General features: G+C 39.3%; 46 protein-coding genes. 32 read left to right on the forward strand and 14 right to left on the reverse strand.

What is annotated here, in order from left to right:
- Positions 1-273 precede the first annotated feature (273 nt).
- Both ABZB17_RS01310 and ABZB17_RS01315 read right to left on the reverse strand, forming a co-directional pair.
- Entirely contained in the window at positions 274-663 is a 390-nt protein-coding gene (locus ABZB17_RS01310) for a nuclear transport factor 2 family protein (RefSeq protein WP_372647568.1), read from the reverse strand.
- A 12-nt stretch (positions 664-675) separates the two neighbouring features.
- Positions 676-1,467, reverse strand: a complete 792-nt coding sequence (locus tag ABZB17_RS01315; protein WP_372647570.1) for a hypothetical protein — start codon at positions 1,465-1,467, stop codon at positions 676-678.
- Between the two features lie 643 nt (positions 1,468-2,110).
- Here ABZB17_RS01315 and ABZB17_RS01320 point away from each other — a divergent pair.
- On the forward strand, positions 2,111-2,620 hold the full coding sequence (locus ABZB17_RS01320; RefSeq protein ID WP_372647572.1) for an aminoacyl-tRNA deacylase: 510 nt from the start codon (positions 2,111-2,113) through the stop codon (positions 2,618-2,620).
- Between the two features lie 58 nt (positions 2,621-2,678).
- Here the strand turns inward: ABZB17_RS01320 and ABZB17_RS01325 are convergent, their stop codons facing one another.
- The 6 genes from ABZB17_RS01325 to ABZB17_RS01350 all read right to left on the reverse strand — a co-directional run bounded on the left by ABZB17_RS01325 (position 2,679) and on the right by ABZB17_RS01350 (position 8,786).
- The gene (locus tag ABZB17_RS01325) at positions 2,679-3,791 is read right to left on the reverse strand and encodes a sodium ion-translocating decarboxylase subunit beta (RefSeq protein WP_082063922.1); all 1,113 of its coding nucleotides are present in this window, start codon (positions 3,789-3,791) and stop codon (positions 2,679-2,681) included.
- A gap of 550 nt (positions 3,792-4,341) precedes the next feature.
- Positions 4,342-4,767, reverse strand: coding sequence for a biotin/lipoyl-containing protein (locus tag ABZB17_RS01330; protein WP_045033712.1), 426 nt, complete (start codon positions 4,765-4,767; stop codon positions 4,342-4,344).
- Positions 4,768-4,802: 35 nt separating this feature from the next.
- Positions 4,803-5,174: an OadG family protein gene (locus ABZB17_RS01335; protein ID WP_372647574.1), complete on the reverse strand. Its 372-nt coding sequence runs from the start codon at positions 5,172-5,174 to the stop codon at positions 4,803-4,805.
- A 14-nt stretch (positions 5,175-5,188) separates the two neighbouring features.
- Positions 5,189-6,748, reverse strand: a complete 1,560-nt coding sequence (locus ABZB17_RS01340; protein WP_372647576.1) for an acyl-CoA carboxylase subunit beta — start codon at positions 6,746-6,748, stop codon at positions 5,189-5,191.
- A 24-nt stretch (positions 6,749-6,772) separates the two neighbouring features.
- The gene (gene mce / locus ABZB17_RS01345; RefSeq protein ID WP_045033715.1) at positions 6,773-7,177 is read right to left on the reverse strand and encodes a methylmalonyl-CoA epimerase; all 405 of its coding nucleotides are present in this window, start codon (positions 7,175-7,177) and stop codon (positions 6,773-6,775) included.
- A gap of 301 nt (positions 7,178-7,478) precedes the next feature.
- Positions 7,479-8,786 carry an acetyl-CoA hydrolase/transferase family protein gene (locus ABZB17_RS01350; RefSeq protein WP_372647578.1) on the reverse strand — a complete coding sequence of 436 codons (1,308 nt, stop codon included), beginning with the start codon at positions 8,784-8,786 and terminating at the stop codon, positions 7,479-7,481.
- A 448-nt stretch (positions 8,787-9,234) separates the two neighbouring features.
- Here ABZB17_RS01350 and ABZB17_RS01355 point away from each other — a divergent pair, with 448 nt between their 5' ends.
- From ABZB17_RS01355 to ABZB17_RS01385, 7 genes are all read left to right on the forward strand, one after another.
- A complete protein-coding gene (locus ABZB17_RS01355) occupies positions 9,235-10,248 on the forward strand; it encodes a LuxR C-terminal-related transcriptional regulator (RefSeq protein WP_372647580.1) in 1,014 nt (337 codons plus the stop codon).
- Positions 10,249-10,699: 451 nt separating this feature from the next.
- Entirely contained in the window at positions 10,700-11,350 is a 651-nt protein-coding gene (locus ABZB17_RS01360) for a hypothetical protein (RefSeq protein ID WP_372647582.1), read from the forward strand.
- A 1-nt stretch (position 11,351) separates the two neighbouring features.
- Positions 11,352-11,852, forward strand: coding sequence for a CsgE family curli-type amyloid fiber assembly protein (locus ABZB17_RS01365; protein WP_372647584.1), 501 nt, complete (start codon positions 11,352-11,354; stop codon positions 11,850-11,852).
- A gap of 15 nt (positions 11,853-11,867) precedes the next feature.
- Entirely contained in the window at positions 11,868-12,296 is a 429-nt protein-coding gene (locus ABZB17_RS01370) for a curli production assembly/transport component CsgF (protein WP_372647586.1), read from the forward strand.
- Between the two features lie 16 nt (positions 12,297-12,312).
- Positions 12,313-13,701, forward strand: coding sequence for a CsgG/HfaB family protein (locus tag ABZB17_RS01375; protein WP_372647588.1), 1,389 nt, complete (start codon positions 12,313-12,315; stop codon positions 13,699-13,701).
- 11 nt (positions 13,702-13,712) lie between these two features.
- Complete coding sequence (locus tag ABZB17_RS01380) at positions 13,713-14,357, forward strand: carboxypeptidase regulatory-like domain-containing protein (protein ID WP_372647590.1); 645 nt, start codon at positions 13,713-13,715, stop codon at positions 14,355-14,357.
- Positions 14,358-14,539: 182 nt separating this feature from the next.
- Entirely contained in the window at positions 14,540-15,538 is a 999-nt protein-coding gene (locus tag ABZB17_RS01385) for a LuxR C-terminal-related transcriptional regulator (protein WP_372647592.1), read from the forward strand.
- 106 nt (positions 15,539-15,644) lie between these two features.
- Here the strand turns inward: ABZB17_RS01385 and ABZB17_RS01390 are convergent, their stop codons facing one another.
- Positions 15,645-17,435 carry a beta strand repeat-containing protein gene (locus ABZB17_RS01390; protein WP_372647594.1) on the reverse strand — a complete coding sequence of 597 codons (1,791 nt, stop codon included), beginning with the start codon at positions 17,433-17,435 and terminating at the stop codon, positions 15,645-15,647.
- 616 nt (positions 17,436-18,051) lie between these two features.
- On the opposite strand from ABZB17_RS01390, the gene ABZB17_RS01395 reads away from it, so the two are divergent.
- The 9 genes from ABZB17_RS01395 (at position 18,052) to ABZB17_RS01435 (ending at position 24,518) form a co-directional block, all read left to right on the forward strand.
- Positions 18,052-18,567 (forward strand): ferritin, encoded by a 516-nt coding sequence (locus ABZB17_RS01395; protein ID WP_045033725.1) that lies wholly within the window; start codon positions 18,052-18,054, stop codon positions 18,565-18,567.
- A 63-nt stretch (positions 18,568-18,630) separates the two neighbouring features.
- Positions 18,631-20,823, forward strand: a complete 2,193-nt coding sequence (locus ABZB17_RS01400; protein ID WP_372647596.1) for a bifunctional (p)ppGpp synthetase/guanosine-3',5'-bis(diphosphate) 3'-pyrophosphohydrolase — start codon at positions 18,631-18,633, stop codon at positions 20,821-20,823.
- Positions 20,824-20,825: 2 nt separating this feature from the next.
- On the forward strand, positions 20,826-21,113 hold the full coding sequence (locus ABZB17_RS01405) for a hypothetical protein (RefSeq protein ID WP_372647598.1): 288 nt from the start codon (positions 20,826-20,828) through the stop codon (positions 21,111-21,113).
- Between the two features lie 187 nt (positions 21,114-21,300).
- Positions 21,301-22,098: a hypothetical protein gene (locus ABZB17_RS01410; protein ID WP_372647600.1), complete on the forward strand. Its 798-nt coding sequence runs from the start codon at positions 21,301-21,303 to the stop codon at positions 22,096-22,098.
- A 381-nt stretch (positions 22,099-22,479) separates the two neighbouring features.
- Entirely contained in the window at positions 22,480-22,722 is a 243-nt protein-coding gene (gene rpmB, locus ABZB17_RS01415) for a 50S ribosomal protein L28 (RefSeq protein WP_038561818.1), read from the forward strand.
- A gap of 13 nt (positions 22,723-22,735) precedes the next feature.
- The gene (gene rpmG / locus ABZB17_RS01420; protein ID WP_319570311.1) at positions 22,736-22,918 is read left to right on the forward strand and encodes a 50S ribosomal protein L33; all 183 of its coding nucleotides are present in this window, start codon (positions 22,736-22,738) and stop codon (positions 22,916-22,918) included.
- A 7-nt stretch (positions 22,919-22,925) separates the two neighbouring features.
- Positions 22,926-23,078 carry a DUF4295 domain-containing protein gene (locus tag ABZB17_RS01425; protein ID WP_074780824.1) on the forward strand — a complete coding sequence of 51 codons (153 nt, stop codon included), beginning with the start codon at positions 22,926-22,928 and terminating at the stop codon, positions 23,076-23,078.
- 141 nt (positions 23,079-23,219) lie between these two features.
- Positions 23,220-24,170, forward strand: coding sequence for a signal recognition particle-docking protein FtsY (gene ftsY, locus ABZB17_RS01430; protein WP_372647602.1), 951 nt, complete (start codon positions 23,220-23,222; stop codon positions 24,168-24,170).
- Between the two features lie 15 nt (positions 24,171-24,185).
- Positions 24,186-24,518, forward strand: coding sequence for a TraR/DksA family transcriptional regulator (locus tag ABZB17_RS01435; protein ID WP_372647604.1), 333 nt, complete (start codon positions 24,186-24,188; stop codon positions 24,516-24,518).
- Positions 24,519-24,532: 14 nt separating this feature from the next.
- Here ABZB17_RS01435 and ABZB17_RS01440 read toward each other — a convergent pair whose 3' ends face one another.
- Entirely contained in the window at positions 24,533-26,593 is a 2,061-nt protein-coding gene (locus ABZB17_RS01440; RefSeq protein WP_372647605.1) for an ATP-binding protein, read from the reverse strand.
- Positions 26,594-26,690: 97 nt separating this feature from the next.
- Between ABZB17_RS01440 and ABZB17_RS01445 the strand changes: the two genes are divergently transcribed.
- From ABZB17_RS01445 to ABZB17_RS01455, 3 genes are all read left to right on the forward strand, one after another.
- Complete coding sequence (locus ABZB17_RS01445) at positions 26,691-27,581, forward strand: fructosamine kinase family protein (protein WP_372647607.1); 891 nt, start codon at positions 26,691-26,693, stop codon at positions 27,579-27,581.
- 76 nt (positions 27,582-27,657) lie between these two features.
- Positions 27,658-28,593 (forward strand): SIS domain-containing protein, encoded by a 936-nt coding sequence (locus tag ABZB17_RS01450; RefSeq protein WP_372647609.1) that lies wholly within the window; start codon positions 27,658-27,660, stop codon positions 28,591-28,593.
- Between the two features lie 60 nt (positions 28,594-28,653).
- Entirely contained in the window at positions 28,654-29,811 is a 1,158-nt protein-coding gene (locus tag ABZB17_RS01455) for a pyridoxal phosphate-dependent aminotransferase (protein WP_372647611.1), read from the forward strand.
- Here ABZB17_RS01455 and ABZB17_RS01460 read toward each other — a convergent pair.
- Positions 29,801-30,319, reverse strand: a complete 519-nt coding sequence (locus ABZB17_RS01460; protein ID WP_372647612.1) for a nitroreductase family protein — start codon at positions 30,317-30,319, stop codon at positions 29,801-29,803. The genes ABZB17_RS01455 and ABZB17_RS01460 overlap by 11 nt on opposite strands.
- Positions 30,320-30,694: 375 nt before the next feature.
- On the opposite strand from ABZB17_RS01460, the gene ABZB17_RS01465 reads away from it, so the two are divergent.
- The 3 genes from ABZB17_RS01465 (at position 30,695) to ABZB17_RS01475 (ending at position 32,353) form a co-directional block, all read left to right on the forward strand.
- Positions 30,695-31,165 carry a hypothetical protein gene (locus ABZB17_RS01465; protein WP_372647614.1) on the forward strand — a complete coding sequence of 157 codons (471 nt, stop codon included), beginning with the start codon at positions 30,695-30,697 and terminating at the stop codon, positions 31,163-31,165.
- 54 nt (positions 31,166-31,219) lie between these two features.
- Positions 31,220-31,660, forward strand: coding sequence for a hypothetical protein (locus ABZB17_RS01470; RefSeq protein ID WP_372647615.1), 441 nt, complete (start codon positions 31,220-31,222; stop codon positions 31,658-31,660).
- A gap of 222 nt (positions 31,661-31,882) precedes the next feature.
- Positions 31,883-32,353: a hypothetical protein gene (locus tag ABZB17_RS01475; protein WP_372647617.1), complete on the forward strand. Its 471-nt coding sequence runs from the start codon at positions 31,883-31,885 to the stop codon at positions 32,351-32,353.
- Positions 32,354-32,414: 61 nt separating this feature from the next.
- Here ABZB17_RS01475 and ABZB17_RS01480 read toward each other — a convergent pair whose 3' ends face one another.
- Positions 32,415-32,597 carry a hypothetical protein gene (locus ABZB17_RS01480; RefSeq protein ID WP_372647618.1) on the reverse strand — a complete coding sequence of 61 codons (183 nt, stop codon included), beginning with the start codon at positions 32,595-32,597 and terminating at the stop codon, positions 32,415-32,417.
- Positions 32,598-32,850: 253 nt separating this feature from the next.
- On the opposite strand from ABZB17_RS01480, the gene secA reads away from it, so the two are divergent.
- The 7 genes from secA (at position 32,851) to ABZB17_RS01515 (ending at position 40,758) form a co-directional block, all read left to right on the forward strand.
- Positions 32,851-36,174, forward strand: coding sequence for a preprotein translocase subunit SecA (secA, locus tag ABZB17_RS01485; protein WP_372647620.1), 3,324 nt, complete (start codon positions 32,851-32,853; stop codon positions 36,172-36,174).
- 9 nt (positions 36,175-36,183) lie between these two features.
- Positions 36,184-37,014: a prolipoprotein diacylglyceryl transferase gene (gene lgt / locus ABZB17_RS01490; RefSeq protein WP_372647622.1), complete on the forward strand. Its 831-nt coding sequence runs from the start codon at positions 36,184-36,186 to the stop codon at positions 37,012-37,014.
- 87 nt (positions 37,015-37,101) lie between these two features.
- Positions 37,102-37,692, forward strand: a complete 591-nt coding sequence (locus tag ABZB17_RS01495; protein WP_045033750.1) for a peptidylprolyl isomerase — start codon at positions 37,102-37,104, stop codon at positions 37,690-37,692.
- A 172-nt stretch (positions 37,693-37,864) separates the two neighbouring features.
- Positions 37,865-38,938, forward strand: a complete 1,074-nt coding sequence (gene aroC / locus ABZB17_RS01500) for a chorismate synthase (RefSeq protein WP_372647624.1) — start codon at positions 37,865-37,867, stop codon at positions 38,936-38,938.
- A gap of 1 nt (position 38,939) precedes the next feature.
- Entirely contained in the window at positions 38,940-39,356 is a 417-nt protein-coding gene (locus ABZB17_RS01505; protein WP_045033753.1) for a DUF134 domain-containing protein, read from the forward strand.
- A 316-nt stretch (positions 39,357-39,672) separates the two neighbouring features.
- On the forward strand, positions 39,673-40,224 hold the full coding sequence (locus tag ABZB17_RS01510) for a PepSY-associated TM helix domain-containing protein (RefSeq protein ID WP_372647625.1): 552 nt from the start codon (positions 39,673-39,675) through the stop codon (positions 40,222-40,224).
- A gap of 33 nt (positions 40,225-40,257) precedes the next feature.
- Positions 40,258-40,758: a hypothetical protein gene (locus ABZB17_RS01515; protein WP_372647627.1), complete on the forward strand. Its 501-nt coding sequence runs from the start codon at positions 40,258-40,260 to the stop codon at positions 40,756-40,758.
- Positions 40,759-40,794: 36 nt separating this feature from the next.
- Here ABZB17_RS01515 and ABZB17_RS01520 read toward each other — a convergent pair whose 3' ends face one another.
- On the reverse strand, positions 40,795-41,268 hold the full coding sequence (locus ABZB17_RS01520) for a methionine-R-sulfoxide reductase (protein WP_372647629.1): 474 nt from the start codon (positions 41,266-41,268) through the stop codon (positions 40,795-40,797).
- A gap of 101 nt (positions 41,269-41,369) precedes the next feature.
- On the opposite strand from ABZB17_RS01520, the gene ABZB17_RS01525 reads away from it, so the two are divergent.
- Both ABZB17_RS01525 and ABZB17_RS01530 read left to right on the forward strand, forming a co-directional pair.
- On the forward strand, positions 41,370-42,053 hold the full coding sequence (locus ABZB17_RS01525; RefSeq protein WP_372647631.1) for an RluA family pseudouridine synthase: 684 nt from the start codon (positions 41,370-41,372) through the stop codon (positions 42,051-42,053).
- A gap of 134 nt (positions 42,054-42,187) precedes the next feature.
- A complete protein-coding gene (locus ABZB17_RS01530; protein WP_372647632.1) occupies positions 42,188-42,691 on the forward strand; it encodes a DUF4252 domain-containing protein in 504 nt (167 codons plus the stop codon).
- Positions 42,692-42,733: 42 nt separating this feature from the next.
- Here the strand turns inward: ABZB17_RS01530 and ABZB17_RS01535 are convergent.
- Positions 42,734-43,726, reverse strand: a 993-nt coding sequence (locus ABZB17_RS01535; RefSeq protein WP_372647633.1) for a sulfatase-like hydrolase/transferase, incomplete at its 5' end; no start/stop codon positions are given.

The raw sequence follows: 43,726 nt of genomic DNA on the forward strand, positions 1-43,726 counted from the left end.
AGTATATCATTGACCGATAAAACTCATCTTCGAGACCTCTTTGAGAGAACTAAATTTCAAAATGACAAAGAACGTTTTAGGCTTAATGAGCCAAATTTGTTTAATTATTAACGTCCCAATTTTAATGGGACACTAGTGAATAAAAGAGAAAAGCCAGACTTGCGAAAGCCTGACTTCTTAAATTGGAATATAGGAAATTTAATGTAGTGCTAAATTCAGGGGTGTTCTATTTAGTTGATGTTTTCATAGTTAAAAGTGTGATCTTAAAAGATTCTAAGGGTTGATAATCGTTGCTGTATCAACGGCCTGAAAGAATACACTTGGTTTCCCGTTTTTAAATGTCCAGGTATGCGTGGCATTGGCTTTAAAACGTTTGCCCGTGGCTTTCCATATACCTGTATAATAACCTTCCATAACTATTTTATCACCACCATCTATAAAGTCGTGAATTTCAATATTGAATTCATCGTAATTGTCTGGTATTTTGGAAAGTACACTCTGAACAATAGCTTCAGCTCCAACAAAAGTTCCATCGCCGTCTATGAATGGAAACCCTTTGCACTCGTGCCACACAATTTTCTCATCCCAAAGTGCAAGAACACCTTCAATATTACCTTCAGCAAATAGTTTATACCCTTCTTTTAACAGATCTAAATTGCTCATGATTATCCTAATTTATCGAACTTTCATTACAAGACGGGCCATTTCAACACCGCGCCAATCCCTTGTTTTTAATGCTTTCTGAACCGCCAATGAAGTGGTTAAATCCATATCTCCATTATCTCCTTCCCAAAAGTTGGCAAGCTGACTGTAATCTTTATACATGCTGTATGTTATATGCGTTCCAACCGCCTGACTTCCTGCCGGGAGTATAACCCGTAATACTCCCCATGCACCTTTTTTTCCATCGTCAACCATTTGTTGGTGCCAGGGTTTAAATATTTCGTTTTCAACTTTTTCGTAACTGTCGTACTCTTGTTTCATGATATCCATAACCAAAACGGTTCCAAGTTCCATATCAAAATCCCCGGATGTTGTATTTATTTCTTTGCAATATACCTGATGAGCCATATCGCGCGATTTTACAGTTTTTTCCATCATTTCATCCCGTTCTTTGTCGCTAAAATTGGGATAAGCATTTTGCAGATATTCATCAAATTTACCGCCCGGAATACCTTCAAACATGGCTGCCATGCTCGAGAATAATGTAACGGTAAAATACTGAGATCCCTGTTCTGTACCACCGGGATTCATTGCCCACAGGTCCCAACCTATAATATTATTGTCTGCAACACGTTGCTGGTGAATCTTTGACCAAAATTGTTCTACTTCCTGATAATCCCCGTTCATATCGTCAGAAACAGACATAAACTCCATAAGAATGTAAAGTGGATGATCTTCTTCCTGTGCAAATAGAGAAACTGTGCATAACAGCATTAAGGCGATTAAAAAGACAAACTTTTTCATAATGTTAATTTTTAATTAGTTAGAATTATTACGATGTTTTAAAAAGCACAGTGAAGTTTCCGGAATAAATTTTCCGGGAGTATTGTTTTGCATTTTGCAGGTTGTGGAGATCAAACAATTCGGATGGATTCTTTTCATGAATCTGGTGTCTTTCATATTCTGATTGTTTGATAAGCAATAACAAGTTAGTGTATTTTGAAAATAGAATACAAATTACTCCTTTAATATTTTTCGAATTGAGTTATTATTGCACATAGTATTGATTAGAAAGTATGCCATGTGTCTGTCTTTTATGAAACATCTGTATACTAGTAGTTTGTTATTGTGAGCATTGTATGTATCAGAATGCCAGCAGTGTAAGGTGCTTATGGTTGGTGTTTGTTGGTTTTTGTTTTATCTATTTTGAAAGATGAAAAGGTTAATACAAGAATTAATCGAATAAATGAATTAATTGTTCGATAGCTGATTTCGAATAAATCAATATAATCCAGTTGTTAAGGAAAAACAGAAATCATATGTTCTTAAACTGCGTAAAAAACGAAACCCGTCGTATGTAATTGGTGTAATAATAAACTGAGAAGAACCTATCGTACTTATTGAATTTCGAGAAATTTTCTGATTGAAGAGTTAAACTAAAGTTGTTATGCCAGTAAAAAAACTTAAAGCATTTCTTGATGAAAACGATGTAAAGTACATTGTAATCAGACATTCAAGCGCCTTTACTGCTCAGGAAATTGCAGCAAAAAGTCACATTTCGGGTAAAGAGTTTGCAAAAACTGTAATTGTAAATGTTGATGGTAAATTGGCAATGACCGTACTTCCTGCTTCGTACCAGGTTGATTTTGAACTGTTGAAAGAAATCTTCGGAACACCACATGTTAATTTGGCGACTGAAGCTGAATTTCAACGTTTTTTCCCCGACTGCGAAATAGGAGCGATGCCGCCATTTGGCAATCTTTACGACATGGAGGTTTTTGTGGCCGAAACGCTTGCTGAAGATGAAGAAATTGCATTTAACGCAGGCTCTCACACCGAGATGATTAAAATGAGCTATGCCGATTTTGAGCGTTTGGTTGAACCGCGGGTATTCAAGTTTTCGTGGAAAACAGTTTCTTTGCCCGGCGATCCGAGCGAACGATGGGCATTTGAATGAACAAAAAAAAGGATTTCTGAAGCAGAAATCCTTTTTTTATATATCGTAAGAGTATTTCTTACATTAAGAAACTCAACAAAATACCTGCTGCTACTGCCGAGCCAATCACACCCGAAACGTTTGGTGCCATAGCGTGCATTAACAAGTGGTTAGTTGGGTCTTCTTTTAATCCCATACCTTGAACAACCCTTGCACTGTCAGGTACAGCAGATACACCGGCTGCTCCAATCATTGGATTGATCTTGTTCTCTTTTTTCAGGAACAGGTTCATGATTTTAGCACCGGCAACACCACCAGCTGTTGCAATTACGAATGAAGCTGCACCAAGCCCGAAGATCTTGATTGACGCCGGAGTAAGGAATACGTCGGCTTGAGTTGAAGCTCCCACGGTAATACCAAGCAAAATTGTAATGGCATCGATAAGTGGGTTAGCTGCAGTGTTTGCCAAACGTTTTGTTACACCCGATTCTTTCAACAAGTTACCAAAGAACAACATACCAATAAGTGGCAATGCCGATGGGGCAATATAGGCCGTAAGAATCAGACCGATGATAGGGAACAGTACTTTCTCCGTTTTAGAAACCGCACGTGGAGGTTTCATTTTGATTCGGCGTTCTCTTTTTGTTGTCATCAGTTTGATTACCGGAGGCTGAATAACTGGTACCAGCGCCATGTACGAATACGCTGCAATCGCAATCGGGCCAATCAGGTTTTTAACCGTAGTTCCGTCGGGCAATACGTTCAATCCATTCGCCAGTTTCGACGAAATGAAAATCGCAGTAGGGCCGTCGGCACCACCAATAATACCAATTGCTCCGGCTTCAGGTGCGGCAAATCCTAAATAAATCGCTCCAAGGAACGTAAGAAAAATACCGATTTGAGCGGCTGCACCCAGTAACATCAGTTTTGGATTCGAGATCAGCGACGAGAAGTCGGTCATTGCACCAATACCAAGGAAAATAAGTGGAGGATACCATCCCTGAACCACACCCTGGTAAAGAATGTTAAGCACCGATCCCGGCTCGTAAACACCCAATTTCAGGTTAAAGTCGGCCACCTGGAACATCGGAATGTTACCAATTAAAATACCAAAACCGATTGGTATCAAAAGCATCGGCTCGAAATCGTACTTAATAGCCAGGTACAGGAAGATAAATCCTACAATCATCATAATGATGTTTCCCCAGGCTATGTTGGCAAATCCCGAAAATTCGTAGAAGTTAAATAATCCGGCAACCGCTCCACTGTAACGTTTGTAAACATATCCGTCTCCCGACAGGTTGCCATCGGCGTTAATTTTCAGCACACGGTTTGGTAGTTTAACCTGGTTTGTCGATACGGTATAACCTCCCTGTTGGTTTGGATCTTTGTTGGTACGCAACTCGGTAATCGGCACAGTGTTGAAGTGTAATTCAACTTGGTCTCCAATAACTTCGTAACGCCCTGAGTAACGTTGTTTTGCAGAGTCAAGAAGAAATCCCCCGTCGGTTTCAAACGTAAATGTTTTGTAACGTTTTACGGTAACAGGGTCCTCTTTCTGATCAGGTTCTCCTTCTTTATAGGTAGGAATTGGTACATAACCATCGGAATGATTTATCCATTTCCCCTTTGTAATTACATCGCTGAGTTTTTCCGGCTGACCGGCAGCAAATACTGAAGGCGCAAGAAAAATCAATACGAATAATAATTGAACTATTTTTCTCATGTCAGCAATGTATTGTTTAAGCAATTTCTATTAACAGATCATCTTGCAACACGCTGTCGCCCACATTAACTTTAATGGCTGTAACTTCTCCGCCTTTTGTGGTTTGTACCTGGTTCTCCATTTTCATGGCTTCCATAACCATCAGGTTTTGGCCTTCAGTTACCACGTCGCCAACCGACACATTAATTTTAAGAATAGTGCCCGGTAGTGGAGCAGTTACTTTGTGTTTACCAGTTGATGCTGATTTTTTGATCTGTCCTTCTCCCGGCATTTGCTCAACCGGTTTCCGAATCAGTTTCGGCGTTTTCGAAGTTTTTACTTCTCCGTGAATTTGAACTTCGTATATGGTTCCGTTTACATCCACTTCTGCAACATTGTCTTCAATGTCTTTTAAATGAACGTCGTATTCGGTACCACTGATTGTGAATTTATATTTTTTCATTGTATTCTTTTTTTACACTTTCTAATCAGAATTATTTATCGCGGCCAGTTGTTTTGTACACTGTAAATTTTAGAACTCCATGGAGAGTACGACTTCTTCACCTTTTTAATGGTAACGATGTTACTCTCTTCGTCGTGCAGTTCGTTAAAGTACATGTGCAGGGCTAAACTGATAGCTGCAGTTACGTTACCTTCAATGTAATCTTCGTCTTTCTTGTCTTCTGCCTGCCCTTTGGATTTATTTCTTTTTAGCTTCTCCTTGTTGAATTTCATGTTAATCAACTTTGGAGCATTGGTAAACACAATAACCAAACAGGTAAGCGCAGTGAAAACGATGCAGAATCCAACGATTGCAACAGTGTACCCAAACTGAACAGAACTGGCTAATAGAATTGATAATGGTTCCATAATTTGTTCTGTTTTTAAAGTGGGATGTTTGAATGCTTCTTCGGTGGATTAACCAGTTTCTTAGTAGCAAGGCTTTGTAATCCGCGAATAATTCTGAACCTTGTGTTACGAGGCTCGATAACATCGTCGATGTAACCAAAAGATGCGGCCTGATAAGGATTCGCAAACTTCTCTTTGTATTCCTCTTCGTGGTCGGCAATAAATTTAGCACGCTCTTCAGCGTCTTCAATATCGCGTAATTTTCTTCCATGAAGTACTTCAACAGCACCGGCTGCACCCATAACTGCAATTTCGGCAGTTGGCCAGGCATAGTTAAGGTCGCCACGCAATTGTTTACTCGACATTACGTCGTGTGCACCACCGTATGATTTACGCAGTGTAATAGTGATTTTTGGAACAGTAGCTTCGCCGTAAGCAAACATCAGTTTTGCTCCGTGAGTAATAATTCCGCCGTACTCCTGACGACTTCCTGGTAAGAACCCCGGAACATCAACAAGCGTGATGATTGGAATATTAAATGAATCGCAGAAACGTACAAAACGAGCTGCTTTTACCGAAGCATCAATATCAAGCACACCTGCCAGGTAGTTTGGCTGGTTAGCAACAATACCAACCGGCTGTCCGTCGAATTTGGCAAAACCAACAACGATATTCTTCGCGTAGTTACGGTGAATTTCGAGGAACTCGCCATAATCAACAATAGTGTGAATTACATCTTTAACGTCGTATGGTTGGTTCGGATTGTCAGGAATGATTTCATTCAATACATCGTCCAAACGATCAATAGGATCTGAACTGTCGGTAACAATCGGATCTTCAAGGTTATTTTGAGGCAGGTAGCTGATAAGTTTACGCAAGATCGAAATACCTTCCTGCTCGTTTTCAACCAGAAACTGTGCAACACCTGATTTAGACGCATGAACTTTACCACCACCAAGGTCTTCAACTGAAATGTCTTCGCCGGTTACCGTTTTAACAACTTTAGGTCCGGTAACAAACATGTAAGAGTTTTGCTCGGTCATCATGATAAAGTCGGTTAGGGCAGGAGAGTAAACTGCACCACCGGCACATGGTCCGAAAATAGCTGAGATTTGTGGAATAACTCCTGATGCCAAAATGTTACGCTCGAAAATTTCAGCATAACCCGAAAGCGAGTTAACACCTTCCTGAATACGTGCACCACCCGAGTCGTTGATACCAATTACCGGTGCGCCAACTTTCATGGCCATATCCATTACCTTGCAAATCTTCTGTGCAAAGGTTTCTGATAATGATCCACCGAATACGGTAAAGTCTTGTGAGAAAACGTAAACTACACGTCCGTCGATTGTTCCGTGACCGGTAACAACACCATCGCCCAAAAATTTGGTTTTTTCCAATCCGAAGTTGGTACAGCGGTGGGTAACAAACATGTCAAATTCTTCGAAACTTCCTTCATCAAGCAGAAGTTCGATTCTTTCGCGAGCAGTAAATTTGCCTTTTTTGTGCTGTGCTTCAATTCTTTTCAATCCGCCACCCAGCTTAGCTTCTGCTCTTAGGTCGATTAACTTTTTAATTTTATCCTGGTTGCTCATAAAATCGGTTATTAGAAGTGTGTTTTACTCTTTTCCACAAATTTCGGTTAATACACCCATGGTAGCTTTTGGGTGAAGGAAACCAATGTTTAATCCTTCGGCCCCTTTTCTGGCTGTTTTGTCGATTAGCTGAACGCCTTTTTCTCCCAGCTCGTTCAACGAATCGTTTACATTGTCAACAGCAAAAGCAAGGTGGTGTACGCCCTGACCTTTTTTCTCCAGGAATTTGCCAATTGGTCCGTCAGGACTGGTTGATTCCAATAACTCGATTTTAGTGTCGCCAACCTGAAAGAAGGCGGTTTTTACTTTTTGGTCTGCCACTTCTTCAACGGCATAGCATTTTAGACCCAGCATCTCTTCGTAGTATGGAATAGCTTCTTCTAAACTATTCACTGCGATCCCGATGTGTTCTATATGTGAAATGTTCATCTTGTAAATAATTGTATTCTTGAAAATAAGCAGATTTTGAAGCAGTTAGTACAGTTTATTGAGGCATTAATTGTTTCTATTTCTGCTTATTTAGAATGGTTATAAAATATTAATAGTCAAATTTTTAAACTCCAACAAAGTTATGCTTCTTACAATTCCCTATTCATGAAAAACCGAAAACCTGATTGTTTGGCATCACGATTTTAGAATTAGTTAATATTCGAACGAAATGATAGAATGGTTGATGATAATAGTCATAAAAAAAGCAGACCTTAAGTCTGCTTCTTTAAACATATGTCTTTTATTCACCCCTCACATAATGATAATGTGGACCGAACCGTTCAAACGATGCTTTGTCTAAAGATTCCTGATGGTCAGGGTGAGCGATAGATATCAGAAGTTTTGCTCTTTCCTGAAGTGTTTTACCATATAAGTTAACAGCACCATACTCAGTTACCACCCAATGCATGTTTGCACGAGTAGTTACAACGCCTGATCCTGAAAGTAAGGTTGGGCTAATTTTAGAAATACCTTTATTAGTTACCGACGGAAGTGCAATGATTGGTTTACCTTTTTTAGAGTGACCGGCACCACGGATAAAGTCGATTTGGCCTCCAACGCCTGAGTAGTGCGTGATACCAATTGAGTCGGCACAAACCTGACCTGTTAAGTCGATTGCCAATGCAGAGTTAATAGCAGTTACTTTATCATTCTTACGAATGTTTGCTACGTGGTTGGTGTGCGCAACGTCCATCATGGCGACTCGTGGGTTATCGTCAACAAAATCATATAGTGCCTGCGATCCCATAAGGAATGAAGCTACCATCTTACCTGGGTCTGTTTTTTTCTTCTTACCGGTAATAACGCCTTTCTCCACCAAAGGAAGAATTCCGTCGGCAAACATTTCGGTGTGTACTCCAAGGTCTTTGTGGTTACCCAATTGAGCCAATACTGCATTCGGAATACCTCCGATACCCATTTGTAAACAAGCACCATCTTCAACTAATTCGGCAACATTTTTTCCAATTTTAATGTCCATCTCAGTCAATGGTGCAGGATCATGAACATACAATGGAATGTCGTCTTCAACGAAAATATCAATCTCATCAATATGCATCATCGCATCACCCCATGCTCTCGGAACGTTTGGGTTTACAGCTGCAATTACTGTATCGGCATTTTCAATAGCGGCGCGGGTTGCATCAACCGAGGTACCTAATGAAACGAAACCATGTTTGTCAGGAACTGACACCATAATCATGGCAACATTTACTTTTAAATAACCTCTGCGCATTAAACGTTGCGTTTCGCTCAGGAAAATTGGAATGTAATCGGCGTAACCGGCCTGAGTTTGTTTTCTCAGGTTTCCGCCAACAAAAAATTGTTCAGAATGAAAGATTCCTTCGAATTCAGGATTGGCATATTCAACCTGACCTTCGACATGGATATGCTGAATAGTAACATTGTGGAACTCTTTGTTGCGACCTCTCTCAACCATTGGCTTAATTAAGGTGTGAGGAGTTACTGCAACACTACTTAAATGGACTCTGTCTCCGGTTTTGATAACCTTTACGGCTTCTTCCGGCGATACGTACTTGATATTTTTCATGTTTTATCGGATTTTAAAATCGGCTAATAATTTCAGGTGCGCAAATATAGAAATATAATTTCCCCGACTATGATTCGAATATTATAATCTGAGGTTCGAATAGATTTGTAAAGTATTTGTTAATTGCGGGTTTTGTTACTTTTATTTGGACTAATGACAGATAAGGAATGATTGGTTCGCTTCAGTTTTTATAAAACTGGTGGACCCAATTATTTCATGAAATTTGTTTGAGCAAACTGAAAGAACTATAAAGCGCCGGAAAGAACCATGAGAACTAAGAGAAAATCAGTTTGGCATAAATTGTCTCATTTCCGAACTTAAGTATAACAAATATAATTGGTTTGTTCTTGGGTTATTTTGGTCTTTAGTTTTAAAAAATGTTATTTAACTGTATTATTTATTGGAAATTATCTTAATTTAGTTGTCACCTTTACAATACATAATAGCGATGAACCATCTGCAACAAGAAAAGTTGATCCTGCTCAACATATCCGATGATGAATTATTCAGGCAGTTTAGCAATATCTTAATAACACACAATTATCGTGTACAACGAGCTGTGACGATTCAGGCAGCCATTCAAAAAGTTATTGAGTATTCTCCTGATCTGATTATTTGCAGTCATAATTTAATGGACTACACGGCTTATCAGGCATACAACTTATTGCGAAAGACCACATTAAATTGTATCACTCCTTATGTTGTAATTGTTGAAAATTATGATTCGGAAGAAATACTATTGGGGCTGGAGCTGGGAATCGATAATTTTATTTTTAAGCCACTAATTGAAAAGCGTATTGTTACAAAACTAAAATTGCTGTTCGAAAAAATAGATAGGCTGAAAGCAATTGAGCGCTCCACTTTCGAAAAGCTTTTTGTTACCTCGCCAATTGGAATGCTGATATGCGAAACTGGCAGAATTGAACGAGCCAATCCGGCTTTTTATCAGCTAATGGGTTTTGACAAAAGTTTGAGCCTTCCGGGATTAAAAGAAATTTTTGATTTTAGAGAATCTCCTGAGCAGAAAAAACAATTTTGTATGTGTTTAAAAGGCCTTACACACGATTGTACAGTTTCGAATGTGCAGTTGAAAGGAGATAAGGAACATGTTGCAAATTTGTACATTTCCAACATTTCGAATTTTGTAGTTTACCGCTTGCTAATACAGATCGAGGTTCAGTTAAATAATGCCGATTTGCCCTGTTATGGCAAGAATAGGAATGTGTTAGCAGAAACTAAAAAGGAACAGACAACTGATTTTGTGTTAACCTCAAGAGAATATGATATTTTAAGAATATCGGGAAAAGGTACACCAATTAAACTAATTGCTTCTGAGTTGGGAATTTCGCAACGAACGGTGGAGAAACACCGCTCGAATATCATGAGAAAAACCAATTCGATGAATATTATTGAAGCCATTGGTAAGGTGTATGGCATAAATCAAAAACTGTATGGTACGTAATATTGCGTACCCGACCTATTAGATGGAGGTATTTACGTATTGTGAAAAATCTTACCATCATTTACTTTTGCATCGTGATTAAATGATCAGCATCCCTAAGCGAAAGTTTAATTAAAACAAGTGCCGGATAACTAGAAGGAAATTTGTTGAATTTATACCCAGGAAGAATTATTGAAAATCGACCTACGTTAAATCTATACCAGGTAAAATGTTACCATGCGGTATGGATTTTTGTAAAGAATATATCTAAAGGAAGTATCAGATAGTGGCAATTTTCTGACTTCAGATACAGATGAAATGTAATGGTCCTCGCGGCAAAATTCCGGAGTTACCATCAAAAATAAAGTATAAAGCTGCAGAAAACACGTATACACTAACTATTGACCGATCCTTTTGATTGTGGTAATTTTAGTTGTAGTGTTTTTGGTTTTTACCCATAAATAAAAAAGCTATGCTAAGGAAAATATTCTATCTGATTTTATTCGCCACATGTTTTACAAATGTTAAAGCACAGGATAACCTGGTTCAGCATTTACTGGAACTCATACAGGTTGGTGTTATCGATAATGAAATGCTGTTGAATAGCACAAGTAGCATTGGTCAGGTGGGCAATGTCAATACGATAATTGTAAATCAGGAGCAAGTTGGTTTGTTAAACAATACCATATTTTCTCTACAGCTTCAAACTGAAAATCAGGCAGGAATAACTCAGCATGGATCCGGACATTCAACACTTCTTATTCAGGATGGAGTAAACAACCAGGCAAATACATGGTCGATTGGTTCGCTTACGGCCACCGAAGTATATCAGAAAGGGAACAGGAATACCATTAATTCGTTTATAAATAACGAAGGAATACTTCCTAAATCGAATTTGCTTAACCAAATTGGAGAGGACAATACCATGGAAATTGCCTTATTGGGTATTGGAGACTCATGGACAGAGCATTTACCCAAAACCGTTGATGCAACACAAATCGGTGCAGATAATACCCTCGAATTGATACTTGATCATTCGCTGATGCCAGGAATAAAAGTTACCCAAACCGGAGGAATGAGTTTAATTCTGAAACACAGCGATTTTTATTTCCCTGCACAATAATATGAAACTACTTCTTTCTATACTCCTGATACCTGTTTGTATTGGCGTTTGTAGTGCCCAAACCGATTCGATTAAGGCTTCAAAACAAATAAAAGAAGCTCCTGATGATTTAAAACAATTACTAAAGGAGATTATCGAAGAGAAAGCTAAAGAGGTAGGCAAGGATGCTGATTTAGAGATTGATGGGTTATTGTTCGATGAAACCAAAACCAAAAGCGGCCGGGATTTTTACGTCTTATTTTATCGCGATTGGGAGGCTCCGGTAAATGTAAAAAACTATTCAATTTTTGTAAGTGAAAAACCTTACCGTTTAACTACAACTCAAATTCAGGTTAGAATAAACGAAACACTTGTTTTTCAATCTTTCCTGCAACCGCGGGGCGACATTGTCGAAACCCTTGCTCAGCAAGCCGTTGCACGCACACAGGTATACCTGCAAAACTATGAAGCTATTTTAAAACAACTGGAAGGTGCCGACCGTGCAGGCTCGGGCATCTTTTAACCAAAACTATATGTTATGAGAAAAAAAATATTAATTCTGTTAGGAGTTTTTACAATGGGCATCACTTGTTCTTATGCGCAGGATTTTGTTTATACTCCTAAAAATCCGGCTTTTGGCGGAAGTCCTTACAATTATAGTTGGCTGTTAAGTTCGGCCCAGGCACAAGATACCTACGAGGCTCCTGCAGATGAAAGCAGCTCGTACAGCAGCTATTATAATTCCGATCCGGTAAATAATTTTACAGAAAGTCTTAACCGGCAAATACTTAGTCAATTGTCGAGGCAGATTGTGAGTCGTCAGTTTGGCGAAGATGCATTAGATGAAGGAACATATGTTCTTGGTGATTATCAAATCGAAATTGGAAATGGCGGTACCGGTTTAAACATATCAATTGTTGATAATTCAACCGGCGCTACAACATCGGTAGAAGTACCTTATTTCTGAAGCAGATATGATTGAAATGTTAAAACTTCAAAGACTGATTTTCAGAACACTAAAGTTCTGCGTAGTTGCATCTGTAATTGCAGGCTGCAGTCCTTATTTCTATCAGCCATTGGGAGAAGAACGGGAAGCACAGCTGGGCCCTGAAACTCCGGTGAAAAAGGAATTGCTCGATCTGCCTCAGCCAAAAGAGCCCATAGTGGTTGCTGTTTATAAATTCAGAGATCAGACCGGACAGTACAAAGCATCTGAAGTTGGCGCCAACTGGTCGACAGCTGTTACACAGGGAGCTACCAATATTCTTGTACGTGCACTGGAAGAATCGGGCTGGTTTGTACCCATTGAAAGAGAGAATATCAGCAATTTGCTGAATGAGCGAAAAATAATTCGATCGAGCCGTGAGCAATACGAAGGTAATAATGGGGTATTGTTGCCTCCGCTTTTATTTGCAGGTGTTTTGCTCGAAGGTGGAATCGTTTCATACGAAACTAATGTTTACACCGGTGGGGCTGGAGTTCGTTATTTTGGAACGGATGCATCGGCACAATACCGCGAAGACCGGGTGAGCATCTACTTACGCGCTGTTTCTACCAGTAATGGTAAAATTCTAAAAACGATATACACCACAAAATCCATTCTGTCGCAGGAAGTTTCGATGGGTGTTTTTCGGTATGTTAAATACAAGCGTTTGCTGGAAGCCGAAACCGGTTACACTTATAACGAACCAACCGAACTGGCTGTTACCGAAGCCATTGAGAAAGCTGTTCATAGCCTCATAATCGAAGGTGTTTTGGATAATTTGTGGAGTCTTGAAAATCAGGAAGAAATAAAGGACGAACAAATACAGAATTACATGGCCGAAAAAGAGGATAGGGTAGATATTGACCATATGGGCCGGCCATTTGAACAGCATCTGAGAGGAAAAATGTTCATATCCATATTGGGAACCGCGCAATTTTATGCCGGCGATTATTCTACGAGTTACATTCGTCCGGGAGCTACGTGGGAACTGGGATATGCATTGCATAAGAATTTCTTTCTTGAAACCGATGTTGGGTATCAACGTATATTTATCGAAGATCTAATGACTTCAGAAGAATATTATGCCGACATAAGCCTGATGTATTTGCTAAATCCGAAAGGGAAATTCTCGCCTTTGTTTGGTGTGGGAGGGGGCACGTATTATGACTTTGATTCGAATGTCGGTTTGTCTGATGAGAGGTTGATACCTTACATTTCTTATCGGGCAGGGGTAGAATATTTATTTGGCAACAGGTTGGCAGCAATTGGGAAAGTATATGTTAATCAACTATTCTCCGATAGGTACGACGGCGAAATAACCGGTCAGTTTAACGACCATATTTGGGGATTTAAACTGGGAGTGAAATATTATTTGGGTAAAAATTAAAAACGAAATAAATGAGCAAAATAAATTGTTTACTAATTCTTTTTATAGCAATGCTTTTGTTAGCATGCGAAGAAGAAAAATTGGACATTGACAGGTTCGGTGCAATCCGTGGCCAGATACTTGATGGAGAAACTTACGATCCACTAAACGGAGTTCAGATAGTCACTAATCCGGCCAGCAGCTCAACAATTACAAATACCGATGGTGTATTTGAGTTTAATAAGGTTGCAGAAGGTGAACTTGCCGTTACTGCCCGCAAAAAGGATTATTTGAGCAGTACGGTAAGCGTGGCAGTATACGACAAGGAAACAACCGCCCTTACTTTCTTTCTTCTAAAAGATGAGAATGATATTGGATGGGTAACCTTTTACGACCCCGTGCCGGGAAATGGCGCTGTTGATCAAAACACCTCGTTAACAATGCAATGGAAGGTCGATCAGGAAGATAGCGGCAAAGATCTGGAATATAACGTCTATTATTTTCAGGCAAATTCAACAACACAAAAAACGGCTGGAGAAAACCTTTCTGATAAGGAAGTAATTGTTTCCATGCTGGAGAATAATACCACCTACTACTGGTATGTTGTTGCTAAATACGAAGGAAACCGGGTGGCGAATAGCCCAACCTGGAGTTTTAGAACACAAAGTGATAATTAGCGTGCGATGTAATTGGTTTTAGGCAAAGTGAAGGGCATTAGTAGTTCACTTCATTTTTTCCGGAATAATTACAAATATTAGGGTGCTTTGTGTTGCTAATGAGTTAAATATAGAGAAATTACGTATTTTATTATCTTTTTGGTTTTTGTAATTTGCTATCAGATAAAAAATGAGGATTTAAAATGAAAACTACCCAAAGTAATCTGCTTCTGATTGGCGAATCGGAAGCATCAAGTAAAATGTTTATTGATGTACTGGCAAAAGAAAACTATCACGTCACATTTGTTAGTAATATCGAAATAGCTATTCAAAAGTTAATGAAAGAGCTCCCTGATTTAATTATCTGTTTCTACGATGTAAATGAATTAAATGGTTTCCAGGTTTACAATATTCTCGATAATGAGATATTAAAAAACGAAATTCCGTTTATTATAATCTTTAATCAATTTCGCAAAAATGAGTTTTTTGTTGCTGTTGAATTGGGTATTGATAGTTTTATTTTTCCACCATTCGATCAGGAACGTATATTAAACATTGTTCAAAAACAATTAATTAAGAATATGGAGCGAAAGGCTTATGGTGCCATAAAATTCGATTCAATTTGCCGGATGATTCCTTATGGTGTATTTGTTGCCGATGATAAGTGTATTACTCAAACCAACGAAACGTTTGATAAACTGGCAAACTTTGCCACCAAAAAAAACGGTAATTATTTGTTAAGCGAGGTTTTTGCTCTTAACACCGGTTATGAAGATGAATTAAAATTATCGCGATTTATGAATGGATTAACTAAGGATTGCCGCTTAAACAGAATTAAAATTCATGGACGGGAGAATGAGTATTTCAACCTCTATTTTTCGCTTGTAAAAAAACGAGGGTCTTCATCAAAAATTATAGGGGTTGTTATTCCGTTAAAAGATAAAGAGCAATTAGCTGAAGTGAATTACCTTAATACTAAAAACAGCGTAAAATATCTTGATCCTAATGTTATAACAGCTCGCGAACGGCAGGTACTACAATTGTCGGCAACCGGAGTGCCCATTAAACAAATTGCTGAGCGCCTGGGGATATCTGAACGAACGGTAGAGAAACATCGTTCGAATATTATTCAGAAGACTGATTGTGGCAATATTATGGAAGCCGTATTTATGTTTGGAAAGAACCATATGTTGAATGTTTAAAAGTTGACTGGTAATTGAATAATACAATACTCGTTAACACAAAAAGAGGCAACTAATAAGCTGCCTCTTTTTTGTTTCAAGAATTGTCCTCCCCGCCAAAATAGTGTTAATATTGATTAACTGTTGCAACGTTTCCTGCTCCCGACTGGTTAACGGTAGCACTTGCGCCGAAAGCAGTTTGCCCTATATTGGCAATATTGCCTGTTCCAAACTGATCGATGTCCAATGTTCCGTTACCAATAGCAAATTCAGCACCCGACAAACCCTGTACAACGTTTAATTCTCCTTCCTGATAAATGTCGGCCGAAGCAACAGATCCGTTTTGCTCGAGCGCAGCAACGTTGTTGTCGCCAATAACAAGCATTACAGCACTGGCGTTTTCACCATTTTGTACTGTTTTTAGGGTATTGCCATCGCCGGTAACAGTTTGGGTAGCAAAAGCATTGTCTTCATATTGAATTACGCTAATATCGTTTAAATCACCGGTTATAGTTTGAGTCAGGTTTTCTCCATCACCAAACCAAACTCCGTGTTGTTCGCCATAAACAGTGTTTGAGCTTCCGGTTACCGATTGTAACGCATTGTTGTCGTCTCCCCAATCTTGATTAATAGTTAGTGTGTTGTTCGAACTTTCTGCACCCAAAACATTTTGTGTTGCATCACTATACCAGCTTCCTCCTGTTTGAGTGATGGAAAGATTGTTTGATGTACCTTCTACGTATTGGGTTGCGGTATTCGGAGGCGTATTTCCTGACAGGCTGTTTTGTAATATTGTGGCGGTATTGTCACCACTTGTTGAAGTAAAGATTTGAGTGGCTACGCTGGAATAACTTGCCGTTTGGGTGATTGATGCGTCATCGTTCATTCCACTCATTTCCTGGGTAGCTTGATTGAATTCACCACCGTCCTGAACTATTGAAGCAGTATTTTCATCGCCTGTTAAATTTTGAGTTGCATCATTTTCATATCCCGATTGAAGAATGGTTGCATTATTATCGTTTCCTGTAAAGGTTTGAAAAGCATCGCCGTAATCACCGGTTTGCGATACATTTCCGATGTTATCATTACCAACCGTTACTGTTTGTTCAGAAAAGTTTCCTTCTCCGTTTTGATAAGCAGTTAATGATGAAACAGATGTGTTATTGCCTGGAGAGAATGTTTGATGAGCTTCGTTTGATAATCCTATCTGGTCGATGTCAGCGTAGTTTTCTTTGGTTAAATTACCAAATAGTTGAGTCGCAATATTTGAACTACCATTTTGGTAAATGTTGCCTTCGGCATCAAGACTTTGCATTATCTGTGTTGCCTGGTTTAAATTTCCTTCCTGTAGAATTACACCCGTAGCAAAAGGTGTTTGGTCTCCGTTGTACGAAGAACCACCTGCCATTAAAGTTGTTTGTGTTGCAGTATTCTCATCTCCAACCTGAGTTGCTGTAAACTCAACCGATCCCTGGTCACCATCAGTAGATGATTGTTCAATAAGGTTTGAATTCCCAGTTTGCGAAGCTGTGAAAACGCGGGATACAAATCGGTCAAGAAAATCATTTCCATTGTTTTCCTGAGTTTGTCTGATGCTGTTGTCTTCTCCTTCCTGGGTAGCATCAGCCGATAAAATGCTTCCATCGGAGTCATCATCATCTGTAATGCTTTGGTTAATAGTAACGCTGTTTGCCACTCCTCCCGGTGTATTTGTTTGATTAACTGTAGCACTTATAGTGTTAACATTGTTAACGTTTAGAACACTACTTTGTGTAACCGTAGCTGTGTTTGTTCCGGTTTGTGTAACGGCTGCTTGAACAGAAGTGCCGCTTTCGTTGGTTTGGTCGACTACTGCATTTTGAGCAAACGTTAAGCCTGCTAACGCCATAAAGACAAATAAAAATCCTAATTTTTTCATAATCTAAAATTTTAGTTGTTAATAATGTGGATTTATAAAGAGTATGTTGTTTGCCATCTTTGACAGGTATAGCGGTTATTTTCTTTCAGTTGCTAACTCAAAAGTATTTCAGTTTCAACCAAAAAAAAATACGTGAAATAGGAAGGTTGTTTTGAGGTGTGGATAATGCTTAACTTGGTTGTGATGATGAATATTGTGTTGGTTAAGTTATTGATATTTAGTTGATAGTGGTTTTTGTGTTTTATGTGAGTTGCAAATTTTTAATAGAAGTAGTTCAGATTGTTCCCTTAAATGTTTGCTTATCTCTTTTCAGGCTAGTAAAACCGCGTATTCTGTATTGTTTGCTTAAAATGCTTATTGCCTTGCTTATTTTAACCACTTAATTTTACAATACTGTACTAACGAAGTAATTAAGATACCCTTATTTTTTATTAAACCTTGAAATTGAAGATCGAATAAAGCCACCATTAAATCCGGTATCACAACTAACGTGAAAATTTTCTCTGACAACATTCGGTTTTTAATTCGTTAAGAAAGATCCGTTTTCGGATCTTTCTTTTTTATCTTTCTACTGTTTTTTCTACTTTTAAGCACAAAATCATTAAACAAGTAGATCATGTTGAAAGAAAAAGTACTAAATGCGTTAAATGAGCAGATAAACGCAGAACAATATTCATCATTATTATACCTCTCAATGTCAGCCTATTTTAACGATAAAGGGCTGCCGGGATTTGCCAACTGGATGTATGTACAGTATCAGGAAGAGCTGACACATGCCAATAAGTTTTTCAATTACGTTGTAGAGCGCGGAGGTAAAGTGGAGTTAAAAGCCATTGACCAAATGCCAACAACATGGGAAGGTGTTATCGATGTGTTTGAGAAAACACTGGAACATGAGCAGCTGGTTACCAGTTTAATTGACAAGTTGGTTGATGTTGCCGTTGATGAAAGAGACCATGCAACACAAAGTTTCTTACGCTGGTTTGTTGATGAGCAGGTTGAAGAAGAAGCAAACGTTACAGAAATTCTTGACACCTTAAAACTTATCAACGGACAGGGTAACGGTATTTTTATGCTGGATCGCGAAATGCGTAATCGTACCTTTGTTGATACTACTGCTGCAGCTCAATAAAATTAGGATCAAAATATAGAATTAAAAGGCTGCGGGAAGTGCAGCCTTTTTTATTTTTACATCATGGAACCCAGAGAACAAATATATACCAGATACGACCACTTAAAGGAGTTTTGCCAGTTAACGTGGGACGATGCATCGTTTCTGAAACTTGAGAATGCTTTTGAGTTCGCCCAAAATGTTCTTGGTGAAACCCGCTTTTCGCACGACGAAGTGATTTTAAGCCATTCGCTTGAAGTGGCCTCTATAATTGCTATGGAAATTGGTCTTGAGCCCGACTCGGTAATTACAGGCCTCTTACACAACGTTATGTACGCCGGGTTAAAGGAAAAAGTAACTCAGGAAGAAATTGGTGAAAAGTTTGGTGCGCATATTAGTTCTATTCTGGAGGGCATGGCAAAGATCAATGCCTTGGGAACCGATACCATTGATCTGCACTCGGAAAACTACCGAAAACTAATGCTGGCACTGGCCGGCGATGTACGTGTAATCCTGGTAAAAATTGCCGACCGTCTGCAGGTAATGCGTAACCTTGAAGTATACAGCAGGGCCAATCAGCTAAAACTGGCCAATGAAACACAGTATTTATATGCCCCTTTGGCTCACCGGCTTGGTTTGTACAATATAAACTCCGAAATGCAGGACATTTGCCTGAAAATTCAAAAGCCGGATGAGTACTATTACGTAGTAAACCGCTTAAAAGAAACCGAACGCGAGCGAGCCAACTTTGTAGCCGAATTTGTAAAACCCATTGAGAAAAAGTTGCAGCAGCGTGGATTGAAGTTTTCGATGAAAGCACGCACAAAGTCTATTTCGTCGATAAATACTAAAATGCGTAAAAAGAATGTTTCGTTCGACGAGGTGATGGACCTGTTTGCTATTCGTGTGATTCTTGACTCGGATCCGGAAAATGAAAAGGCCGATTGCTGGACAGCTTATTCGTTTGTTACCGAGGAGTATCAGACCAACCCAAACCGCTTGCGCGATTGGATAACCATTCCAAAATCAAACGGATACGAGTCGCTGCATACAACGGTAATGGGGCCGCATAAAAAATGGGTTGAAATACAAATCAGAACCAAACGAATGGACGAGGTTGCCGAAAAAGGTTTGGCAGCTCATTGGAAATACAAAGGTGGCAAGGAATCGAATTTTGACTCATGGTTGGCCGGAATTCGTGAAATTCTTGAAAATCCGGGATTAAATGCGGTTGATTTTATCGATCATTTCAATACCGATATTTACAGCGACGAGATATTTGTTTTCACGCCAAAAGGCGACCTCAAAAAAATGCCATCGGGTGCTACAGTGCTGGATTTTGCTTACGAAATTCATTCGCGCATTGGCGATACCTGTGTTGGCGGAAAAATAAATGGTAAAAAAGTTACTTTAAAACATAAGCTAAAAAACGGCGATCAAATTGAAATTGACACGTCAAATAACCAGAAACCAAAGTTAGACTGGTTGGATTTTGTGGTTACGTCAAAAGCGAGAAACCGGGTTAAGACAAGATTAAACGAAGATCGTAACCGCCAGGCAAATGATGGCCGCCAAATGTTGTTGCGTAAATTTAAAAACTGGAAACTGGATTTAAACGACGATGCAATACGTAAAATTCTGAAACATTTTGGCTTTAAACTGGCAGTCGATTTATACTATGAAATAGCAATTGGAAAAATCGATACGCTTGAAGTTAAATCGCTGTTTATTGAAAAAGAAGAGGAAGCAGACACGGCGAAAAAAACAATTGAAGAACTGTTGCCCACCAGCGAAGCGAAAAATCTCACGTATGATGGAGGCGAAGATTTTCTGATCATCGACAACAACCTGAAAAACGTAAACTATAAGCTGGCAAAATGCTGTAATCCGGTTTTTGGCGACCGAATATTTGGGTTTGTTACCATAAATGATGGTATAAAAATTCACCGTGCCACTTGCCCGAATGCGCCTCAAATGAAAGAGCGTTTTCCTTACCGAATTATAAAAACCGTTTGGAAAGACAATACAAGTAATAGTTCTTTCTTAACATCGTTGCATGTGTCAGGTACTGATGAAGTTGGCATTATTTCGGAGATTACACACATTATTGCAAAAGATGTAGGCACACAAATGCGCTCGATAAATATTTCGAGCGATAAAGGCAATTTCGAAGGAATATTGCAGATTTCGGTTTATAATCTCGATCACCTCGAATTTCTTATTCATAAACTAAAAAAGGTAAAAGGTGTTATTTCAGTAAGTAGGGGAGAGAAATAGAAATGGAGAACGCAAAGATTGAAAACAGCCTGAAAGTAATTGAAGATTTGTTAAAAACCGAAAAAGCAGAAGAGGCGAAAAATCGTTTTGAAAAGCTTGAAGAACAAAATACCGTACGATATTTTCTGCTGAAAGGAAAAATTGAACAAAAATATCAGAACTGGGGCAAAGCCATTAATGCTTTTAACCGTGTGTTGGATATTGACCCCGCGAACACTGAGGCGGCAAATAATCTTCACCTGATTAAAAATATATTGAACTTCTGGAATCCGGATCTGCTCAACCCGTAAGTCGTTAAAAAATAATACCATTTATAAATGGTACTGTTTTTGTTTTTGCTGGAATGTGTAAAATGAGTTGGGAATCTTAATTGCTGTATTTTAGGTTTTTAATTCAGAATTACTATTTTTGGGGCTCATCGACGAAATTTAGAAAAAAATTAAACTGAATTATAAAATATCAAAAAGTAGTTGAAAAATGAAAAGAGTAGTATTATTAATGGTGATGGTGTTTATTTCAGTAATGACATTTGCCCAGGACGCCAGTGAATTAATGACGCAGGCAAATGCCGCTGTTGAAAGCAAGGATTTTGAAAAGGCTATTAAATTATTTGAATCTGTATTAGCCGTTCCTGATCATGGACAGAATGTAGAAAATATTAACGCTGTACTTGGTCAGTTGCGCCCGGCTGTAGCAAAAACTAAAGCATCGGATGCAGTTGATAGCAAAGAGTACGATAAAGCAATTGAGCTTTATAAAGCTGCTATTGCCGATTATCCAAGTGAAGGTATTGAAGAGCAAGCAGGTAAAATTTTCTATAATGAAGGAATTAAAAGCTATAAAAGCGAAGACTTTGTGGCTGCGGCAAATTGTTTTGCGATTTCACAAAACGATTTTAATTACGACAAAGCCGAAAAATATAAAAGTGCTTCGTTGAAAAAAGCTGCTGAAGTTTTAGTTGCTGAAGGAAAATCTTCGGTTGAAGGAGTAGCTGTTAGCGAGGCAAATAAAGCCGAACTGGTTGAAAACATTGCCAAGGTTTATTTCTCTCAAGGCTATGACAAGTACCAGGAGGGAGCTGCAACTATTAAAAGTGCAACCGAAAGTGTTAACTCAGGAAGCATCACAACTTTGGATGATGAATACAAAAATGCAGTAGCAGCAGGTAAGAAAAGCTTTGAACAAGCTATTCCGTTCTTGAAAAAAGCTTTAGAGCTTGATCCTAATAATGCAAATGCTAAAAAAGTATTGGCAGCATGTGAGCAAAGTTTATAAGAGATTTTTTAGATAAAAAGTGAAAGGTTCGGGGTTATTTCCGGACCTTTTGTTTTTATATGGTTTTTTGATTCGAAAACTATTGTTCATTAAGATTCTCCAGTGAATTAACCGGAGTGAATTAATCATAAAATACGCTGTTATTCATCGGTTTTCAGAAAAATTAATATTGCTTCAATATTCTTGTCAAGCTGTCGAAAAATAGCATATATTTGCAGGCGATTGAGTAGAAAACTCGTTTTTTCCTGAGTATTAACACTGTATTGTTAATTGTTTTTGCAAAAATTAGGGTAACTGCTTGATTATTTTCTAAAAAAGTATTTTCTTTGCACTCCGTTTTTAGTAATGTGTTTATTTTGAACATCAAGAAATTAAAAAGAAATGTCACGAGTTTGTCAAATAACAGGTAAAAGAGCAATGGTGGGTAACAATGTTTCTCACTCTAAGAGAAGAACTAAAAGAAAGTTCGATGTAAACCTGTTTAAAAAGAAATTTTATATGCCCCACGAAGATCGTTGGGTGCAACTAACAGTATCTGCTGCCGGTATGCGTACCATTAATAAAAAAGGCATTAAATCTGCTTTAGCCGAGGCACAGGAAAAAGGTTTTATTGATAAATTTTAAAAGATCTTAAGCAATGGCAAAAAAAGGTAACAGAGTGCAGGTGATATTAGAATGCACAGAGCATAAAGATAGTGGTGTGCCAGGTACTTCAAGGTATATTACCACAAAGAACAGAAAGAATACTACGGATCGTATGGAATTGAAAAAATACAATCCTATTCTTAAGAAAGTAACAGTACATAAAGAAATTAAATAATTAAGACATGGCAAAGAAAGCAGTAGCATCACTACAAAAAGGTGCCGGTAAAGGTTATGCGAAAGTAATCAAAATGATTAAGTCGGAGAAAACCGGAGCATACGCTTTTAAAGAAGAAATGGTGCCAAACGACGACGTTAAAACTTATTTTAAAAAATAAGAAAATATAATGTATAACAGGAAAAGCTTTCATGTAAGATGAAAGCTTTTTTTGTTTATATGAACGATTTGGTATTTTTTGTACCACAAATTTACTGTAACCAAATTTTGTACTATTTTAGGACCTGCAAATCATTTTTATATGGCCATATTCGGAAGTTTTAGCAGAAAAAAGAAAGAAAGTCTTGACGAGGGCTTGTCGAAAACAAAAGAAAGTGTTTTTAAGAAACTGAGTCGTGCGGTTGTTGGAAAATCGAAAGTTGACGATGAAGTTCTGGATAATCTGGAAGAGGTACTTATTACATCAGACGTAGGAGTTGATACAACGCTTAAAATCATTGAACGTATTGAAGAGCGTGTTTCCCGCGATAAATACATGGGGGTTAGCGAGCTGAATACCATTCTTAAAGATGAGATATCTGATTTATTAGAGGAAAATAATACCACCGATGTTTCAGATTTTGATCTTCCTAAAAAAGACGGGCCTTATGTAATTATGGTTGTTGGTGTTAACGGTGTTGGAAAAACCACTACCATTGGTAAATTAGCATACAATTTTAAACAAGCCGGAAAATCGGTTGTATTGGGAGCTGCAGATACATTTAGGGCGGCTGCAATTGAGCAATTGGAAGTTTGGGCTGAAAGGGTAGACGTTCCTATTGTAAAACAAAAAATGGGTTCAGACCCTGCATCGGTAGCTTACGATACTTTGGCATCGGCAAAAGCCAACAACGCCGATGTGGTGATTATCGATACTGCCGGCCGACTGCACAATAAAGTTGGTTTAATGAACGAGCTGAGTAAGATTAAAAAAGTTATGCAGAAGATTGTTCCCGACGCTCCGGATGAAGTTTTACTTGTTTTGGATGGATCTACCGGGCAAAACGCATTCGAGCAGGCAAAACAGTTTACAAAAGCCACCGAAGTAACGGCACTGGCGTTAACCAAGCTCGACGGAACTGCTAAAGGCGGTGTGGTGATTGGCATTTCCGATCAGTTTAAAATTCCTGTAAAATACATTGGTATTGGCGAGAAAATGGAGCATCTGCAAATTTTCCGTCGTCGCGAGTTTGTCGATTCGCTGTTTTCGTAATACGCTATTGTTGTTATGGCCGAACTGAATAAGGTTGAAATAAAAGTTCAAATCACTTCCGAAATTGAAAAAACGGAAAAACTTATTCAGGAATATACCGAGCTTACGAAACCAATTGAGCCGGAGAATGCAATTGGCCGAATATCCAGAATGGATGCCATAAACAACAAAAGTGTTACCGAAGCTACCTTGCGTAAGGCAAAAGAAAAGCTGGAGAAATTAAAATTTGCATTAACGAAAGTTAATGACGATGATTTTGGCCGCTGTATAAAATGTAAAAAGCCAATTCCATTGGGGCGCATTCTTATTATGCCGCAAGCACGCACCTGTGTAAATTGTTCTCATTAATTCTGCTATTCAAATCACGCCGGTTGTTTAAGATTCGACAAAATCATTTTTAGCTGATTTTTATTAATAGGCTTAACAATAAAATTATTACACCCAGCGGCAATTGCCTCTTTTTTGTAGTTATCCTGGGCATAAGCCGTTTGCGCAATAATGTACACATCTTTGTTAAATGCTCTTATTCGCTTGGTGGCTTCAAAACCATTTATCTTAGGCAGTTTTATATCCATTAGAACAACATCGGTATCCGGATTTTTACATACAAGTTCAATAACATCGGCCCCGTTTTTAACACGTTTTATATTGCCAGGTACATCGGAAAGGATATGACATAAAAAGTTGTAGGATATTTCATCATCCTCGGCTATAATAATATTTAGTTCGCCATTCCTGTTGTAATCAATGTGCTCAGCAGGTGTTTCTGTTTCCACCGATTCCGCAGGCGTACTAACCGCTTTTAAATTTGGTAAAACAAAGGTAAACGAGGTGCCTTTTCCCGGTGTTGACGAAACGCTGATCTCGCCATTCAACAATTTTATATAGCCGCGTGTAATTGAAAGCCCCAGCCCCGATCCTTCGTATCCGCTGGAGTGCGAATGGTTGGCCTGGACAAAATAATCGAAAATGGCTTTTTGCTTTTCGGGAGGAATTCCAATTCCGGTATCGTATACCGTAACCTTTAATTCTGTATCGCTAAGCGAGTAATGAATTTTTACATATCCTTTTTTGGTGAATTTAATGGCATTTTTAATGAGGTTGGTTAAAATGGAAGTTAGCTTGTATTTATCGCTGTAAAAGTTCTGCGATGTTACTGCAGTCTCGGGTTCAATAATCAAATCAATTCCTTTTTCATTTGCTTCCACCTTAAAAAAGTCATTTAGTTCAGATATGATTTTTACAATGTCTATCTTTTTTATCTGTACCTCTTCGTTTTCCGATTCGATTTTTGAAATATCAATGATGTTGTTAATGGTATTCAGCATTCTGTCGCCACTTTGCTGAATAATGTTTATAAATTGAAGTTCTTCTTCTTTTGAATAGACCTGTGTTTTTAAAAGTTCAGCAAACCCCAGTATCCCATTCATCGGGGTTCGTATTTCGTGGCTCATATTGGCTAAAAAAGCCGACTTCATTTTGTCACTCTCCTCTGCCTTGTTTTTCTGACGCGACAGTTCTTTCATTATTTCGGAGTTCAGGTCGAGTTGATGCTGAAGATCTTGTGTTTTACTCCGAACCCTTTCCTGAAGTATTCGATTGATTACAACTAGCAGCAAAATTACAATGCCAACAATCGTACTAATTAAAATAATGTAGCGCCAATAGTCGCGTAAACCATTCGATTCTTTGTCGTACTCGGCAAGCCATTTGTCGTAAATACGCTGGTATTCGCCGTTTGAAAGTAAAACCTCGGTTGCATTATTTATAATTGCTGCCAGTTCAACAGATTTTGGAGAAAGCATAAAACCCATATTTCGCTCCAATATGCGGTGGTTGGTGCTTTTTATGTATTCTTTTTGCAGCTCTGCTACATGGTACATTCCTCCAATTCGTTGAGCAATTGCGCAGGTTACCTGTTCGTCTTCCAAAAATTCAATTAATTGATCGTAGTCAGTAGCATAAACAAATTTTGCAGCCGGATTAATACTTAAAACGTACCTCACCAGTACATCGTTTTTCCATAATGCAACAACGGGTTCCTTTTCCGTACGTAGCAATTCAAGCGATATGTTTTTATGGTAATTACTATTGTAAAAAAAGCAATGCGATGTGTTTATAACCGACCGGGTATACAGATGCTGATTATCGGGGTAGCCGGGGTAGTGTGCTCCGACAATACCGTCAATCTCTCCAGCCTCCAACATGGTGTTAATAGTTTGCCAGTCTGCTCCAGAAATCTCAATCTGATTGTTGTATAGCTGGTTTATGGCTTTTGCCATATCTATATTGAAACCAACAAGATTCCCATCTTCATCAGTGTAGTTAAAAGGGGGGTAATCATTACTCCCTTTAATTTTATATTGAGCATTTAGGTAATAGCAATTAGTAAGTACTATTACGCAAATTAAGAAAATTCGCATACCGGGTTATTTTGGAACAAATCTAAAAAGTTTTTTTAAAATTTAAATTCTGCTAAATTTAAGCATATTCTTTAATTAAGAAAATTAAGCAAACAAAATGGATGGAAACGGTTCAGATCGAGTTATACGAGAAGTTGAAAAAAGATTGTCGGAGGTATTTGGAGAAACAGTAAATGTTATGTCTTCCAGCGTATTGTCCGGAGGATGCATAAATCATGCGTCGAAAATTGATACCAATTGTGGCAGCTTCTTTCTAAAATGGAATTCGTACTGCGAAAGCGATATTTTTACCCGCGAAGCAGAAAGCTTAAGGGAGCTCAGTAAGGCGTCGGACGGGACCGTATCTGTGCCTAAAGTATTTTATGCAAAAGAGATTGACGAAACACCTGCTTTTCTGGTAATGGAATATTTGGAGCCTGGAGGTTCCGATCAGTCGGTACGCCTGGGAAGAGGGTTGGCACGTATTCATAAATACAGGCATGATAAATTTGGATTTTATTCCGATAACTATTGCGGGGCAACCACTCAGAATAATAACTGGGGAGACAGCTGGGTGTCGTTTTACCGCAACAGGAGATTATCGTTTTTAATCACCATGATTAGGGAAAGCAGAGGGCTTGACAGTTCTTATTTGCGCCTGTTCGAAAAGTTGCTCGATCGCCTGAATTTATTGATTCCAAATGAAGAAAAGGCTTCGTTGATTCATGGCGATTTATGGTCGGGAAATTACATGTTAACGACAAATGGTCCGGCGTTGATCGATCCGGCAGCCAGCTATTCGCACCGCGAAATGGAATTCGGAATCGTTAGCATGTTTGGTGGTTTCTCTTCGCGTTTTTTTGATGCCTACAACGAAGAATTTCCGCTCGATTCAGGATGGCGCGAAAGAAATCAGTTGTATCAGTTGTATCATGTGCTTAATCATTATTATTTATTTGGAGGTGCTTATCTGCAACAGGCAGTAGCTATTGCGAAACGATATTTATAAATTTCTTTCCGGCAATTACTTGTATTTGTACGTTTTGTTTTTGTAACTTATAGTTATAATACAAAAGGCTACAGCGATGAAAGATGAAGTTTTTGAGATACCGTACAGGGCAGAGCTGTGTTACATGAAAAACAAGGGGTTGATATTGCCGGAGGAGGTGCCTTATATTGGTATGGGAGCTTCGCATATTGCAACAAAGGCTTTTCGTTTTATGGGAATAGACTTTTTTCCGGAGAAAGCAGCAGAGTATTTTAATTACCTTTTAAAGTACAAAGAGCCTGATAAAGGTGTACTAATTTCGCAATCGGGACAAAGTTCCGAAACAATTTGGTGTGCCGATTATTTTAAGTCGTTTACAGCAATAGTGAACGACGAGAACAGTCCCTTGGTAAATCATCCGAACTGCTCGAAAAAGGTACTGTTGTATTCCGGAGTAGAAGATCATATTGCAACAAAAACATATATTAATACTCTACTGGTATTGTACCTCGGGTTTGGTTTTGATCCGGTTGAAGCGGTTAATGCCCTAAAAAAACATCAGACAGAATTTGAAACACTGGGTGCCGAAATTGGCTCAAGAATATATTTAAAAACTCAACGAAAAAAACGCTGTTGTTTGTATATTCTTGGTAACGGGCCAAATGTTGCTACCGCTAATATTGCGGCACTGGTACTCGGTCAGGTTACGCGAATGCCGGTTTTAAGCATGTCGGTTTCGCAATACGAACACGGATTTATTGAAACAGCGAAAGACTCGCTGGTAATTGCTGTAAACCACGAGGGACGCGAACATAACCGCACCAAAAGGCTGCTAAAAAAAGTAAATGTTGCAGGAGCAGAAACTTACGAATTGTCGAATAAATATGTGGAAAGCATTTTTAGTCCTGTAACTTTGCCTATTCCATTCTTTTTTGCTGCTGAATATTTGTCACAAAAATTAAAGGTAAAAACACTCTTCCAGGTGGGCGATAAAGTGGTAAGTAAAGTTACCATCGATAAAAATTATGAGTAAAGCCATTGTTGGCACTTTGCTTATTGATTAAATTAGCCCCAAAACCAAATTCCGATTTTAATGATCGCACAAAAGGCTAAGGAAATTACCCCGTTTATTGTAATGGAGGTGCTTGAAAAAGCTGCCGAAATGGAGCAGCGGGGGATTAATGTAATCCACCTGGAAGTAGGAGAACCCGATTTTAATGTTCCGAAATGTGTGTCGGTTGCCGAACAAAAGGCCTTTGATGAAGGCCGAACCCATTATACACACAGTCTTGGCGACCCTGAGCTGCGCAAACAAATTGCCGAAAAGTATAAAGAGGAATACAACGTTACCGTTTCGCCCGGGCAGATTATTGTAACATCGGGAAGTTCGCCTGCCATTTTGCTAACGCTTGGTGTTTTGTGCGATGCCGGCGATGAAGTGATCATTTCCGACCCGGGGTACGCCTGTTACGAGAATTTTATCCGGTTTATTGGCGCAAAAGCAATTAAAGTGCCGGTTTACGAGGAGGATGGTTTTCAGTATCGGTACGAGGAAATAAAAAAGCGCATTACCAACCGAACCCGTGCAATAATGATAAACAGCCCCATGAATCCTACCGGAAACCTTTTGTCGGTTGAGTTGATGAAAGATCTGGTAACCTTTGATATTCCAATTATTTCTGACGAAATCTACCACGGTTTGGTTTACGAAGATCGCGCCCATTCCATTTTGGAAGTAACAGACAAAGCTTTTGTTTTAAACGGATTTTCGAAACGTTATGCAATGACGGGCTTGCGTTTGGGGTATGTAATTGCCCCGCAGGAATATGTACGGTGTATGCAGAATATGCAGCAGAACTTATTTATCTGTGCCGGTTCAACCACACAGCGTGCCGGCATTGAAGCTTTAAAAAATGCAGGTTCAGAAGTCGAAGAAATGCGCTTAACCTACGATAAAAGGCGCCGGTATATAGTTGAACGATTAACCGGCCTGGGTTTCGATATTAAAGTGAAGCCCACAGGAGCTTTTTATGTACTGGTAAATGCCAAACACTTGTCAAACGATAGTTACAAGCTGGCTTTTGATATCTTGGAAAAAGCGCATGTTGGTGTAACTCCCGGAATCGATTTTGGCGAGAATGGAGAAGGTTTCCTGCGTTTTTCGTATGCCAACTCCATTGAGAATATCGAAGAAGGCATGAATCGTTTGCAGAACTACCTGGCTAAATATCACAATTTACCTATGGATTAAAGCGATCGAAATGAACGATCTCGTCAATCGGTTTGCGCTTTTTATCAGGCCTTTTGTTGTTCGGATAACCCACAGGAATCATGGCGACAGGCTCAATGTTGCCCGGAAGCTCCAATACACCGGAACAAGCCTTTACATCAAAATTACATACCCAGCAGGTTCCTAAGCCCAATTCAGTAGCTTTTAATGTAATGTGGTCGATGGCAATTGCCAGGTCGATGTCGGCCGAATCTTTGCCATCCGAAGCCCGTTTCCACGATTGCGAATGATCGGCACAAGCCACAACGATTACCGGGGCTGAACGAAACCAGCTGCGGTCGTAACAATTATATAGTTGAGTCAGGATTTCTTTGTTTTGAACAACAATAAAATGCCAGGGCTGAAAATTAACCGCCGACGGAGCCAGCCTGCCGGCTTCCAGAATTTCTAATAGTAATTCCTTTTCTACTTTGGCAGCTTTATAATCTCTAACTGAATAACGGTTTTTTATAATATCTGACAAATTCATAGGCCATTAATTGTTTGTTATTAACTGTTTGCCAATTTACGGATTTTATTATTTCTACCGTTTGGCGGGTGTTTCGAAGGGATTTTTGTTAAAATATGTGCTTTTAGTTCGTAAAGATAAACTTTTTCAATTTTTAAAAGTGTAAGCAAAAATATGGTTTTCTGTCAATTATTTATTCGTTTTTCAAATTTTGAAGATCAGAGTGTAAGGGAAATTTGATTTGCGCTTAAAGTCTTTTATTTTCAACGTTTTAATCGTTTTTGATATGTGTTTTAGAGCATTAGTTTTTCTTGTTGCAGCATTAAAAAATATACGTCATTTGCACGAAAATTAAACAATAACAAAGTTTAGAGTTGAACCTTAAATTTTAATGTCATGAGAAAAGTAAATTTTATAATCGCAATTGTTACATTTATTACAATGGCCACTTCTGTTGCCAATGCCACCGGAATACGTACCGAATTTAATGAATTTGAATTTACCCTTGTTGATGATTTGTATATGGGGAAAAAGGTTGATGCAATTTGGACCTTGAGCTATGACAAATCAGAAAAACCTGTTACCGTTGTTAAAAGAAACACAATTGAAGGAACTGAGTACGTGATAAGCGCAGAGTTCTTTTCTGTTCGTTACGTAGCTTCTGCATCGGGTTTCGGCGCAAAACAGGTTCGGAAATCATGGTGTAATGTAGATAGCAAAATTAACCATGCGGTTATCAATCAGGCCGAATTGAAAAAACAGGAGATTATTTCGCCAAACAAGGTGGATGATATAATGGCTTTAGGATTGATTGCAAGCTACCTGCCCGACCTGTTAAATGATGGATATACGCACTTACTCAATTAATCGCAATAATAGAATAGAAGTAATTTTAATTCGAAGCCATCCGTCAGTTGACGGATGGCTTTTTTGTTGCCATCGTTTGATGAAAGCTTACCACAAAATTGTTTCCGCCTTTCATCACAAGATGAAAACATGTTTGGGGGGCTACTAAACCGTGCATCACCTGATGAAAGTCTGTTTTATGCTGGTTTCAGTATTTCATCGCCCGATGGAGGATTGTCCGTAATCCATTTCTTCCTTTCATCGCCTGATGGCGTGAAGTCTGGAAGTTATTTCCACCTTTCATCAAACGATGGCGGCCATTTCCAACTCATTTTATGGCTTTCGCGGCGTTGCGAATCCTTGCCGGAGATTGAGTTCTTACTGTCGCATGTCAGCGAAAAGCGTATAACGCTGAATTTTAGCCACGGAAGCCTGCGAAAGCACAAAATTTTCGTCGATAAATTCTGTCGTTGGCCGACAGAAAAAAATTGCCGTTTGAATAGGGGGTATCACTAATCGTAAGAAGAGATTTGAAAATAAAACACAAGGGTGTCTTTGTATTTTAAATTGAAAGATAAAACAGATAATGAATGCCAAATCGTAAAATGCAACCTTTTTCTACAAACGGAATCTGTTTTACAGCAAGGCTTTTGGGTGTCACCAAAATGTAATTCGTGCGTCTCTTCAACACAAATAATTACGAAAACAATTACAGTCAGAAAACAAAAATTTAGAGTCATGAAAAAAGCAAATTTCTTATCCGTATTGGTTTTAGCATTCTTGTTCGTATCAGTTAGTGCATCAGCAACTGGAGTACGTACTCAGTTTAAATCGTTCGAAATTGAAGAAGTCGATAATCTTTACATGGGGAAATCGGTAAAAGCACTTTGGACAGTAAGTTACAGCTCAGAAGAAGAGCCTGTTACAGTTGTAAAACGCAAAACGCTTGAAGGTGTTGAGTATGTAGTACATTCAAAACATTTTCAGGTGAGCTACGCTGCAACCAGCGAAGGATTTGGTGCTAAAGAAACCCGTAAAGCCTGGAGCGATGTGCCAAAAAGAATTTCAAGAGCTGTTATTAGCCAGGAAGAAATGGAGCGCCAACGTATTATCACTCCTAATAAAGTTGATGATGAAACAGCGCTGGGTTTAATTGCAAGTTATTTGCCCGACCTGATTAATGATGGTTACACTCACCTTTTGAATTAAACAGCAAATTTTATTTCATAGAAAGCAATTTTAAAGGAACCGCGAGCGATCGCGGTTTTTTTTATATGCAGCCGCAAACAAAACCGTCGGCCAAACTGTCGAACGCCTCTTTTTCGGCCTTTTTCTCAGCATCAGTTGCTTTGCATTCCACACAAACCGGCAAATTAACGGTAGTATTCAATTCCGAATTCTCAGAACTAACCGCTTGCTTGCAAACAAAACAGGTATTTTTTAAATCTCCCATCCGAAATATTTGCGCCAAAAGTATTAAAATTGGTCGATTACCAGATGATCGCTTTTTTAAAAGTTGAATAAAGTTATGCGCATATGGCAGTTGTATTGGTAGATAATGGTGCAGAAACTGTTAATGTGTCTGATAACAGCCAGCCAAACTATTTGGCATAATTATTAGTAATAAGTAAAACGATTGTTTTTTTAGCCTGTACAATTAATTACATTTGCACAGGTTTTATATAATTTAAATATAAGTTGCACAGATGGCATTTGTAAATAAGATCCTGGGAAAATTGCTGGGAAACAAATCGGAGCGGGATATTAAAGAAATAACTCCTATCATCAATAAAATAAAAGAGGAATACGAAAGAATCTCCAAATTATCGCATGATGATCTTAGGGCTGAATCGGCGAAATTAAAACAAATTATTGCCGACCGAATTAAACCCGAAGAGGACGAAATAGCTGCTTTAAAAGTAGAAGTTGAAGAAGTTGAAATTCAGGAAAGCGAAAAGATATACGAACGTATTGACAAGCTGGAAGAAAAAATAGATGAGAAAATAGAAGAAGTTCTCAACGAAATTCTACCCACTGCTTTTGCTGTAATTAAAGATACGGCACGACGTTTTTCCGAAAATGAAACCATTGAAGTTTCAGCCAGCGATTTCGACCGCGATCTTTCGGCAACCCGCGACAGTATTAAAATTTCCGGAGAAAAAGCCATTTGGGAGAACAGTTGGTTGGCCGGAGGAAACAGGGTAACCTGGAACATGGTTCATTACGATGTGCAGTTGATTGGTGGTGTGGTACTTCACAGAGGTAACATTGCCGAGATGGCAACCGGTGAAGGAAAAACCCTGGTAGCAACATTGCCGGTGTTTTTGAATGCACTTACCGGAAAAGGGGTGCACATTGTAACGGTTAACGATTACCTGTCGAAACGTGATGCCGAGTGGATGGGGCCGATGTACGAGTTTCACGGATTATCGGTTGATTGTATCGATAAACACCAGCCAAACTCTGAAGCCCGAAGAAAAGCATATAACTCGGATATTACATTCGGAACCAACAACGAATTTGGTTTCGATTATCTGCGCGATAACATGGCTATCAATCCTGAAGATTTGGTGCAGCGCAAACATCACTATGCCATTGTCGACGAGGTTGACTCGGTGTTGGTTGATGATGCACGTACGCCACTTATTATCTCGGGGCCGGTGCCAAAAGGCGATAATCAGCAGTTTGAAGAGCTGAAAGTTTATGTAGAAAAATTATACCGGGCGCAGCGCGAATTGGTAAATAAAATTTTTATCGATGCCAAACGTCTGCTTACCAAACCCGATGCAACTTCCGACGAGAAAAAAGAGGGTGGTTTGCTTTTGTTGCGTGCCCACAAAGGGATGCCTAAAAACAAATCCATCATTAAGTTTTTGAGCGAGGAAGGCATGAAAGCTGTTATGCAAAAAACAGAAAACCTGTATATGCAGGAGAACAGCAAAAACATGCATATCGTTACCGATCCATTGTTTTTTATTATTGAAGAGAAGCAAAATTCAGTAGAGCTTACCGATAAAGGTATCGATTTGATCTCGGCTGGTTTTGAAGATGCCGAATTCTTCGTTCTGCCTGATATGGGAGGAAAAATGGCCGAACTGGAAAACAGCGAGAAAGCGCCGGAAGACATTCAGCTTGAAAAAGATAAGTTACTGCAGGATTACGCTATAAAATCAGAGCGTGTTCATACCATCAACCAGTTGTTAAAAGCATATGCCATGTTTGAAAAAGATGTGGAATATGTGGTGATGGACAATAAGGTGAAAATTGTTGACGAGCAGACCGGTCGTATTATGGAAGGTCGTCGTTATTCTGATGGTTTGCACCAGGCAATTGAAGCGAAAGAACAGGTAAAAGTGGAAGCCGCAACGCAAACTTTTGCAACTATCACACTTCAGAACTATTTCAGGATGTACCACAAACTGGCCGGTATGACCGGTACTGCAGAAACGGAAGCAGGCGAATTTTGGGATATCTACGAATTGGAAGTTGTGGTAATTCCTACTAACCGCCCGATTGTTCGCGATGATAGGGAAGATTTGGTTTTCAAAACCAAGCGTGAAAAATACAATGCAGTTGGCGACGAAATTGTTGAATTGAACAAAAAAGGTCGTCCGGTATTGGTGGGTACAACATCGGTTGAAATATCGGAGTTGCTCAGCCGAATGCTGAAAATTAAAGGTATTAAGCACAACGTTTTGAACGCGAAGCTACATGCTCGTGAAGCTGATATTGTTGCCGAAGCCGGTCAGCCGGGAGCGGTAACAATTGCAACCAACATGGCGGGGCGTGGTACCGATATTAAGTTGTCAGAAGAGGTGAAAAAAGCCGGAGGTTTGGCAATTATAGGTACCGAACGTCACGATTCGCGACGCGTTGACAGACAGTTGCGAGGACGTGCAGGGCGCCAGGGAGATCCGGGTTCTTCGCAGTTCTATGTGTCGTTGGAAGATGATTTGATGCGTTTGTTTGGCTCCGATCGTATTTCCGGAGTAATGGACAGGCTTGGTTTGGAAGACGGAGAGGTTATTCAACACTCCATGATCTCTAAATCGATTGAACGGGCGCAGAAAAAGGTTGAGGAGAACAACTTCGGTATTCGTAAGCGTTTGCTGGAATACGATGATGTGATGAATTCGCAACGTGAAGTGATCTACAAAAAACGTCGTCACGCATTATATGGCGAACGTTTGGAAGTTGATGTGCTGAACATGATGTACGACTCGGTTGAAGAGTTGGTAAATGAGTACCACGGTTCCGATATGTTTGAAGATTTTAACCTGGAACTGATGCGTTTACTTTCGCTGGAATCGCCGGTTAATCAGGAAGATTTCAAGAGTTTGAATGCTGCAGAGGTTACCCAGCGCATTTACGAAAAAATGATCAGCAATTACAACCGTAAAGTTGAAACGATTGCACAACAGGCTTACCCCGTAATTAAAAATGTATACGAAACCAAAAAAGAGGTTTACAAAAATATTGTTGTTCCGATTACCGATGGAAAACGTGTATTCCAGATTATTTGTAACCTTGAAAAGGCCTACAATAATAAAGGTAAGGAGTTGGTAAAATCCTACCAGAAACAAATTGTTTTGAACACGATTGATGAAGCGTGGAAAGAACAACTTCGTGAGATGGACGACTTAAAACAATCGGTGCAAAATGCCACATACGAGCAAAAAGACCCATTGTTAATTTACAAGTTCGAGTCGTTTAACCTGTTTAAGATTATGGTTGCCAAAGTGAATAAGGATGTTGTTTCAACTTTAATGAAAGGCCAGATTCCTATTCAGAGCGCGGAACAGGTACGTGAAGCAGAAGTACGACGCAGAACGGATATGAGTCGTTATAAAACACAAAAATCGGAACTTCCAACGGCCGAAAATGCTATGGAAGGAGCCAATACAAATACGGCGGAAAAGGCGAAACCACAACCTGTTAAAGTTGAGAAACGTGTTGGACGTAACGATCCTTGTCCTTGCGGAAGCGGCAAAAAATACAAACAATGCCACGGAAGAGGTGGTGACTTATAATCAAACTATATGATGAGTATGATCAGTTTACTGAACTTCATTCACTGGAATGTCGATCCTGAAATTTTTAGCCTGGGGCCACTGTCAATACGTTGGTATGGTTTATTGTTTGCCTCAGGTTTTTTAATTGGCTATTACATTGGCGAAAAAATGCTAAAGTCGGAAAATGTAAACCAGAAATGGATCGACAGTCTGTTCTTTTACATTATTATAGCAACTGTTGTTGGTGCACGTCTCGGCCACGTTTTCTTTTACGGATGGGATTATTACTCGCAAAATCCGGCCGAAATTATAAAGGTTTGGCACGGTGGGCTGGCCAGCCACGGTGGTGCGCTTGGTATTTTAATTGCTATGTACCTGCATTCAAGATGGGTAACTAAACGTACCATGCTCTGGACATTGGACCGCATTGTGGTTCCAACAGCATTGGTAGCAGCTTTTATTCGCACAGGAAACCTGATGAACTCAGAGATCTACGGAATTCAAACAGCATTGCCATGGGGCGTAATTTTCGAAAGAAACGGCGAAACCGTCGCAAAACATCCTACCCAGGTGTATGAAGCGCTCGCTTACCTGATTTCGTTTGGTGTGCTAACGTTTTTATACTGGAAAACAAGTGCCAAAAACCGTCCGGGCTTATTGCTGGGGGCATTTTTTGTTCTCATTTTCTTAGCTCGTTTCTTTATCGAGTTCATAAAAGAAGATCAGGAAGCATTTGAAGCAGGTATGGCATTGAACATGGGGCAGTGGTTAAGTGTTCCTTTTGTACTTGTTGGAGCACTATTGATATACAGAGCAATAATAAAACCGGAGGTGGTTTTTAAGAATAGTAAAAATTAATGTTAAAACTGAATAGAGGAGCTGCAAGTATTTTGTTAGAGAATTGAAAATAACTTATTTTGCAGATCATCAAGAGAATTAAAGAATATGTTAGAGATTGGAAAATATAAAATGGTGAAGTTGACGTACGACCTTCGTATCGACAACGAGCAGGGAGAACTGGTTGAGCAGGCAACAACTGAACAACCTTTGGAGTTCCTTTACGGAGCAGGTATGATGCTACCAAAGTTTGAATCTGAATTGATCGGTTTAAAACAAGACGATCCTTTCACGATTAAAATTGAGAGCACTGAGGCATATGGTGCAGTAAACAACGAGGCAATTGTTGAGCTGCCAAAAAATGTGTTTTTGGTGAATGGTGAATTCGACGCAGAACTGATTAAAGTTGGTAATACTGTACCAATGATGAGCAGTAACGGCCAGCGTTTAAATGGATTGGTTTTGGATGTAAACGACGAAACTGTAAAAATGGACTTCAACCACCCATTGGCGGGCGAAGATTTATTCTTTGCAGGTAAAGTTGTTGATGTTCGCGAAGCATCAGACGAAGAAGTTGCTCAGATCCTTTCAGGAGGCGGCGGCTGTGGCTGTGGTAGCGGTGGTGGATGTTCTACCGAAAGCTGTGGCGACGGTTCATGTGGAACTGAAAGCAGTGGTGGCTGTGGCTGCGGCTGCTAATAAATTTTGATAATAAGTTCAATTTAATTATTTTAACCCTGTTTTCATTTGATATTGGAAACGGGGTTTCTCACTTTATAGAGCTGATGGTGTGAAAATCAACCACTTTATTAGTAGTTGAGAATAACACAAGATCTAATTGTTACAAAAAGTAGCAAACAATATTATACAGATGAATACTTTTGGAAAGATATTTCGCTTAACCTCATTTGGCGAATCTCATGGACGAGGAATTGGTGGTATAATCGATGGTTGTCCGGCTGGGGTTGAGCTCGATATAGATTTAATTCAGAAAGACCTGGCCCGAAGAAAGCCAGGACAGTCGAAAATTACAACACAACGTAAAGAGCCGGATCAGGTGGAATTTCTTTCAGGTGTATTTGAAGGAAAAACTCAGGGCACGCCAATTGCATTTGCCATTTGGAACAAAGACCAACACTCGAACGATTACAACGATCTTAAAGATGTATTCCGTCCGTCGCATGCCGATTTTACCTACACCAAAAAATATGGTACGCGCGATCATCGCGGAGGTGGCAGATCATCGGCACGCGAAACCATTGCACGTGTTGTAGCCGGTGCAATTGCCAAACAAATCCTGGCTAAAGCAGGTGTTTCCATTCAGGCTTATGTGTCGCAGGTTGGAGAAATTAAACTGCAGAAAGATTATAAAGAATTAGATCTTTCGGCTACCGAGAATAATATTGTACGTTGTCCTGATCAGGAAGTCGCAGACCAAATGATCGCCCGAATTGAAAAAGCCGGACACGAGCACGATACTGTTGGTGGTGTAATTACCGGAGTTGCGACAGGAGTGCCTGCAGGATGGGGAGAACCCGTTTTTAACAAACTGCACGCCGACATGGGCTTTGCAATGCTTGGAATTAACGCTGTAAAGGGATTTGAGTATGGTTCCGGATTTGAAGGAACAAAACTTAGTGGCTCGGAACATAACGACATTTTTATAAAAACCGACGAAGGTGTTCGTACAAAAACGAATAACTCAGGTGGTATACAGGGAGGTATCTCCAATGGCGAAGACATTTATTTCAATGTTGCATTTAAGCCCATCGCCACCTTGTTAAAAGAACAACAAACACTCGACAAAGATGAAAAAAGCATAAAAATTAATCCTAAAGGAAGGCACGATCCTTGTGTGCTTCCACGTGCTGTTCCCATCGTTGAGGCAATGGCTGCATTAGTTTTAGTTGACCACTTTTTACTAAATAAACTTAACACGATTTAATATGCCAAGAAGAAAAAGAAACAGAAGGATCCAGGTACCTCCGGTAATTAAAGGTATGTCGGTTTATGGTGTTCGCGGACGTAAAACCAATGAAGTTATTTTACACCTCGAAGAATACGAGGCAATCCGTTTACTGGATTACCAAAACCTTACACAGGAGGAAGCAGCCGTTTTTATGGATGTTTCGCGCCCGACATTAACCCGTATTTACGAAGAAGCCCGAAATAAAGTAGCTACTGCATTCGTTGAGGGAAGAGACCTTATTTTCAGAGGTGGTGATGTTTATTTTGATAAAAACTGGTTCAGATGCAACAGTTGTAAAGCAAGTTTTAGCGATTACTCTGAAAATAATGAAAAATGCCCGGTTTGTAACTCCGAAGACCTGGTATCGTTAAACGACTATTATATGGATAAATAAAAGCTTTCAGGTAGAAAGTTATTAAAAAAAGACATGAAAAACCTCCGGCTCAATAGCCGGAGGTACCCAATTAAGTTGTGATAAAACCAGAGCCCTAGTACACTAGGATGAATGCAATATACAACTATATGCTTTTCATGTCAATACTTGATTTCTCTTATAAAGACAAAATTACCTGAATTAAACTCCCGAATCGTAAACATGATGCGGTTTATATTGATTATCAATATTTTCTAATAATGTTGATATTTAACATTTTTTGTTAAACTGCTAATCAACTCATTTATCATATATTTACTCCCAAAACAATTTATCCATGAAATTTCGGAAACTTCTACGCATTTTACATCGCGACTTTGGATACTTCATTGTTGTAATGACAATCGTATACGTCGTATCGGGAATCTATCTGAATCATCGGCACGATTTTAATCCTGATTATAAAATAATAATCACGGATTTCTCGCACGATTTGCAGCCTCAACAATCCTATACCGATGATGAAATTGAAGAAATTGTGGAATCCGTTCAGCCCGGTGTGGTGTATAAAAAGCATTACATTGATGGGGACGGCGATGTTAAGGTATTCATTGCCAACGGAGAAGTGATTATCATTCCCGGCTCGGGTGAAGGAAGAATGCGTTACCTGCAGCGTCGTCCGTTGGTGTTCAGCATGAATAAACTTCACCGGGCAACTCTGGGAACGGCCTGGAAATGGATAAGCGATACAATGGCGGTTATTCTCTTGTTTGTAGCTGTTTCAGGCCTGTTTATCTTAAAAGGAAAAAGAGGTTTGCGACGTTGGGGCTGGTGGTTAACTGTTGCCGGTTTTATTGTTCCTTTAATCTTTGTAATTTTATATCTTTAATCACATAAAAAAATCCAAAACATCAAAAAAAAAATGAAAAAAATTGCATTAGTTAGTTTGTTCGCGGTAATTCTATTTGCCTGTGGCCAGCAAACAAAAAAACAGGAGGCTAAAGTTGAAGCTGAGAAATCAGCAGTTGTTTTAAGTGTTGACGAACTTCTCGAAAAAGCACCTGAACTAGCCGATAACGAAGTGGTTGTAAAAGGAACGGTATTTCACGTGTGCCAGCAAGGTGGCGAGCGCTGCTTTTTAATGGGAAGTACCGAAGATATCTCAATTAGGGTAGAAGCCGGCGAAAAACTCGGAGCTTTTACACAGGAGCAAATGGGAAGCGAACTGGAGATTACAGGTATTCTGAAAGAAGTTTTAACCGAAGCAGATGCCCACAATCCCGGTAAGGAACATGGTGAAGAAGAAGGCGAAGTTGAAAATGCCGAAACAGCCGCAGCTCATGAAGTTCTTGCTGAAAATCAGGCCGCAGCAGAGCGCGTGTTTTTTATTGAAGGACTGAAAATAAAAGAAATGACAGAGTAGTCAATTGATACTATCAATACAAAAAAAGGAAAACAATTATTGTTTTCCTTTTTTTGTGTCTTTATCTGCCGGAATAAAATCAAGCGAAACTGAATTAACACAATGCCTTGTATTTTTATCCGTAAAACCTTCACCAAAAAATACATGACCCAGGTGGCCACCACAGTTGGCGCAGGTAATTTCTGTTCGTCTGCCGTCGGCATCAACGGTTCGGTTTACGGCACCGTCAATCTCATCATCAAAACTTGGCCAGCCACAGTGCGAATCAAATTTATCGGTCGATTTATACAGGGCGGCTCCACATTGTTTACATACATAAGTGCCATTTTCTTTATAATCCGTATACTTTCCGGTAAACGGGCGCTCCGTACCTTTTTCTATAATTACGTATCGCTCGAATTCGGTTAATTTGTTGTATTCCATTTTTTTATCGTCTTTGTCTTGTTTTGCATTTTGGGCATAAGCACCAAAACTTAAACAGAGAATAAATATTAATACAATTGTTTTCATACCACATATAACAACCCGATAGCCTGGTGGTTTAGCGCAACTCGTTAAGAAATGTAAAGAACAAATATGAATTATACTACCTTTGGGCATTTATAGATAACATGAATATTCCAGTACTATATCAAGACGAATCGATAATTGTGGTTGAGAAACCCATTGAGCTTCCGGTTCATAAAAATGATTTTATGCCCAACGATGCACCGTATTTAACCAAATTAATTGGCGATGAAACGGGGAAGTGGATTTACAACGTACATCGCTTGGATTCGAAAACATCGGGAGTGATGGTTTTGGCATTTTCATCAGAAGTGGCCAGTGTTCTAACCAAACAGTTTGAGCAGAAGGAAGTGCAGAAGACTTACTTTGCCATTGTTCAGGGTAATCCCGGAGAAGGCACCTTCGACTCGAAAGTGTTGGTGAAAAAGAAATCGAAGTTTAAAAAACCGGCTGTAACCCATTATAAAACACTGCGTACCGTTCAAACCAAATTGACTTCGAAAGACAAAACAGACATTGAGCTGAGTTTGGTGGAGATTAATCCTGAAACAGGACGTTGGCACCAGTTGCGCCAACATTTTGCCAAAAACCGGTTTGATATTATTGGCGACACTCATCACGGAGATTTTACATTAAATAAAATTGTTTTGGCAGATACCGATATACGCCGGCTTTTTCTGCACGCCGGGAAGCTTGAGTTTAAACATCCTGAAACTAACGAAACGGTTTCTTTTGAATCTGCTATTCCTGAAGAATTTAATCGACTGCTTAACTTTTATGACTCCTGATCCACTCAGATTGTAACGTTTCCCCGTTAATTGATAAAGTTTTAAGTTTTCATGTAACGATATTTTGAGTTCTGCGTCTTATTCAGGAACAGAGATATGAAACAAATATTCAGAAAACAAAAAACAATTAACAGATGAAACGTATAGCTTTAATTTTATCGGTGGGTCTTTTTTTACTTACCTCGTGTGTTTACGAATCAGGTGTATCAGAAGCCTATTCCAAATACCGTTTTAAAGACGGCGTCACCACGGTTACGGTGCCGGGCTGGGTAATTCATCTTGCAGCCGGAATTGGTGATTTGGAAGATAGTGAGCGGGATTTACTAAAAAGTATTGATGGAGTTAAAGTAATTGCGGTTGAAGATGATAATTTGAACGCACGAGTTGATCTGCACGAAGAATTTTACAAGAAAATAAGCGAGAAAAAGAATTATGAACAACTAATGGTTGTACGTGAGGAAGACCATAATGTAACCATTTTCGGACGGATGGATGAATCGGTAATTAAAGAAATGGTGATTTTGGTTGGGGGCGAAGACAATGCCATGGTTTACGTTAAAGGCGAAATCAGTCCGGAAATTCTAAATAATCAAATTGATATTTCGAATCCCGATCGTTTTTTAAGCTTTAAACATTAATCAGGGGCACTGTGTTTTTTTAACCGCAATTTGTATAGTTCTTTAGTTTTCGCTAAAGAACTTTTTTTTATGTATTTCTGCATAACCCAATAATTCGTCAGCAATTTCAGGATGCTCAAGAATTATGTTTGTCGTTTCATACGGATCGTTCTCCATATCAAACAGCGAAAGCTCAATTTTAGCAGAATAATCATATTTGCCGGGCATGCCATCTTTTCCTTTAATATCAGTCATTGTGCGGTAAGAGTGGGGAAGATGTAACTTCCATTTTCCGTCGCCCGACATTACTGCCTGAAATTGTTTGTCGTTAGTAAAAGCGTAATAATCGTGGGGGTTTGTGGCATCAGGTTTTCCGGAAATGATGTCCCAAACATTTTTGCCGTCTATTTCTGTTTCAGGAAGTGGAATATTTGCCACTTCACAAAGTGTGGGCAGCAAATCGATGGTCATTAAAGCCTGAGTCGACTGATGATTGCCTTTTAATTCAGCCGGATATTTAATAATGGTTGCCGAGCGGGTTCCGCCATCAAATGTAGTGCCTTTTGCCTCGCGAAACGGTGTTGTGCCGGCATGGTTGCCATAGGCGATCCACGGGCCGTTGTCCGATGAGAAAATTACGATCGTATTTTCCTCTATGCCATTGTCTTTTAACGCCTGGTTTATTTGGCCAACCGACCAGTCCAGTTCCGTTAAAACATCAGCATATAATCCTTTGCCGGTTATTCCTTCAAACTCGGGACTGCAAAACAACGGAACATGCGACATGGCATGTGGTACGTATAGTAAAAACGGTTCGTTTTTGTGTTTCGAAATAAAATCAACCGCATGCTCGGTATACCATTTGGTTAGCATTTTCTGGTCGGCCGAATCCACATCTTCTATGGTTACTTCGCTGTTTTCCCAAAATTGAAGTGGCCACTGTCCCCAGTATTCCGGGCTTTCAGGATGATGACTCCACATGTCGTTTGAATACATCAGTCCACAGGTTTCATCAAAACCTCGACTTTGCGGACGCGTTTCCGGCTGATCGCCACA

The sequence above is a fragment of the Draconibacterium sp. genome, assembly GCF_041583095.1.
In the GTDB taxonomy this organism is placed as follows: domain Bacteria; phylum Bacteroidota; class Bacteroidia; order Bacteroidales; family Prolixibacteraceae; genus Draconibacterium.

Bases quoted from the DNA above. Each gene is read 5' to 3' on its own strand.
- ABZB17_RS01530 (WP_372647632.1), top strand. From the start codon at position 42,188: ATGAAACGTATAGCTTTAATTTTATCGGTGGGTCTTTTTTTACTTACC.
- ABZB17_RS01325 (WP_082063922.1), bottom strand. From the start codon at position 3,791: ATGATGATTGTAGGATTTATCTTCCTGTACCTGGCTATTAAGTACGAT.
- ABZB17_RS01435 (WP_372647604.1), top strand. From the start codon at position 24,186: ATGGCCGAACTGAATAAGGTTGAAATAAAAGTTCAAATCACTTCCGAA.
- ftsY (WP_372647602.1), top strand. From the start codon at position 23,220: ATGGCCATATTCGGAAGTTTTAGCAGAAAAAAGAAAGAAAGTCTTGAC.
- ABZB17_RS01410 (WP_372647600.1), top strand. From the start codon at position 21,301: ATGAAAAGAGTAGTATTATTAATGGTGATGGTGTTTATTTCAGTAATG.
- ABZB17_RS01380 (WP_372647590.1), top strand. From the start codon at position 13,713: ATGAGCAAAATAAATTGTTTACTAATTCTTTTTATAGCAATGCTTTTG.
- ABZB17_RS01315 (WP_372647570.1), bottom strand. From the start codon at position 1,467: ATGAAAAAGTTTGTCTTTTTAATCGCCTTAATGCTGTTATGCACAGTT.
- ABZB17_RS01425 (WP_074780824.1), top strand. From the start codon at position 22,926: ATGGCAAAGAAAGCAGTAGCATCACTACAAAAAGGTGCCGGTAAAGGT.
- secA (WP_372647620.1), top strand. From the start codon at position 32,851: ATGGCATTTGTAAATAAGATCCTGGGAAAATTGCTGGGAAACAAATCG.
- ABZB17_RS01385 (WP_372647592.1), top strand. From the start codon at position 14,540: ATGAAAACTACCCAAAGTAATCTGCTTCTGATTGGCGAATCGGAAGCA.
- ABZB17_RS01340 (WP_372647576.1), bottom strand. From the start codon at position 6,748: ATGAGCAACCAGGATAAAATTAAAAAGTTAATCGACCTAAGAGCAGAA.
- ABZB17_RS01525 (WP_372647631.1), top strand. From the start codon at position 41,370: ATGAATATTCCAGTACTATATCAAGACGAATCGATAATTGTGGTTGAG.
- ABZB17_RS01510 (WP_372647625.1), top strand. From the start codon at position 39,673: ATGAAATTTCGGAAACTTCTACGCATTTTACATCGCGACTTTGGATAC.
- ABZB17_RS01505 (WP_045033753.1), top strand. From the start codon at position 38,940: ATGCCAAGAAGAAAAAGAAACAGAAGGATCCAGGTACCTCCGGTAATT.
- rpmB (WP_038561818.1), top strand. From the start codon at position 22,480: ATGTCACGAGTTTGTCAAATAACAGGTAAAAGAGCAATGGTGGGTAAC.
- ABZB17_RS01455 (WP_372647611.1), top strand. From the start codon at position 28,654: ATGATCGCACAAAAGGCTAAGGAAATTACCCCGTTTATTGTAATGGAG.
- ABZB17_RS01375 (WP_372647588.1), top strand. From the start codon at position 12,313: ATGTTAAAACTTCAAAGACTGATTTTCAGAACACTAAAGTTCTGCGTA.
- ABZB17_RS01330 (WP_045033712.1), bottom strand. From the start codon at position 4,767: ATGAAAAAATATAAATTCACAATCAGTGGTACCGAATACGACGTTCAT.
- ABZB17_RS01440 (WP_372647605.1), bottom strand. From the start codon at position 26,593: ATGCGAATTTTCTTAATTTGCGTAATAGTACTTACTAATTGCTATTAC.
- ABZB17_RS01470 (WP_372647615.1), top strand. From the start codon at position 31,220: ATGGCTTTTTTGTTGCCATCGTTTGATGAAAGCTTACCACAAAATTGT.
- ABZB17_RS01480 (WP_372647618.1), bottom strand. From the start codon at position 32,597: ATGGGAGATTTAAAAAATACCTGTTTTGTTTGCAAGCAAGCGGTTAGT.
- ABZB17_RS01515 (WP_372647627.1), top strand. From the start codon at position 40,258: ATGAAAAAAATTGCATTAGTTAGTTTGTTCGCGGTAATTCTATTTGCC.
- ABZB17_RS01460 (WP_372647612.1), bottom strand. From the start codon at position 30,319: ATGAATTTGTCAGATATTATAAAAAACCGTTATTCAGTTAGAGATTAT.
- ABZB17_RS01350 (WP_372647578.1), bottom strand. From the start codon at position 8,786: ATGAAAAATATCAAGTACGTATCGCCGGAAGAAGCCGTAAAGGTTATC.
- mce (WP_045033715.1), bottom strand. From the start codon at position 7,177: ATGAACATTTCACATATAGAACACATCGGGATCGCAGTGAATAGTTTA.
- ABZB17_RS01335 (WP_372647574.1), bottom strand. From the start codon at position 5,174: ATGGAACCATTATCAATTCTATTAGCCAGTTCTGTTCAGTTTGGGTAC.
- ABZB17_RS01365 (WP_372647584.1), top strand. From the start codon at position 11,352: ATGAAACTACTTCTTTCTATACTCCTGATACCTGTTTGTATTGGCGTT.
- ABZB17_RS01310 (WP_372647568.1), bottom strand. From the start codon at position 663: ATGAGCAATTTAGATCTGTTAAAAGAAGGGTATAAACTATTTGCTGAA.
- ABZB17_RS01445 (WP_372647607.1), top strand. From the start codon at position 26,691: ATGGATGGAAACGGTTCAGATCGAGTTATACGAGAAGTTGAAAAAAGA.
- ABZB17_RS01520 (WP_372647629.1), bottom strand. From the start codon at position 41,268: ATGAAAACAATTGTATTAATATTTATTCTCTGTTTAAGTTTTGGTGCT.
- ABZB17_RS01355 (WP_372647580.1), top strand. From the start codon at position 9,235: ATGAACCATCTGCAACAAGAAAAGTTGATCCTGCTCAACATATCCGAT.
- ABZB17_RS01465 (WP_372647614.1), top strand. From the start codon at position 30,695: ATGAGAAAAGTAAATTTTATAATCGCAATTGTTACATTTATTACAATG.
- lgt (WP_372647622.1), top strand. From the start codon at position 36,184: ATGATGAGTATGATCAGTTTACTGAACTTCATTCACTGGAATGTCGAT.
- aroC (WP_372647624.1), top strand. From the start codon at position 37,865: ATGAATACTTTTGGAAAGATATTTCGCTTAACCTCATTTGGCGAATCT.
- ABZB17_RS01320 (WP_372647572.1), top strand. From the start codon at position 2,111: ATGCCAGTAAAAAAACTTAAAGCATTTCTTGATGAAAACGATGTAAAG.
- ABZB17_RS01395 (WP_045033725.1), top strand. From the start codon at position 18,052: ATGTTGAAAGAAAAAGTACTAAATGCGTTAAATGAGCAGATAAACGCA.
- ABZB17_RS01370 (WP_372647586.1), top strand. From the start codon at position 11,868: ATGAGAAAAAAAATATTAATTCTGTTAGGAGTTTTTACAATGGGCATC.
- ABZB17_RS01450 (WP_372647609.1), top strand. From the start codon at position 27,658: ATGAAAGATGAAGTTTTTGAGATACCGTACAGGGCAGAGCTGTGTTAC.
- ABZB17_RS01405 (WP_372647598.1), top strand. From the start codon at position 20,826: ATGGAGAACGCAAAGATTGAAAACAGCCTGAAAGTAATTGAAGATTTG.
- rpmG (WP_319570311.1), top strand. From the start codon at position 22,736: ATGGCAAAAAAAGGTAACAGAGTGCAGGTGATATTAGAATGCACAGAG.
- ABZB17_RS01495 (WP_045033750.1), top strand. From the start codon at position 37,102: ATGTTAGAGATTGGAAAATATAAAATGGTGAAGTTGACGTACGACCTT.
- ABZB17_RS01475 (WP_372647617.1), top strand. From the start codon at position 31,883: ATGAAAAAAGCAAATTTCTTATCCGTATTGGTTTTAGCATTCTTGTTC.
- ABZB17_RS01390 (WP_372647594.1), bottom strand. From the start codon at position 17,435: ATGAAAAAATTAGGATTTTTATTTGTCTTTATGGCGTTAGCAGGCTTA.
- ABZB17_RS01360 (WP_372647582.1), top strand. From the start codon at position 10,700: ATGCTAAGGAAAATATTCTATCTGATTTTATTCGCCACATGTTTTACA.
- ABZB17_RS01400 (WP_372647596.1), top strand. From the start codon at position 18,631: ATGGAACCCAGAGAACAAATATATACCAGATACGACCACTTAAAGGAG.